General features: G+C 71.2%; 49 protein-coding genes and 3 pseudogenes. 12 read left to right on the top strand and 40 right to left on the bottom strand.

What is annotated here, in order from left to right:
* Nucleotides 1-245: 245 nt before the first annotated feature.
* The 4 genes from V6V89_RS13440 to V6V89_RS13425 all read right to left on the bottom strand — a co-directional run bounded on the left by V6V89_RS13440 (nt 246) and on the right by V6V89_RS13425 (nt 3,978).
* Nucleotides 246-1,196 carry a sporulation protein gene (locus tag V6V89_RS13440; RefSeq protein ID WP_334619408.1) on the bottom strand — a complete coding sequence of 317 codons (951 nt, stop codon included), beginning with the start codon at nt 1,194-1,196 and terminating at the stop codon, nt 246-248.
* A 10-nt stretch (nt 1,197-1,206) separates the two neighbouring features.
* A complete protein-coding gene (locus V6V89_RS13435; protein ID WP_334619407.1) occupies nt 1,207-2,256 on the bottom strand; it encodes a hemolysin family protein in 1,050 nt (349 codons plus the stop codon).
* Complete coding sequence (locus tag V6V89_RS13430; protein ID WP_334619406.1) at nt 2,253-3,560, bottom strand: hemolysin family protein; 1,308 nt, start codon at nt 3,558-3,560, stop codon at nt 2,253-2,255. The genes V6V89_RS13435 and V6V89_RS13430 overlap by 4 nt, the downstream gene beginning before the upstream one ends.
* A gap of 121 nt (nt 3,561-3,681) precedes the next feature.
* The gene (locus tag V6V89_RS13425) at nt 3,682-3,978 is read right to left on the bottom strand and encodes a hypothetical protein (protein ID WP_334619405.1); all 297 of its coding nucleotides are present in this window, start codon (nt 3,976-3,978) and stop codon (nt 3,682-3,684) included.
* A gap of 155 nt (nt 3,979-4,133) precedes the next feature.
* Here V6V89_RS13425 and V6V89_RS13420 point away from each other — a divergent pair, with 155 nt between their 5' ends.
* Nucleotides 4,134-8,618, top strand: coding sequence for an ATP-dependent helicase (locus V6V89_RS13420; protein WP_334619404.1), 4,485 nt, complete (start codon nt 4,134-4,136; stop codon nt 8,616-8,618).
* 765 nt (nt 8,619-9,383) lie between these two features.
* Here the strand turns inward: V6V89_RS13420 and V6V89_RS13415 are convergent.
* The gene (locus V6V89_RS13415) at nt 9,384-10,295 is read right to left on the bottom strand and encodes an LLM class F420-dependent oxidoreductase (protein ID WP_334619403.1); all 912 of its coding nucleotides are present in this window, start codon (nt 10,293-10,295) and stop codon (nt 9,384-9,386) included.
* A 59-nt stretch (nt 10,296-10,354) separates the two neighbouring features.
* Here V6V89_RS13415 and V6V89_RS13410 point away from each other — a divergent pair, with 59 nt between their 5' ends.
* Nucleotides 10,355-11,143, top strand: a complete 789-nt coding sequence (locus V6V89_RS13410; RefSeq protein WP_334619402.1) for an SAM hydrolase/SAM-dependent halogenase family protein — start codon at nt 10,355-10,357, stop codon at nt 11,141-11,143.
* On the opposite strand, the gene V6V89_RS13405 is transcribed toward V6V89_RS13410, so the two are convergent.
* Nucleotides 11,127-11,885: an N-acetyltransferase gene (locus V6V89_RS13405; protein WP_334619401.1), complete on the bottom strand. Its 759-nt coding sequence runs from the start codon at nt 11,883-11,885 to the stop codon at nt 11,127-11,129. The genes V6V89_RS13410 and V6V89_RS13405 overlap by 17 nt on opposite strands.
* A gap of 114 nt (nt 11,886-11,999) precedes the next feature.
* Between V6V89_RS13405 and V6V89_RS13400 the strand changes: the two genes are divergently transcribed.
* On the top strand, nt 12,000-12,719 hold the full coding sequence (locus V6V89_RS13400) for a S1 family peptidase (protein WP_334619400.1): 720 nt from the start codon (nt 12,000-12,002) through the stop codon (nt 12,717-12,719).
* A 48-nt stretch (nt 12,720-12,767) separates the two neighbouring features.
* The gene (locus tag V6V89_RS13395) at nt 12,768-13,568 is read left to right on the top strand and encodes a DNA-formamidopyrimidine glycosylase family protein (protein WP_334619399.1); all 801 of its coding nucleotides are present in this window, start codon (nt 12,768-12,770) and stop codon (nt 13,566-13,568) included.
* Between the two features lie 377 nt (nt 13,569-13,945).
* On the opposite strand, the gene pspM is transcribed toward V6V89_RS13395, so the two are convergent.
* From pspM to V6V89_RS41700, 10 genes and pseudogenes are all read right to left on the bottom strand, one after another.
* Nucleotides 13,946-14,740 carry a phage shock envelope stress response protein PspM gene (gene pspM, locus V6V89_RS13390; protein WP_334619398.1) on the bottom strand — a complete coding sequence of 265 codons (795 nt, stop codon included), beginning with the start codon at nt 14,738-14,740 and terminating at the stop codon, nt 13,946-13,948.
* A gap of 20 nt (nt 14,741-14,760) precedes the next feature.
* Nucleotides 14,761-15,624 carry a PspA/IM30 family protein gene (locus V6V89_RS13385; RefSeq protein ID WP_334619397.1) on the bottom strand — a complete coding sequence of 288 codons (864 nt, stop codon included), beginning with the start codon at nt 15,622-15,624 and terminating at the stop codon, nt 14,761-14,763.
* Between the two features lie 291 nt (nt 15,625-15,915).
* Nucleotides 15,916-16,392, bottom strand: coding sequence for a helix-turn-helix domain-containing protein (locus V6V89_RS13380; protein ID WP_334619396.1), 477 nt, complete (start codon nt 16,390-16,392; stop codon nt 15,916-15,918).
* Nucleotides 16,393-16,512: 120 nt separating this feature from the next.
* Nucleotides 16,513-16,977: a CinA family protein gene (locus V6V89_RS13375; RefSeq protein ID WP_334619395.1), complete on the bottom strand. Its 465-nt coding sequence runs from the start codon at nt 16,975-16,977 to the stop codon at nt 16,513-16,515.
* Nucleotides 16,974-17,558 carry a CDP-diacylglycerol--glycerol-3-phosphate 3-phosphatidyltransferase gene (gene pgsA / locus V6V89_RS13370; RefSeq protein ID WP_334619394.1) on the bottom strand — a complete coding sequence of 195 codons (585 nt, stop codon included), beginning with the start codon at nt 17,556-17,558 and terminating at the stop codon, nt 16,974-16,976. Before pgsA ends, V6V89_RS13375 begins: the two co-directional genes overlap by 4 nt.
* A gap of 97 nt (nt 17,559-17,655) precedes the next feature.
* A complete protein-coding gene (gene rimO / locus V6V89_RS13365) occupies nt 17,656-19,107 on the bottom strand; it encodes a 30S ribosomal protein S12 methylthiotransferase RimO (protein WP_334619393.1) in 1,452 nt (483 codons plus the stop codon).
* A 34-nt stretch (nt 19,108-19,141) separates the two neighbouring features.
* Entirely contained in the window at nt 19,142-19,606 is a 465-nt protein-coding gene (locus tag V6V89_RS13360; RefSeq protein WP_334619392.1) for a DUF3291 domain-containing protein, read from the bottom strand.
* A gap of 7 nt (nt 19,607-19,613) precedes the next feature.
* Nucleotides 19,614-20,243: a helix-turn-helix transcriptional regulator gene (locus V6V89_RS13355; protein WP_334619391.1), complete on the bottom strand. Its 630-nt coding sequence runs from the start codon at nt 20,241-20,243 to the stop codon at nt 19,614-19,616.
* Nucleotides 20,244-20,253: 10 nt separating this feature from the next.
* Nucleotides 20,254-21,846 (bottom strand): annotated as a pseudogene (locus V6V89_RS41705) (DNA translocase FtsK); the annotation flags it as partial.
* Between the two features lie 117 nt (nt 21,847-21,963).
* Nucleotides 21,964-22,710 (bottom strand): annotated as a pseudogene (locus V6V89_RS41700) (DNA translocase FtsK 4TM domain-containing protein); the annotation flags it as partial.
* A 117-nt stretch (nt 22,711-22,827) separates the two neighbouring features.
* Between V6V89_RS41700 and V6V89_RS13345 the strand changes: the two are divergent.
* From V6V89_RS13345 to V6V89_RS41695, 3 genes and pseudogenes are all read left to right on the top strand, one after another.
* The gene (locus V6V89_RS13345) at nt 22,828-23,265 is read left to right on the top strand and encodes a YbjN domain-containing protein (RefSeq protein ID WP_334619389.1); all 438 of its coding nucleotides are present in this window, start codon (nt 22,828-22,830) and stop codon (nt 23,263-23,265) included.
* A complete protein-coding gene (locus tag V6V89_RS13340) occupies nt 23,262-25,046 on the top strand; it encodes an HSP90 family protein (protein WP_334619388.1) in 1,785 nt (594 codons plus the stop codon). Before V6V89_RS13345 ends, V6V89_RS13340 begins: the two co-directional genes overlap by 4 nt.
* Nucleotides 25,047-26,292: 1,246 nt before the next feature.
* A pseudogene (locus tag V6V89_RS41695) lies at nt 26,293-26,691 on the top strand (YbjN domain-containing protein); the annotation flags it as partial.
* Here V6V89_RS41695 and V6V89_RS13330 read toward each other — a convergent pair.
* The 11 genes from V6V89_RS13330 to V6V89_RS13280 form a co-directional block, all read right to left on the bottom strand.
* Nucleotides 26,645-27,073 carry a DUF2784 domain-containing protein gene (locus V6V89_RS13330; protein ID WP_334619386.1) on the bottom strand — a complete coding sequence of 143 codons (429 nt, stop codon included), beginning with the start codon at nt 27,071-27,073 and terminating at the stop codon, nt 26,645-26,647. The pseudogene V6V89_RS41695 and the gene V6V89_RS13330 sit on opposite strands and share 47 nt — an antisense overlap.
* A gap of 206 nt (nt 27,074-27,279) precedes the next feature.
* Complete coding sequence (locus V6V89_RS13325; RefSeq protein WP_334619385.1) at nt 27,280-28,806, bottom strand: S1 family peptidase; 1,527 nt, start codon at nt 28,804-28,806, stop codon at nt 27,280-27,282.
* Nucleotides 28,807-28,933: 127 nt separating this feature from the next.
* The gene (locus V6V89_RS13320) at nt 28,934-29,122 is read right to left on the bottom strand and encodes a DUF397 domain-containing protein (RefSeq protein WP_334619384.1); all 189 of its coding nucleotides are present in this window, start codon (nt 29,120-29,122) and stop codon (nt 28,934-28,936) included.
* 118 nt (nt 29,123-29,240) lie between these two features.
* Nucleotides 29,241-29,423, bottom strand: coding sequence for a DUF397 domain-containing protein (locus V6V89_RS13315; protein WP_334619459.1), 183 nt, complete (start codon nt 29,421-29,423; stop codon nt 29,241-29,243).
* A 110-nt stretch (nt 29,424-29,533) separates the two neighbouring features.
* Complete coding sequence (locus V6V89_RS13310; RefSeq protein WP_334619383.1) at nt 29,534-30,430, bottom strand: helix-turn-helix domain-containing protein; 897 nt, start codon at nt 30,428-30,430, stop codon at nt 29,534-29,536.
* A 94-nt stretch (nt 30,431-30,524) separates the two neighbouring features.
* Nucleotides 30,525-30,782, bottom strand: a complete 258-nt coding sequence (locus V6V89_RS13305) for a DUF6232 family protein (protein WP_334619382.1) — start codon at nt 30,780-30,782, stop codon at nt 30,525-30,527.
* A 122-nt stretch (nt 30,783-30,904) separates the two neighbouring features.
* Nucleotides 30,905-32,593, bottom strand: coding sequence for a ribonuclease J (locus tag V6V89_RS13300; protein WP_334619381.1), 1,689 nt, complete (start codon nt 32,591-32,593; stop codon nt 30,905-30,907).
* On the bottom strand, nt 32,590-33,483 hold the full coding sequence (gene dapA / locus V6V89_RS13295; protein ID WP_334619380.1) for a 4-hydroxy-tetrahydrodipicolinate synthase: 894 nt from the start codon (nt 33,481-33,483) through the stop codon (nt 32,590-32,592). Before dapA ends, V6V89_RS13300 begins: the two co-directional genes overlap by 4 nt.
* 42 nt (nt 33,484-33,525) lie before the next feature.
* On the bottom strand, nt 33,526-34,278 hold the full coding sequence (thyX, locus tag V6V89_RS13290) for an FAD-dependent thymidylate synthase (RefSeq protein ID WP_334619379.1): 753 nt from the start codon (nt 34,276-34,278) through the stop codon (nt 33,526-33,528).
* A 502-nt stretch (nt 34,279-34,780) separates the two neighbouring features.
* The gene (locus V6V89_RS13285) at nt 34,781-35,278 is read right to left on the bottom strand and encodes a DUF2752 domain-containing protein (RefSeq protein ID WP_442935131.1); all 498 of its coding nucleotides are present in this window, start codon (nt 35,276-35,278) and stop codon (nt 34,781-34,783) included.
* On the bottom strand, nt 35,268-36,473 hold the full coding sequence (locus V6V89_RS13280) for a winged helix-turn-helix domain-containing protein (protein WP_334619378.1): 1,206 nt from the start codon (nt 36,471-36,473) through the stop codon (nt 35,268-35,270). The genes V6V89_RS13285 and V6V89_RS13280 overlap by 11 nt, the downstream gene beginning before the upstream one ends.
* A gap of 59 nt (nt 36,474-36,532) precedes the next feature.
* On the opposite strand from V6V89_RS13280, the gene V6V89_RS13275 reads away from it, so the two are divergent.
* The 3 genes from V6V89_RS13275 to V6V89_RS13265 are packed head-to-tail and all read left to right on the top strand — an operon-like array spanning nt 36,533 to nt 39,914.
* Nucleotides 36,533-37,357 (top strand): bifunctional DNA primase/polymerase, encoded by an 825-nt coding sequence (locus V6V89_RS13275; RefSeq protein WP_334619377.1) that lies wholly within the window; start codon nt 36,533-36,535, stop codon nt 37,355-37,357.
* Between the two features lie 44 nt (nt 37,358-37,401).
* Nucleotides 37,402-37,956 carry a GNAT family N-acetyltransferase gene (locus tag V6V89_RS13270; protein ID WP_334619376.1) on the top strand — a complete coding sequence of 185 codons (555 nt, stop codon included), beginning with the start codon at nt 37,402-37,404 and terminating at the stop codon, nt 37,954-37,956.
* The gene (locus V6V89_RS13265) at nt 37,953-39,914 is read left to right on the top strand and encodes a glycogen debranching N-terminal domain-containing protein (RefSeq protein ID WP_334619375.1); all 1,962 of its coding nucleotides are present in this window, start codon (nt 37,953-37,955) and stop codon (nt 39,912-39,914) included. Before V6V89_RS13270 ends, V6V89_RS13265 begins: the two co-directional genes overlap by 4 nt.
* Here V6V89_RS13265 and dapB read toward each other — a convergent pair.
* Nucleotides 39,861-40,619, bottom strand: a complete 759-nt coding sequence (dapB, locus tag V6V89_RS13260) for a 4-hydroxy-tetrahydrodipicolinate reductase (RefSeq protein WP_334619374.1) — start codon at nt 40,617-40,619, stop codon at nt 39,861-39,863. The two genes, V6V89_RS13265 and dapB, sit on opposite strands and share 54 nt — an antisense overlap.
* A gap of 148 nt (nt 40,620-40,767) precedes the next feature.
* Here dapB and V6V89_RS13255 point away from each other — a divergent pair, with 148 nt between their 5' ends.
* Nucleotides 40,768-41,661 carry an acetylxylan esterase gene (locus V6V89_RS13255; RefSeq protein WP_334619373.1) on the top strand — a complete coding sequence of 298 codons (894 nt, stop codon included), beginning with the start codon at nt 40,768-40,770 and terminating at the stop codon, nt 41,659-41,661.
* 145 nt (nt 41,662-41,806) lie between these two features.
* On the opposite strand, the gene V6V89_RS13250 is transcribed toward V6V89_RS13255, so the two are convergent.
* The 4 genes from V6V89_RS13250 to V6V89_RS13235 all read right to left on the bottom strand — a co-directional run bounded on the left by V6V89_RS13250 (nt 41,807) and on the right by V6V89_RS13235 (nt 47,017).
* Complete coding sequence (locus V6V89_RS13250; protein ID WP_442935130.1) at nt 41,807-43,132, bottom strand: M16 family metallopeptidase; 1,326 nt, start codon at nt 43,130-43,132, stop codon at nt 41,807-41,809.
* On the bottom strand, nt 43,132-45,507 hold the full coding sequence (locus tag V6V89_RS13245) for a polyribonucleotide nucleotidyltransferase (protein ID WP_334619371.1): 2,376 nt from the start codon (nt 45,505-45,507) through the stop codon (nt 43,132-43,134). The genes V6V89_RS13250 and V6V89_RS13245 overlap by 1 nt, the downstream gene beginning before the upstream one ends.
* A gap of 204 nt (nt 45,508-45,711) precedes the next feature.
* Nucleotides 45,712-45,981 (bottom strand): 30S ribosomal protein S15, encoded by a 270-nt coding sequence (gene rpsO, locus V6V89_RS13240; RefSeq protein WP_334619370.1) that lies wholly within the window; start codon nt 45,979-45,981, stop codon nt 45,712-45,714.
* Between the two features lie 109 nt (nt 45,982-46,090).
* Nucleotides 46,091-47,017, bottom strand: coding sequence for a bifunctional riboflavin kinase/FAD synthetase (locus tag V6V89_RS13235; RefSeq protein WP_334619369.1), 927 nt, complete (start codon nt 47,015-47,017; stop codon nt 46,091-46,093).
* Nucleotides 47,018-47,110: 93 nt separating this feature from the next.
* Here V6V89_RS13235 and V6V89_RS13230 point away from each other — a divergent pair, with 93 nt between their 5' ends.
* Nucleotides 47,111-50,140, top strand: a complete 3,030-nt coding sequence (locus V6V89_RS13230; RefSeq protein WP_334619368.1) for an NACHT domain-containing protein — start codon at nt 47,111-47,113, stop codon at nt 50,138-50,140.
* On the opposite strand, the gene truB is transcribed toward V6V89_RS13230, so the two are convergent.
* The 8 genes from truB to infB all read right to left on the bottom strand — a co-directional run.
* Nucleotides 50,130-51,005 (bottom strand): tRNA pseudouridine(55) synthase TruB, encoded by an 876-nt coding sequence (gene truB / locus V6V89_RS13225; RefSeq protein WP_334619367.1) that lies wholly within the window; start codon nt 51,003-51,005, stop codon nt 50,130-50,132. The two genes, V6V89_RS13230 and truB, sit on opposite strands and share 11 nt — an antisense overlap.
* Before the next feature lie 44 nt (nt 51,006-51,049).
* Entirely contained in the window at nt 51,050-52,351 is a 1,302-nt protein-coding gene (locus tag V6V89_RS13220) for an MATE family efflux transporter (protein WP_334619366.1), read from the bottom strand.
* 436 nt (nt 52,352-52,787) lie between these two features.
* Nucleotides 52,788-52,961 carry a DUF6186 family protein gene (locus V6V89_RS13215; protein WP_334619457.1) on the bottom strand — a complete coding sequence of 58 codons (174 nt, stop codon included), beginning with the start codon at nt 52,959-52,961 and terminating at the stop codon, nt 52,788-52,790.
* Nucleotides 52,962-53,002: 41 nt separating this feature from the next.
* A complete protein-coding gene (locus V6V89_RS13210; RefSeq protein ID WP_334619365.1) occupies nt 53,003-53,410 on the bottom strand; it encodes a hypothetical protein in 408 nt (135 codons plus the stop codon).
* An 18-nt stretch (nt 53,411-53,428) separates the two neighbouring features.
* Nucleotides 53,429-54,472 carry a DHH family phosphoesterase gene (locus tag V6V89_RS13205; protein WP_334619364.1) on the bottom strand — a complete coding sequence of 348 codons (1,044 nt, stop codon included), beginning with the start codon at nt 54,470-54,472 and terminating at the stop codon, nt 53,429-53,431.
* Nucleotides 54,469-54,921, bottom strand: a complete 453-nt coding sequence (gene rbfA, locus V6V89_RS13200) for a 30S ribosome-binding factor RbfA (protein WP_334619363.1) — start codon at nt 54,919-54,921, stop codon at nt 54,469-54,471. Before rbfA ends, V6V89_RS13205 begins: the two co-directional genes overlap by 4 nt.
* A gap of 71 nt (nt 54,922-54,992) precedes the next feature.
* Nucleotides 54,993-55,286, bottom strand: coding sequence for a DUF503 domain-containing protein (locus tag V6V89_RS13195; RefSeq protein WP_334619362.1), 294 nt, complete (start codon nt 55,284-55,286; stop codon nt 54,993-54,995).
* Between the two features lie 72 nt (nt 55,287-55,358).
* Nucleotides 55,359-57,381, bottom strand: a 2,023-nt coding sequence (gene infB / locus V6V89_RS13190; protein ID WP_334619361.1) for a translation initiation factor IF-2, incomplete at its 5' end; no start/stop codon positions are given.

The following is a 57,381-nucleotide window of genomic DNA, read 5'->3' as shown; positions in this document are numbered from 1 at the left end:
CGACAAGTTCGCGGATATTGCGCCCTCAAGGCCGTGCGGAGCGCGCGATTTCCCCGAAACTGCGGCATCCCACGCCGCGTGGCCGGCCGACGTGACCCGCGCGGCGGGATGCGGTCAAAGGCCGCCGCGAAGGCCCGCCGATCAAGGGCAATCGCATGGATCAAGGGCGAATGCACGCGGAAAAGAGATCCAACCACGTGCATTCGCCCTTGATCGAGGCAAGGAGGGCGCCGCGCCGAGAAGCGTTACTCGCCGCCGAAGTCTTCGCCGCCGCCCTCGAACATTCCTTCCATGGCCTCGCCCAGCACCATGCCGCCCAGCAGGCCCGCGCCCGCCCCGGCGATCGCCCCGCCGACGCCGATCCCCCGGCCGTGCCCCTTACCGTGCCCGCCGCCGTGACCGTACGACGCGCGGAAGCTGGAGTACCGCTCGGTGGCCTGCCGAACCCAGCCGTCGACGACCGCGGCCCAGTCGGTCTGGTCCACCGTCGCGTGCTCGACCCGGAACCGGCCGAACGCGTCTTGCCCGCCCGTGAAGAACCCGCCACGCTTGTCGAACTCCAGCACCACGTCGACACCCTGCGCGTCCGCCACGAAGGTCAGCTCGACCTCGTTGATGCTGCCCGCGTACTGCTGCGCCGGCCAGAACTCGATCTCCTGGTAGAACGGCAGCGTCTGGTTCAGCCCCCGGATCCGCCCGCGCTCCAGGTCGGCGCTCTTGAAGCGGAAACCCAGCCCGGTGAACGCGTCGAGGATGCGCTCCTGCGCGGGCAGCGGGTGCACGTGCACCGGGTCGAGGTCACCCTTGTCGACCGCGCGCGCTACGGCGAGCTCGGTGCGCAGGCCCATGGTCATGCCGTGCAGGCGCTGGCCGTACACGTCGGTGACCGGCGTCTCCCACGGCACCGGGAACGTGAACGGGATCTCCTTGCGCTCGCCCTTCTTCAGCGGGAACCGCCCCGCCACCGCGATCCGGTGGAACTCCACCGTCGCGTCGTAGTTGGCGTCGCCGCTCTCCACCTCGACCCGCGTGACCAGCCCGAGCGCGACCTGCTCGATCTCGACGTCATGGTCACCGCCCAGGATGTGCACCTGACCTTCGAGGGTCAGGCCTGGCCGGGTGTTGGGGTTGGACAGCACGGTGTCGACCGATGGGCCGCCCACCCCGAAGGCGGCCCGCAGCTTCTTGAAAACCATCCGGTTGCTCCTATCGCATCCGCCGGCCCCGCGGGACGGCATCTGTTTCGTCGTCGAACTCGCCGATGACCTCTTCGAGCAGGTCTTCCAGGGCGACGAAGCCGACCGTCGTGGCGTCGTCGCCGACCAGCGCCAACTGCGCACGCTCGGCGCGCATCGACGCGACCGCGTCCATCACGTTGGCGGTACGCGGCAGCGTGAACGGTGCCGTCATCAGGTCGGCCGCGGTCGCGGGCCGACCCTGCGTGGTGGCCCGGACGACGTCGCGCACATGCACGAGACCAACGTACGTGCCGTTCGCTACCGCCAGCCGCGACCGGCCGCAGGAGCGGGACACCGCCTCGATCCGCTCGGCGCTGTCGCCCGCCGACACGGTCACAAGCTGGTCGATCGGCGTCATCACGTCAGCGACCGTCGTGCGCTGGAGCTGAAGCATGCTCGACAGCAGCTCCTCCTGGTCAGCCGCCAGCGTGCCGTGCTCGCGCGACTGCTCCAGCAGGATCCGCAGCTCCTCCCGGCCGTGCACCTCCGACAGCCGGTCCTGCGGCTCGACCTTGGCAAGCCGGAGCACGCCGTTGGCCAGCCCGTTGAAGATCGCCAGCACCGGCCGGGTCGCCCGGGTGAACGCCCGGAACGGCAGCGCCAGCAGCACCGCCGAGCGCTCCGGGTCGGTGATCGCCCACGACTTCGGCGCCATCTCGCCGACCACCAGGTGCAGGAAGCCCACCACCAGCAGCGCCACCAGGAACGCGATCACGTGGCTGGCCGCGTCGGGCAGGCCGACCGCGTGCAGGCCCGGGCCGAGCAGCGACTCGATCGCCGGCTCGGCGAGCGCGCCGAGCCCCAGCGTGCACAGCGTGATGCCGAGCTGCGCGCCGGCCAGCATCAGGGACAGCTCGCGACTGCCCGCAAGCGCCGCTCGGGCCGCGCGGCCACCGCTGGCGGCGGCCTGCTCCAACCGGTACCGCTTGCTGCCCACCAGCGCGAACTCGGCCGCCACGAAGAAGCCGTTGAGCGCCAGCAGCGCCGCGGAGAGCACCAGCGCGAGGGGGGTGCTCATGCCAGTACCTCCAGCCGCACCGATTCGGGCACCCGCCGGCCCACCGACTCGACCCGCACGACGACGGCGCCCTCCGGCAGCCCGATCTCGACCCGGTCGCCGACCGCCGGCACCCGGCCGAGCTCGCGCATTACCAGGCCCGACACTGTGTCGTACTCCGGCGCGAGCGGCAGCGCGATGCCCGTGAAATCAGCGACCTCGTCGATCCGCCAGCGCGCCGGCACGAGCCACGCGCCGTCCGCTAGGCGCGTCGGCGCCGGCTCCGGGTGGTCGTCCTCGTCACGGATCGGACCCACCAGCTCTTCGGCGACGTCTTCCAGGGTCACCACGCCGGCGAAGCCGCCATACTCATCCACCACGCACGCGAGCTGACGATGCCCGGCTCGCAGCCGGTCGAGCACCGCCGGCAGCGGCAGCGTCTCCGGCACCAGCATAGGGGGTACCGCCAGCACGGTCACCGGCGTCGTCTGGCGCTCGGCGGGCGGCACCTCCATGACGTCGGAGATGCCCACCACGCCCACCACGTCGTCGACGCCGTCGTCGCCCAGCACCGGGAACCGCGAGTTTCCGGTCTCCAGCAGGTCGACCACTTTCGACACCGGCTCGCTGGCACGGATCGTGTGCACGTCGACGCGGGGCACCATCGCCTCACCGGCGGTGAGGCGGCGGAAGTCCAGGCCGCGGTCGAGCAGGATCGAGGTCTGTGCGTCGAGGTGTCCCTGTGCGCGCGCGTCCGAGATGATCTGCGTGAGGTCTTCGGCGGTGGCGCCGGTGGGCAGCTCCTCGATCGGCTCGACACCGACCCGGCGCAGCAGCCGCGCGGCCGCCAGGTCGAAGATCCGGATCACCGGGCCGAATATCGCCAGGTAGATGAGGGTCGACCGGCTGAGCGCGCGGGCAAGCGGCACCGCGCGGGCGATCGCGTAGTTCTTGGGAGCCAGTTCGCCGAGCACCATCTGGATGCCGGTCGACAGGAGCAGCACCAGCACCAGCGAGATGGGCAGGCTGACGGACTGCGGCACGCCAGCGGTACCCAATAGGTCTGCCAGGCCCTTGCCCACGAACGGCTCGGCCACGTACCCGACCAGCAGGACCGTCACGGTGATGCCGAGCTGTGCGCCCGACAGCATGAACGAGAGCCGGCCGGTGACCTTCAGGGCACGCCGCGCAGCGGCGTCGCCATGGTCGGCCATGCGGCGCAAGGCGCCGCGGTCGACGGCGACGTAACCGAACTCCTGCGCGACGAAGTAGCCCGTGGCGGCGGTGAGCAGCAGGATGAGTAGCAGGCCGATCGTGATCAACACGATGGGCTCGCGGAGGAGGAGCGCCGGGCGTCACCCGGCTCGGTACTACTGCCCTCCTGGGCAGTGGCCTCGATCATGGCCACGATTCTATCGGCGGACCCTGTACGTTCGCTGTGAGGGTTCACGCACCGGCGAGCTGTACGACCAGGTCATCCCGGCCGAGCGAGCGCGCGATCTCGTTGACCACGCGAAGATCCGCGACCAGCGACCGGCGCAGCATCAGGTAGTGCACGGCGGCGCGCACGCGGGCCCGGTCGACCGCGCTGGCCCGGGTGGTACTCACAATCAGTTCGCGCAGGCTGCCGGCCAGCCGCTCCGCGACCGTCATGTCGGCTCCCCCCGACAGTCGCATCAGAGCTAGCTGGCTGTCGACCTGCCTGACCAGCACATCGGTGTCATGCTCGAGAACGTTCGTCACAGGCCGTCACCCCTCCACTACAGCGCTGTGTCCCGGCGAAGCTACCCGACCCGGTCCATTACCGGCAAGCCAGTAAGTCTTCTCTTTTGCCACAGCAGCCACTCTGGTCACGCGCGGTGGCGTTTGTGTCGTACCTGGTAGGCAAGATTGGACACATGGCTGAGGTGCTGGCGCAGTTCGGACGGGCGACGCGGGAGTGGTTCCGCGCTGCCTTCGCGGCGCCTACCAACGCGCAGGCCGGTGCCTGGCGCGCGATCGGCGCTGGCCGCAACGCCCTGGTCGTGGCGCCCACCGGCTCCGGCAAGACGCTGGCCGCGTTCCTCTGGTCGCTCGACCGGCTGGCCCGCGAGCCCGCGCCGGCCGACCCCAAGCACCGCTGCCGGGTGCTCTACGTCAGCCCGCTCAAGGCGCTGGCCGTCGACGTCGAGCGCAACCTGCGAGCCCCTCTCACCGGCATCCGGCACGCCGCCTCCCGGCTGGGTGTCCCGCAGCCCGACATCACGGTGGGTATGCGCACCGGTGACACCCCGGCCGACGAGCGCCGCAGCTTCGCCCGCACCCCGCCCGACATCCTGATCACCACGCCCGAGTCGCTGTTCCTGCTGCTCACCTCGGCCGCCCGCGAGTCGCTGGCCGGTGTCGAGACGGTGATCATCGACGAGGTGCACGCGGTCGCGGCCACCAAGCGCGGCGCCCACCTCGCGCTCTCGCTGGAGCGGCTCGATGCGCTGCTGCCCCGGCCCGCCCAGCGCATCGGGCTATCCGCGACCGTGCGGCCGATCGACGAGGTGGCCCGGTTTCTCGGCGGCGCGCACCCGGTCGAGGTCGTGCAGCCGCCAGCGGCCAAGACCATCGAGGTCGAGGTCCAGGTGCCGGTCGAAGACATGACCCGCCTGGACGAGATCGAGGATCCCGGTGAGGAGGGCTCACGGCGGCCGTCGATCTGGCCCGCGGTCGAGGAGCGGGTGTTCGAGCTGATCGGGCAGCACCGCTCGACGATCGTCTTCACCAACTCGCGGCGCGGCGCCGAGCGCCTCTGCGCCCGCCTCAACGAGATCGCGACCGAACAGCACGAGATCGGCACGCTGCCGGCCGAGATCATGGCGCAGTCGGGCGCCGCCGCCGGGGCGCCGCCGGTCATCGCGCGCGCCCACCACGGCAGCGTCTCCCGCGAGGAGCGCAAACACATCGAAGAGGCGCTCAAGTCCGGCCAGCTCCCAGCCGTGGTCGCCACCTCCAGCCTGGAGCTGGGCATCGACATGGGCGCGGTCGACCTGGTCGTGCAGATCGAGGCGCCGCCGAGCGTGGCCGCCGGCCTCCAGCGCGTCGGCCGCGCCGGCCACCAGGTCGGCGCCGTCTCGCGGGGCGTGGTCTTTCCCAAGCACCGGGGCGACCTGGTCTCCTGTGCGGTCGTCGCCGAGCGCATGACCAGCGGCGCGATCGAAGAGCTGCGCTACCCGCGCAACCCGCTCGACGTGCTGGCCCAGCAGATCATCGCGATGGTGGCGCTCGACCAGTGGCGGGTCGCCGAGATGGCCGAGCTGGTCCGGCGGGCAGCGCCGTTCGCCGAGCTGCCCGACTCGGCGCTGCACGCCGTGCTCGACATGCTCTCCGGGCGCTACCCGTCGACCGCGTTCGCCGAGCTGCGCCCCCGCCTGGTCTGGGATCGGGCCGCCGACGTGCTCACCGGACGGCCCGGTGCGCAACGGCTGGCGGTCACCAGCGGCGGCACGATCCCCGACCGCGGCCTCTTCGGCGTGTTCCTGGCCGGTGCCGAGCGGGCGGCCCGGGTCGGCGAGCTCGACGAAGAGATGGTCTACGAGTCGCGCGTCGGTGACGTGTTCCTGCTCGGCTCGACATCGTGGCGGATCGAAGACATCACCCCCGACCGGGTTCTCGTCTCCCCCGCGCCGGGAGCTGCGGCGCGGATGCCGTTCTGGAAGGGCGACCAGCTCGGGCGGCCGGTCGAGCTGGGCCGGGCGATCGGCGCGCGGCTACGCACCCTCGTCAAAGACGACGACGAGAACGCCGTGGCGGCGCTGCGCGGCGGCGGGCTCGACGAGTGGGCCGCCGGCAATCTGATGGCCTACCTGCGCGAGCAGCGCGAGGCCACCCGCTCCCTGCCCGACGACCGCACGGTGGTGGTCGAGCGCTTCCGCGACGAGCTGGGCGACTGGCGCATGGCCGTCCACTGTGTCCTCGGTGCCAAGGTCAACGGCCCGTGGGCGTTGGCGATCGGGCAGCGGCTCGCTGAGCGATACGGCGTCGACGCCCAGGTGATGCCCTCCGACGACGGCATCGTGGTGCGGCTCCCCGACACCGCCGACGAGCCGCCGGGCGCCGAGCTGGTCGCGTTCGACCCCGAGGAGATCACCCAGCTCGTCGAGGAGGCGGTGGGTGGGTCCGCCCTGTTCGCGTCCCGGTTCCGCGAGTGCGCGGCCCGGGCGCTGCTCCTGCCCCGCCGCGACCCGCGGCGCCGCCAGCCGCTGTGGCAGCAGCGTCAACGGGCCGCCCAACTGCTCGACGTTGCCAAGGAGTACGGCGACTTCCCCATCACGCTCGAAGCCGCCCGCGAGTGCCTGCAGGACGTGTTCGATGTGCCCGGGCTGGCTGGGCTCATGCGCGACCTGGGCGGGCGCAAGGTGCGGCTGGTCGAGGTCGAGAGTCAAAAGCCGTCGCCGTTCGCCCGGTCGCTGCTGTTCGGATACGTGGGCGCCTTCCTGTACGAGGGTGACGCGCCGCTGGCCGAGCGCCGGGCGGCCGCCTTGGCACTCGACTCCACGCTCCTCGGCGAGCTGCTGGGCCGCGTAGACCTGCGGGAGCTGCTCGACCCGGCGGTGGTCGGCGCGACCGAGCGGCAGTTGCAGTGGCTCACCGAGGAGCGCCGCCCCCGCGACGCCGAAGACGTGGCCGAGTTGCTGCGGTTGCTCGGCGACCTGTCCGACGCCGAGCTGTCCGCGCGCGGCGCCGCACTCGACTGGTTGTCCACATTGGAATCAGCTCGCCGCGCTCTCAAGGTGCGCATCGCCGGGGAGCAGCGGTGGATCGCGATCGAAGACGCCGGCCGCTACCGCGACGCGCTCGGCGTCGCACTGCCCGTGGGCGTGGCCCAGGCATACGTCGAGCCCGTCCCCGACCCGCTCGGCGACCTGGTCTCCCGATACGCGCGCACCCACGGGCCTTTCACGGCGGCTACCTGCGCGGCCCGGTTCGGGCTGGGCGTCTTCGTGGTCGAGCAGGCCCTGCGCCGGCTCGGTGGCACGGGTCGCGTGGTCTCCGGCGAGTTCTCGCCCGACGGGGCCGGCCTGGAGTGGTGCGACGCCGAGGTGCTGCGGCTGCTGCGTCGCCGGTCGCTCGCCGCGCTGCGCCGCGAGATCGAGCCCGTGCCTCCCCGCGCGCTCGCCACGTTCCTGCCCCGCTGGCAGTCGGTCGGCACGTCCGCGCGCGGGATCGAGGCGCTCGCCGCCGCCGTCGAGCAACTGCAGGGCGCGGCCGTGCCGGCGTCCGCCCTCGAACGACTCGTCCTGACCGCACGGGTCGCCGACTACTCCCCCGCATACCTCGACGAGCTGTGCGCCAGCGGTGAGGTGCTGTGGGCGGGCGCTGGCTCGATCCCGGGCGGCGACGGCTGGGTCACGCTCGCATACGCCGACGCCGCCCCGCTGCTCCTGCCGCCACCCGACGAGTCGCTGGTGCTCACCCCGCTGCACCAGGCGGTGCTCGACACGCTGGCAGGCGGTCAGGCGCTGTTCTTCCGCGCGCTCTCAGACCGTGTCGGCTCCACAGACGACTCGACCCTGGTGTCAACGGTGTGGGATCTGGTCTGGGCCGGCTGGCTCACCAACGACACGCTCGCGCCCCTGCGGGCGGCACTCGGCGGTGGCGGGGCCCACCGCGCCAAGCCGGCCGCCACCCGCACCCGATACCGCCGGCCGGGCCGCGTCGCCATGCCCACCCGCACCGGCCCACCCACCATGGCCGGACGCTGGTCACTGCTTCCCGAGCGCGACACCGATCCCACCCATCGGGCCGCCGCGCTCGCCGACACCCTGCTCGAACGGCACGGCGTCGTCACCCGTGGCGCGGTGGCCGCCGAGGGCGCGCCGGGCGGCTTCGCGGCCGTCTACCCCGTGCTGGCGGCCCTGGAAGAGCGCGGCTCGGCCCGTCGCGGCTACTTCGTCGAAGGGCTGGGCGCGGCACAGTTCGCCGTGCCAGGCGCTGTCGACCGCCTGCGCGCGCTCGCCGACGACCATCGCGGCTCCGCCACCGCCCTCGTACTGGCCGCCACCGACCCAGCCAACCCGTACGGCGCCGCCCTGCCCTGGCCCGACCGCGTGCTCGCCCAAGAGGGCGCCGGCCACCGCCCGGGCCGCAAAGCGGGTGCACTGGTCGCGTTGATCGGCGGCGAACTGGCCCTGTACGTCGAACGCGGCGGCCGCACATTGCTGTCCTTTGTAGACGACGGCGACGCGCTGGCGTCGGCCGCGAAGGCCTTGGCCGACGCGGTCCACTCGGGCGCACTGGGCGCACTGTCCGTAGAGCGCGCCGACGGCGAAGCCGTCCACACCTCCCCACTGCGCGACGCCTTGACCGCGGCCGGCTTCCGCGCAACCCCCCGCGGCCTCCGCCTACGCGGCTAACCCACCCGCCGCCCCCGCACACCACCCCCACCCGGGGCGCCCGCGCACCACCCCCACGCGAGGCGCCCGCGCACCACCCCCACGCGAGGCGCGCACCGCGCCCGCGCACCGCGCGCGGCCGCGCTTCTCCCGTCGATCAAGGGCAAACGCACGTGCTTCGATCTCTTTTCCGCGTGCATTCGCCCTTGATCGACGCAGATCTCCTTGATCGAAGTCGCCCAGGGGCTCGCGCACATGCCCCGGCCGGGCCGCGATCAAAGGAGACCACGCTGCGCGAAAAGCGCGCGGTCGCTCAGCGCCGGTCTCGCGCAACCGCACCACGGGCCGCATCGGGCAATCTTGGGACTCCACCGTCGCCCTAGCGACAGTCGCCCTGGTGACGGGTGGAGCCCCAAGACCGGACGCCATCGGCGTCCGTGGCGAATTGCTGCCCTACAGGGGCGGCAATCCTCCGCGATCCATAGCCAGCGGCCGGCACGGCCGGCCCCGCCACACCGCGGCCGTGCCAGCGCCACGGCCGTCAGGCTCGCACGCCGGGCCGACGGCACCGGCGGCGCCCTAGGCCCGCCGGACCCGCAGTGGGTGGCGTCGCCGCGCGCACAGATCAAGGGAGATCGCATCGATCAAGGGCAAACGCACGTGGATTTGAGATCAAACCACGTGCGTTTGCCCTTGATCGGCGGGGAAGCCGCGGGCCGCGCGGAGCGCGCGCTCCGCGCGGGAAGCGCGGAGCGCGCGGGAAGCGCGGAGCGCGGGATGGGAGGGTTACGGGAGGTGGGGGGCTACCTCGGACGCGATGAGGTCGAGGTGGTCGAGGTCGGACAGGTCGAGGATCTGAAGGAAGAAGCGAGAGGCGCCCAGCTCGGCGTACCGGCCGATCTGGTCGACGACCTGGTCGGGCGTACCGAAGATCGGGGGCTCCTTGCCGATCTTCTCGGCACGGGCGCGCGCCTCCGCGGCAGTTCGTCCACATGCGACGGTCTGCGCGACGGACAGCACCATCGGCTGCTCGCGGCCTTCGCTCTCGCACGCGGCACGCACCCGCTCGTACGCCTGCGCGGTCACGTCGACGGGCCGGAACGCCACGTTGTACTCGTCGGCGTACTTGGCGGCCAGGGCAGGCGTGCGCTTGGGGCCGACTCCGCCCACGATGACCGGCGGACCCGGGATCTGGGTGGGCTTCGGCAGCGCTGGACAGTCGTACAGGTCGTAGTGGCCACCGCGGAAGCTGAACGTCTCGCCCGACGGGGTGCCCCACAGGCCCTTGATGATCGCCAACTGCTCAGAGAGCTTGTCGAACCGTTCGCTGATGGGCGGGAACGGGATGCCGTAGGCGGTGTGCTCCGGCTCGTACCAGCCGGCGCCGAGCCCCAGCTCGACTCGGCCGCCGCTCATCTGGTCGACCTGCGCGACGCTGATCGCGAGCGGCCCGGGCAGCCGAAACGTCGCCGAGCTGACGAGCGTGCCGAGCCGGATGCGGCTGGTCTGCACGGCGAGCGCGCCCAGCGTCACCCACGCGTCGGTGGGGCCGGGCCCGCCGTCCTCGCCCATGATGGTCAGGTAGTGGTCGGACCTGAAGAATCCGTCGAACCCGCACTCCTCGGTGCGCAGCGCCACCTTGAGCTGGTCGTCGTAGGTGGCGCCTTCCTGGGGTTCCGTAAAAACACACAGCCGCATGTGATCACCCTAGCCCGCCCGGTCGGACACGAGCAGCGATCGACCGCTAACGTTCTGGCATGACCGGTTACGACTGGATCAGCTTCACTACTGACTACGGGCTCTCCGACGGGTTCGTTGCCGCATGTCACGGTGTGGTGGCACGGCTTGCGCCGCAGGTACGCGTCATTGATGTCACGCACTCGGTCGCGCCCGGCGACGTGCCTCGCGGGGCCGCCGTGCTCGCCCAGACGGTGCCGCATCTGCCGCCGGCGGTACACGTGGCTGTTGTCGATCCTGGTGTTGGCACGGCCCGGCGGGGCATCGCGGCGAGCACCCCCGGTGGCCTGCTCGTGGGCCCCGACAACGGCCTGCTGCCATGGGCGGCGGACGCGCTCGGCGGCCTCGAGGCCGTTGTCGAGCTGGTGAATCCGGAGTGGTTCGCGCCCGACGTGTCCCGCACGTTCCACGGCCGCGATGTCTTCGCGCCGGTGGCCGCGCGCCTCGCGCGCGGCGCGCCGCTCACCGACGCCGGGCCGCCGGTCGACGCGACGGGGCTCGTGCGGCTGCCCGACCCGGTGGTCGCGGTCGGCGACGGCTGGTTGGAGGCGGAGGTGCTGACCATCGACCGGTTCGGCAACGTGCAGCTCGCCGCGCCGGGCGAGGCGCTCGACGGCCTCGGGCCGACGCTGCGCGTCGGTGGGGTCCGCGCCCTGCGCGGTGGCACGTTCGCCGAGGCCGCCCCCGGCGGTTTGATCGTGTACGTGGACTCGGCCGGCCGGGCGGCGGTGGCGGTCAACGGTGGTCGCGCCGCGGTCGTGCTCTCGGTGACACCGGGTGACGTGGTGCGGGTCAACTCGTCTGGGTGAGCCGGTGGTGCACCCAGACGTTCGGCTCGACGTAGACGGCCGTGTCCTGGGCGACGTCGCAGTGCACCGGGCTGAGGGCCTGCGGCACGCGCACCGCGCCGCTGGTGTCGAACGGCAGCCCGGTCCACTCGCGCCACCGCTCCAGGCGCGCCGGGATGACCATGCTGGTGTGCGCGACGTTGACGATGCGGCCGCCGGCGCGCACGTGCACGCGCAGCCACGGGTCGACCGGCAGCCCGTCGTCGCGGGTCCACGCGGCGTACTCGTCGATCGGCATGTCCGGGTGCAGGTGCTTGCCGTTGGGACGCACCGGGGCGATCAGGTCGTCGAAGCCGCGCTTGGCGGCGTTGTCACGCATCGCGGTGAGCATCCGCCCCGACATGCCCGTGCCCCGCAGGTCGGGCCGGATGAGGATCTCCAGCGCTGACACGATCGTGGGCTGCCCGCCGCCCAGCCGGTCGTACGCGGACGCCCTGACCACCCAGTCCCACCCGCCGTCGGGCAGCCCGTCGTCGGGGTCGCCGTCCCAGGAGATCGGCACCGAGTGCGCCTTCGCCACCGGTTGACCGGTGGCGCGGTCGACCGCGATGAGCACGAACTCTGGGTACGCGGACACGTGGTAGCCGTAGTAGAACCACGCGGTCGGGTCGTTCGTCATGAACGGCGGCCAGAACCCGTCGAGCTGACCCAGCATCGGCGCCCAGTCCGGCCGCTCGGCGACCGTGGCGATCTCCACGTCCATGTACGCCATTCTGTTTCATCGCCCGGTGGTAGGGCGAGTTCGGTATGCATCCACGCATGCCAGTCAATCGATATGGTCGGAGCACCCCAATCCCCCCGGGAAAGGACGGCGACCATGAAATCGCTCCGGCTGCTCCTCGTCTTCGGCCTCGCGGCCATCGGCATAGCCGTGCCGAACGCCGCCAGCGCCGACGTCGGCCCGTACGTCGTGAACGGGCGGCCCGCCACCGAAAACTACTCGTTCATGGTGTACGTGTCGGGCTGCACAGGTTCGCTGATCAAGGCCAACTGGGCGGTCACCGCCAAGCACTGCCCCACGCCCAGCTCGGTGCGCGTCGGCAGCGTCAACCGCACCAGCGGCGGCACCGTGATCGGCGTGACCCGTGCGGTCAACAACCCGAGCATCGACGTCAAGCTGCTCCAGCTGTCGGGCTCCGTCAGCCACGCGCCGGCGCCCATCCCGACCTCGTCCGGGGCGGTCGGCACCGCCACGCGGATCATCGGATGGGGACTGACCTGCCCGAACCGTGGGTGTGGGCCCGCGCCAACCGTCGCCAACGAGCTCGACACGTCAATCGTCGCGGACAGCCGGTGCATCGGCATCAACGGCCCGGGCGAGATCTGCACCAACAACACCAACGGCAACGCCGGCGCCTGCTACGGCGACTCGGGCGGGCCGCAGGTGCGGATGATCAACGGACGCTGGAACCTCATCGGCGCCACCAGCCGCGCCGGCAACAACAACGCCACGTGCGCGACCGGCCCGTCCATCTACGGCGACCTGCCGTCGATCCGCTCCTGGATCAACACCCAGGTAGGCGGCCTGCCCGCGTAACGGACCCTCCACGCTCATATCCTCCCTTGCTAGCGGGAGGATATGAGCGTGCCGGAAGGGGACACGGTTTGGAACACGGCGCGAGGGCTGCACCGGGCGCTCGCCGGCCGCCAGCTCACCGCGTCGGACTTCCGGGTGCCCCAGCTCGCCACCACCAGCCTGGTCGGCTGGACCGTCCTTGAGTCCCGCAGCCGGGGCAAGCACCTCCTGCTGCGGGTCCGCGACCAGGTCGGCTCGCGGCACCTCACTCTGCACTCGCACCTGCGCATGGACGGGGCATGGCGGACGTACGCGCCGGGCGAGCGCTGGGCCGCCCGCCCGGCTCACCTGATCCGGGCGGTCCTGCGCACAGCCGACGCCGTCGCGGTCGGCTACCACCTACACGAGCTGGCGCTGGTGCCCACCGCCGAGGAGGAGAAGCTCGTCGGTCACCTCGGCCCCGACCTGCTGGGCGCCGACTGGGATCCCACCGAGGCGGCCAGGCGTCTGGTGCGCCAGCCCGGCTCGACCATCGCCGAGGCGCTGCTCGACCAGCGCAACCTGGCCGGCATCGGCAACCTGTACAAATGCGAGGTCCTCTTCCTGCGCGGCATCGAGCCGTGGACCGCGGTCCGCGACGTGCCTGACCTGCCGGGGCTGGTGACGCTCGCGCAGCGGATGCTCGCGTCCAACCGCGGCCGCTGGCTCCAGACCACGACGGGGTCGCTGCGCAAGGCGGAGGCCAACTATGTGTACGGCCGGCGCGGCCAGCCGTGCCGGCGGTGCCGCACGCTGATCAAGATGCGCGAGCAGGGCGAGCGGATCACGTACTGGTGTCCGCGTTGCCAGCCGCCTCGACCAGTGCGGTAACCACGTCGGGCGGGGCGTGCCGGCGGGCAGGAGCCGGTACAGCACGCGGAGGTCGTCGACCGCCTGCTCGACCGTCCAGCCGGCTGCCGCGCGCTCCCGGCCCAGTTGGGCCGCCGGCGGCTCGGGCGCCCGCCCCTGCACGATCGCCCTGGTCAGCGCGTCCACCGCCGGTGTCCACCAGTCGTGCGGTGCCGTGTACCCGATCTCCTGGCCTCCGGCGCGCCACGCCTCGCGCAGCGTCACCGCGTCCGTGCGGTAGCGGTAGCTGGTCCTAGCCCGCCGTTCGGGCGCCTTTGCCGACAGCCACCGGCGACGACGCCTGGCTCCTAGGCCCCATGGCCCTGCTGACCGCTGCCTGACCCGCCGCCGGTGGGCGGTCAGGCGGGGGCGGGGCCGGGGTGAGGGGTGCGGGGGGTGCTGTCGCGGAGCTCGGCCAACCCGGCCGCCACCCCGCGGAGCAGATCGCTCGCCTCGGTGAGCCGGGTCACCGACGGGTCTTCGGTGACCATCCGGCCGTCTTCCGCGACGTAGCTCGCCGCGGCAGCGACCAGCCGCTCGTACGCCGTCACTCCGCTGTCGAGCTGCCCCACCAGCGTCGAGTGCGCGTCTTCCAGCGCGGGCCGGGTGTCGGGTGGCGCGAACCGCAGCGCCTTTTCCACACCGGCCACCCGGTGCGCGAGGTCACGCAGCGAACGCTCGGCGACTGCCGCCTCAAGCACCGCCGGCTCGCCGGGACCGGTGAGGCGTGCGGCGAGCCCGGTCAGGGTCATCGACGCCCGGTCGAGGCGCGCCCACGGGCCGGCCGCCCCAGAGCCGCGCAGCGCGAACCGGGCCTGCTGCCGCCGTACCTCCTCGACGGCGGTGCGACCAATTGGCAGCCGCTGGACGGCGTTGACCAGGCGTTGGCGGGCCTGCTCGCCGGCCAGGGCCGGGTCGGGCGGCGGCGGGGCCGGCTGGGCGGCGAGGGCGCGCAGATCGGCCCAGCGCCACCCGGCCAGGGCGATGGAACCGCCCGCGGCGGCTGCCCAGAAGGCGTCGGCGAGCCCCAGCCCCGCGTACGGGGTGAGGACGATGGCCGCGCCGCCGAGGCCGCCGGCGAACACGCTCCAGCGGCGGGCCGATCGGCGCAACCGCTTCAACCGCCGGAAGTACCGGGTCCGGGCATCTGCCATCTCGTCCTCCCCGTTGCTGGTCAGCCTGCGGCGCTGGTGTCTCCGGTGCTCTTGTCGCGGCCCAGGCTGGCGCGGATCTCGTCGAGGCGGGCCACCCCGGCCGTGTCGGCGGCGCTGGCGGCCGGCTCGACGGCGGGCTGCTCCGGCTTGGCGGCCAGCTTGTCGCCGGACATGCTGGCCCGGATCTGCTCCAGCCGGGACGTGCCAGCCATGTCGAGCGTCGACTTCTGGATCTCCAGCATGCGCCCCTCGACGGAGTTGCCGGCCAGCTCGGCGCGGCCCATCGCGTTGGCGTACCGGCGCTCGATCTTCTCGCGCACCTCGTCGAGGGACGGGGTGTTGCCGGGCGCGGCCAGCGACGACATGGACTCCAGCGAGCGGGCCACGCTCTCCTGCATCTTGGCCTGCTCGAGCTGGCTGAGCAGCTTGGTGCGCTCGGCCAGCTTCTGCTGGAGGACCATCGAGTTGTTTTCGACGGCCCGGCGTGCCTGGGCGGCGGCGCCGAGGGCCTGGTCGTGCAGCGACTTGAGGTCTTCCATCGACTGCTCGGCCGCGACGAGCTGGGTGGCGAGCGTCTGCGCCGTCTGCTCGTACTTTCCAGCCTCTGCCTCGTCACCGCTGGCCCGTGCCTTGTCGGCGAGCACGAGCGCCTGCCTGGCCATGGACTGGAGCCGCTCGACCTCGGACATCTGGCGGGACAGCTTCATCTCGAGCTGGCGCTGGTTGCCGATCACGGCGGCGGCCTGCTGCACGAGGGCCTGGTGCTGGCGCTGGGCATCTTCGATGGCCTGCTGGATCTGCACCTTGGGATCGGCGTACTCATCTATCTTGGCGCCGAACAACGCCATCATGTAGCGCCAGCCCTTGACGAACGGGTTCGCCATCTCCGCGGTATCCCCTCAGTGTGATCGCTCTTTGTGGCCGGCGCCGGGCAGCAACCCGGGCGACGGCGCGGCAGATCCCCATCGTCCCAGCCCGACGCCAACCCGTCATGCGACCTCAGGGGGATATCCGGGTTTCGGCCGTCTCATCGAGAACCCTACGCGCACGCGCGGCCCCCAGCCACCCTTTGTCGATCAAGGGCAACCGCATGGATCAAGGGCAAAAACACGTGGAAAGAGATCCAACCACGTGCGTTTGCCCTTGATCGACGGAAAGCGGGCGGCGGTGTGGCGTTACGCGGCGCAGACGACGTCGCGGTCGCGTTGGACGGGGCGCATGGCGCGGGTGGCGCGCAGGGTGGCCTTGAGGGGGGTCTCCTGACGAACCGACACAGACACCGAGCCGTCGGCGGTGACCCGGCGCATGGACGCCTCTGGCGCCATCGCCCGCCCAGCGTCGGCCTGTGCCGGGATCGACGCCGGCTCGGCCGCGGCCCGCCGGTCGTCGCGCACCGGGACCAGGACGCCGTCCATCTCCTCGGCCAGCGCGAGCGTGTCGCTCACCTCACGCAGCAGCTCTGAGAGCTGGGCGCCGAGCGCGTCACAAATCGCTGAGAGCAGCTCGCTGGAGGCCTCTTTCTGGCCTCGCTCGATCTCGGACAGGTAGCCGAGGCTCACATTCGCCGCGGTGGACACCTCGCGCAGGGTGCGATGCTGACCCTGCCGGCGCGCGCGTAATGCGTCGCCGATAACCCGACGTAGCAGGACCATCGCACCTCCCCCTGAACGCGGGCCGACCGGCGGCTGCCGGAGGCTTCCCGCAACCGTACCCGCTATCCGGCAGCACGACATCCCGCCGCGCTGCCGGTTCGCGCACAGCGTAGATCGCGCTCAGCGCACGCCAAGATGCTCGCCGAGAAGGGCCAGGGCGGCGTCGACCGCCGCCGCGCGGATCGCCGCCCGGTCGCCTGCCAAGGTCAACTTGCGGACCTCCGAAGAGCGGCCAGCCAACGCGACGTAGACCGTGCCTACCGGTACGCCGTGCTGGGGGTCGGGTCCGGCGACGCCCGTGGTGGATAGCCCCCAGTCGGCCCGGCACCGCTCGCGCCCACCCCGCGCCAGCGCCGCGGCCACGTCCGGATCGACCGGCCCGCGCTCGGCCAAAAGCTCCTCGGGTACGCCCGCCAGCGCCACCTTGAGATCGGTCGCGTACACCACGAGCCCGCCCCGGAACACCGCGCTCACTCCGGGCACGGTGACCAGCGTGGCGGCCAGTAGCCCGCCGGTGAGCGACTCGACGGCGGCGACGGTCTCGCGCCGCTCGATCAGCGCCCGGACCAGCGTGTCGACGGTCACGACGGGCTGGCGTCGCGGCGCAGGCGCAGCGCCCGGAGCGTGTAGTCGAGGCCGGTGACCACCGTCACCACCACGGCGGCTGCCATGATCCACGGCCCGACGGCGGCCACCCCCGGCGGGAACGGCCATAGGTACCAGCTGATCGCCAGGATCTGGAGCGTTGTCTTGACCTTGCCACCCCGGCTGGCGGCGATCACCCCGTATCGGATGACCCAGAAGCGCAGCGCCGTCACCCCGAACTCGCGCACCAGGATGACCACGGTCACCCACCACGACAGCCCGCCGTACCAGGACAGCAGCAGCAGCGCGGTGCCGGTGAGCGCCTTGTCGGCGATCGGGTCGGCCACCTTGCCGAACGCGGTCACCAGCCCGTATCGCCGGGCGATCCAGCCGTCGGCGAAGTCGGTGCCCGACGCGAACATGAACGTCAGGCACGCCGCGATCCGCCAGCCCTGGTGGACCATCTCGGATGCCAGCACCATGCCGACGAAGACCGGTACGAGCACGATCCGGAGGAGCGTCAACGCGTTGGCGGCATTGACAACAGGCACGGAAACGGCCGCCGCCCCCGGCTCGGTCATGCGCCGCCTCCCGCAGCCGCCACAAAGCGCAGGGAGCACAGCGGAGGCTTCGGGGCGCATGACCCGCGCGAGCGAAGGCGAGCGCCAGTTAGCGGAGTCATCCAGCCACCGCCGCCGACACCATCTCTACGGGGAGCGCGACCAGGTCGACGCCCTCGGTGGCGGTGACTGTGGCACGCACCAGGTCGCCGGGGCGCAGGGCGGCCAGGTCGACCCCGTCGCCCGCGACCAGCGTCGTGGAACCGTCGACCTCGGGCGCCTGGTGCGCGGCCCGCCCCTCGACCACTCCGTCTTCGAGAGTGTCGACGAGCACCTCGACCGTGCTGCCCAACCGCTCGGAAGCCCGCTGGGCGCACAGCTCGTCGGCCAGCGACAGCAGCTTCTCGTACCGCCGCTTGATCGCGGCGCGACTCACCTTGCCGGTCATCGTGGCGGCCTCGGTGCCGTCTTCGTCGCTGTAGTCGAAGACGCCGATGGCGTCGAGCCGCGCCTCGGTCAGGAAGCGCACCAGCTCGTCGACGTCGCCCCGGGTCTCGCCCGGGAAGCCGACGATGAAGTTGCTACGCGCGCCGGCCTCGGGCGCGAGCGCCCGTGCGGACGCCAGCAGCTCCAGGAAGCGCTCCGTCGACCCGAAACGGCGCATCCGGCGCAGCACCGGCTCGCTGGAGTGCTGGAAGGACAGGTCGAAGTACGGCGCGACGCCGGGCGTGGTGGCGATCACCTCGACCAGGCCGGGACGGGTCTCGGCGGGCTGTAGGTAGCTGGCGCGAACGCGCACGATGCCCTCGACCGCGGCGAGCTGCGGCAGCAGCTTTTCCAGCAGCCGGGGGTCGCCGAGATCCTTGCCGTACGACGTCGAATTTTCGCTCACCAGGACCAGCTCGCGGACGCCGGTCTTGGCCAGCCACTCGGCCTCGGCGAGCAGCTCGTCGGGAGTACGCGAGACGAAGGCACCGCGGAACGCGGGGATCGCGCAGAAGGAGCACCGGCGGTCGCAGCCGCTCGCGAGCTTGAGCGAGGCGACCGGGCCGTCCGCCAGGCGGCGCCGGCGCAGGTGCTTGGGCAGCGCGTGGCCGGGCACGACGACAGCGGTGTCACGCCTGGCCACCGGCGTGATCGGCAGCAGCTCGCGCCGGTCGCGCGGGGTGTGCGCGGCCAGCTGCTCGCCGCCCAGCACGGCGCCGAGCCGCGCGGAGATGTCGGGGTAGTCGTCGAACCCGAGCACAGCGTGCGCCTCGGGCAGGCTGTCGGCGAGCTCGCGCCCGTATCGCTCGGCCATGCAGCCGGCGGCAACCACCTTGGCACCGGTGTCGGCCGCGGCCATGAGGGTCTGGATCGAGTCTTGCTTGGCCTTGTCGACGAAACCACACGTGTTGACCAGGACCACGTCGGCCGCCTCGCCATCGGTGGTGACGTCCCACCCGTCGGCGTGCAGGCGGCCAGCCAGCTCCTCCGAGTCGACCTCGTTGCGCGCGCAGCCGAGCGTCAGCAGCGCGACCCGGCGGGGCCGTGCAAAGTAGGAGCGATCGGAGGAGGAGTCAGACACCATCCGAGGGTACCGGGCGGGCCTGACAGCGTTGTAACTAGACGGCAGCGGCGCGTGGCGCCGGGAACGGGCGTCGCAGCGTGAACGCCTCAGGGGTAGGACCGGACCGGTTCAGCAGGTCGCGCCGCTCCCCCGCCTCCTGGAGGGTGGGCAGGGCGCCGGCCGGTATCCACCACATCACCAGGTGCTCCCCGACGCCCTCGTGGTGAAACCACTCCCGCCGCCGGCGCACCGCCTCCAGGTGGTCACGCGTCTGGTACGTGTACGCCCGCAGCGACTCGACGTCCTCCCACACTGACAGGTTGACCAGCATGTCGGGGCCGAACGGGCGCAGTCCCGTGGAGTCTGCGCCGCCGTCTTCGACGAGCCGCCACACAAAGCCCGGTGACGCGTCGGCGAGCGCGTTGAGCGGCTCCAGCCCGGCTACGAAGTCAGCCATCAAGGGGTCGTCGAGAGGGGCGTTCATACGAGCGACGTTGAGCTCGGCGAGGTGGAAAATCATGGCCGTACTATAAATCATCGTTGTTGTTTTTAGAAAGGCGCACGCAGCAGTCTCCCGGCGCCGGGTCCAGCCGGGCACACCACCCGGCGCCCTCGACCAGGCCCTCGACCAGCGCAAGGTTCATCCCGCACACCAGCGGCGGGAACTGCTCCGCCAGCCGATGGAAGGGACAGTTGCGCAGGCGCACCTCTGACCCGTCGACCTCCGGGGAGTACCCGCGCTCCGCGAGCAGGGCGACCACGTCGGATCCGGCAGCGTCCGCGCGGCCGCGCTGGCGCGCGACCTCGAAGAGGGCGGCGTCGGCGCCGGAGCGCTCCACGGCCTCGGCCAGCAGCTCGGCCGCGGACCCATAGGCGCGCGGCGGCACGCTGACCGCACGCTCGACGGCGGCGCGGTGGTAGAGCTTCGCGGGCCGCCCGGCGCCGGGCCCTGATTTTCCGGTACGCCGTGCGAACGACGCCTCCAACAGGCCGGCGTCGACCAGCTTGTCGAGATGAAAAGCGGCGAGGGTACGGCCGACGCCGAGCACCGCCGCGACCTCGTCCCGCCCGACGGGCGACCCGCTGGCGACCACGGCCTCGTACGCGGCACGGCGCACCGGATCGGTGAGGAGGGAGACGGCCTCCAGATCTTCCACGCCTTCGAGTCTAAGACTCACCGCTGTTGGTGATAGAGGCCATGACCTCTTCCAGCTCGTCCGGCTTGATCAGCACGTCGCGCGCCTTGGAGCCCTCGGACGGCCCGACGATCCCGCGGGTCTCCATGAGGTCCATGAGGCGTCCCGCCTTCGCGAAGCCCACCCGCAGCTTGCGCTGCAGCATCGACGTCGAGCCGAACTGCGACGTGACGACCAGCTCGATCGCCTGCACGAGCAGGTCGAGGTCGTCGCCGATGTCTTCGTCGATCTTCTTCTTGGGCTCGGCCGGCGCCAGCACGTCCGGCCGGAACTCCGGCTCGCGCTGGTCCTTGCAGAACTTGACGATGTCCTGGATCTCCGATTCGGACACCCAGGCGCCCTGGATGCGGATCGGCTTGGACGCGCCCATCGGCAGGAACAGACCATCGCCGCGGCCGATCAGCTTTTCCGCGCCCGGCTGGTCGAGGATGACCCGCGAGTCGGAAAGCGACGACGTGGCGAACGCCAGCCGCGACGGCACGTTCGCCTTGATGAGGCCCGTGACCACGTCGACCGAGGGGCGCTGGGTGGCCAGTACCAGGTGGATGCCGGCAGCGCGGGCGAGCTGCGTGATACGCACGACCGAGTCTTCGACGTCGCGCGGCGCCACCATCATGAGGTCGGCGAGCTCGTCGACGATCACCAGCAGGTACGGGTACGGGCGGATCTCGCGCTCGCTACCCGGCGGCGGCTTGATCTGGCCGGCGCGCACCTTGCGGTTGTAGTCGTCGATGTGGCGTACCCCGGCGGCGGCCAGGTCGTCGTAGCGCATGTCCATCTCGCGCACGACCCATTCGAGCGAGTCGGCCGCCTTCTTCGGGTTGGTGATGATGGGCGTCACGAGGTGCGGGACGCCCTCGTAGGCGGTCATCTCGACCCGCTTGGGGTCGATGAGGATCAGCCGCACCTCGTCGGGCGTGGCCCGGCTCAGGATCGAGACGAGCAGCGAGTTGAGGCAGGACGACTTGCCCGCGCCGGTGGCGCCCGCGATGAGGATGTGCGGCATCTTGGCGAGGTTGGCCACCACGTAGCCGCCCTCGATGTCCTTGCCGAGCGCGACCAGCATCGGGTGGTGGTCGCTGCCCGACGCCCGCGACCGGAGCACGTCGCCGAGCGCGACGTCTTCCCGGTCGGAGTTCGGGATCTCGACGCCGACCGCGCTCTTGCCCGGGATCGGGCTGAGGATGCGCACGTCCGGCGACTTCACGGCGTACGCGATGTTGCGGGAGAGCTGGGTGATCCGCTCCACCTTGACGCCGTGGCCCAGCTCGACCTCGTACCGGGTGACGGTCGGACCGCGGGTGAAGCCGGTGACCGCCGCGTCGACGTCGAACTGCTCGAACACGCCCTGCAGCGCCGCGATCACCTCGTCGTTGGCCTTGCTGCGGGTCTTCGCCGCGACCCCCGCGCGCAACAAGGTCGGCGGCGGCAGCTTGTAGTCGCCGGCCATCCCGGTGATCGCCAACTGCTCTGCCCGGGTGGGTGGCGGCGAATGCTCGGGCGGTTCGGCCACCTTGCGGGCGGCGGGCACCTTCGCCGGCGGCGTACGCGGCAGGGCGACCGTGTCGTGCACGATCTCGTCTTCGCCGGCTTCGCCGTCCTGCGACAGGCTCGCCTGGCGGCGCCGCGACGAACGGCGGCGCGGCGTCGGGACTGGCTCCTCGTCCTCCTCGTCCTCGTCTTCGCCCTCTTCGGAGGCGACCGGGCGGCCCAGCACCGCCGCCACGAGCATGCCCACCCGCTCGGGCACCTTGTTGATCGGCGTGGCGGTGATGACGAGCAGGCCGAAAAGCAGCAGCAGGACCAGCAGCGGCACGGCCACCCACTGGGTCACCGCACGCTCAAGCAGCGACCCGATGCCGGCCCCGACGAGGCCGCCCGCGTAGTCGCGCTGCAGGTTGTCGATCGGCGACTGCCCGATGTGGAGCAGGCCGGCGGACGCCAGAATGAGAGCCGACCAGCCGACCAGGCCGCGACCGCGGCGCGCCGGGTCGCCCGGCTCACGCATCAGCCGGATGGCCGCGACCAGCAGCAGCAACGGCAGGGCCGCCGCGATCGCGCCGAGGAACAGCCGCATGCTGTCGGCCACCCACGTGCCGACCGGGCCCGCCGACGAGAACCAGACCGCCACGCCGCTGAGGATCGCGACGCCGAGCAGCAGCAGGCCGGCACCGTCGCGGCGGTGCTCGGGATCGAGGTCACGGGCCGTCGCCGCCTGCTTACCGACGCCGCGCACCACCCAGCCGACGCTGTGGGCGACGCCCATCCAGACCGCACGAATGCCGCGGCCTGCCAGGACGGCGATGCTGGGGTTGGTGGTACGCCGGGTGGGCCGGCGGTTACGGGCCGTCGTGCCACGCGAGGCAGCCGCGCCGCGTGTTGTGGTCGCGCCGCGCCGCCGACTCGCCGAAGAGGTACGGCCCGCCATACCATCACACGGTAGGGGGTTCGGCCCACGAACCTGGGGATTTGTGGGCGTGTCCGTGGGTTGGCACGCTCGTCGTAGGGTGTGCTCTCGACAACGCCAATACGGAAGGACACGTCCATGCCACCGCCGGACGGTGAGGTGCAGACTCTCGCGCCGCTCACCAATGAGCTGATCACACATGTGCTGACCGAGCGCGGCTACCACTTCGGTGTCGACGACGACGGCGACATCGGCGGGATGTGGGACGACAACGTCATCTACTTCTTCCGCCGCGGGTCCGACAACGAGATCCTCCAGATCCGCGTACTGTCCAGCACCGACTTCACGGTCGACGACGTGCCGCGGCTGTACGAGTTCTGCAACGAGTGGAACCACGACCGGCTCTGGCCCAAGGCGTTCGTGCACGTCGCCGACGACGGCACCGCCCGGGTCTGCGGCGAGATCACCACCGACCTCGAACGCGGCGTCTCCCTCGCCCAGCTCGACCAGCTCATGGAGTGCGGTATCGCCACCGGCTGCCAGCTGGCCAGCGCGGCGGCGGAGCTGAAAGCGTGAGAGAACATCGGTTCCAGGTCGACCTGCGCGGGGTTGTGGACCTGCTCAGCCACCACCTGTACGCCAGCCCGCGCGTCTACGTGCGCGAGCTGTTGCAGAACGCCACCGACGCGATCACCGCGCGGGGCGGGCTCGACGAGCAGGGCGGCGACGAGCCGGGCCGGGTCGTCATCGAGCCGCTGCCCGACGGCGCGCTGCGCGTCAGCGACAACGGCATCGGCCTGACCGAGGAGGAGGTGCACACGTTCCTCGCGAGCGTCGGCCGCACCTCCAAACGCGACGAATTGGGCTTCGCCCGGCAGGACTTCCTCGGCCAGTTCGGCATCGGGCTGCTGTCCTGCTTCATGGTCGCCGACGCCATCGAGGTCGTGACCCGCTCGGCGAAGGGCGGTGAGCCGGTGCGGTGGACGGGGTACTCGGACGGGCGATACACCGTCGCCGCGGGCGAGCGCGACGAGCCCGGCACGACGGTCACGCTGCGGCCCCGGGTCGGCGCCGAGCATTGGCTCACGCCCGCCACCGTCCGCCAGCTCGCGTCCGCGTACGCCCATCTCCTGGGCGTCGACGTGACGGTGAGCGGCGAGCGGATCACGGAGCCGGAGGCTCCGTGGGAGGTCAAGTACGACGACCCGGAGGTACGGCGGGCCGCGCTCCTGGACTACGGCGCCACGCTGCTCGGCAGCCGCCCGATGGAGGTCATCGACCTCGACGTGCCCGAAGCCGGGCTGCGCGGCGTCGGCTTCGTGCTCGCGTCGCCGGCGGCGGTCGGCCAGGGCGGGCACCGCGTGTACCTCAAGCGGATGCTGCTGAGCGAAGACGCGTCCAAGCTGATGCCGGAGTGGGCGTTCTTCGTGCGCTGCGTCGTCGACACCTCGCAGTTGCGACCCACCGCCAGCCGCGAGGCCCTGTACGAAGACGACCTGCTCTCGTCGGTGCGCGAGTCGCTGGGCGAGCAGGTACGGACCTGGCTGCTCGACCTGTCCGCCAACCACCCGGAGCGGCTCGCGGCGTTCCTGCGGGTGCACCACCTCGGCGTCAAGGCGCTCGCCGTGCGCGACGACGAGATGCTCCGCCTCGTCGACGCGTGGCTGCCCTTCGAGACCAGCCGGGGCAGCATGCCGCTGCGGGTGTTCCGCCGCGGCCTGACGATGATCCGGTACGTGGAGACGGTCGACGAGTTCCGTGCGCTCGCCGCGATCGCCAGCGCCGCCGGCACGCCGGTCGTCAACGCCGGATACGCGTACGACACCGAGATCCTCGAACGACTGTCCCGTGTGGACCCGGACCTTCGGGTGCGCCGGCTCGACCCGGGTGAGCTTGCCGCCCGGCTCGAACCGCTGCCCGCCGAGCAGGAGGTCACGGTCGCGCCGTTCCTGGAGACCGCCCGGTCGGTGCTGCGCGAGGTCGACTGTGTACCGCTGATCCGGCAGTTCGACCCGGTGACCATGCCCGCCCTGTACGTCATCAGCCAGCGCGCCCGCACCCAGGACGCGGTCCGGCGCGGCCGCGACGCGTCCGACGAGCTGTGGGCCGACGTGCTGTCAGCGTTCGACGACGTGACCGTCGAGCACCGGCCCGAGCTGGTGCTCAACTGGCGACACCCGCTGATCCGCAAGCTCGCCTCGTACCCGCCCGGCCCCGCGCTGCGGCACGCGATCGAGGCCCTGTACGGGCAGGCCCTGCTGGCCGGCCACCACCCGCTGCGCGCCGTGGACAGTGCGGCGCTCAACCGTTCCTTCCTCGCGCTTCTGGACCGCGCGTTCCCATCGGAGGCACCATGAGTACCCTGCTATCCGGCGCTCGCTCTGCTCCCGCGGGCCATGCGCCCTTTGAGCCGCCCTGTAGCCGCCAGTCGCTACGGTCGCTGCGCTCCCTCCGCTTTGTGTCGGCTGCGGGCGGCGGCGCATGACCGAGTTGCGCCACGCGCTCGACGACGCCACGTCGATGCCCGACGGCGACGGCAAGATCGCCGAGCTGGAGCGCATCACCGCGCACGCCGACGCCGCCGGCGACCTACGGCTCGCGTACGACTCGCGGATCGCGTTGATCGACGCGTACAACAACCACACCGAGCGGTGGCGGATGCTGCCGGCGTTCGGGTGGTGCCTGGCGGCGTTCGACAAGGACCCGTCGATGTTCGACGACTGGGACGCCGAGCAGCTGCGCTGGTACCACAAGTGGGCGGTCGCCACGCTGCGCAGCACGCCCCGGGTCGGCCTCGCGCAGACCCGGGCCGCGCTCGACGACATGGAGCGGCGGTTCCGCGAAGGCGGCCACAGCATGCAGACGATCTACAACCTCCGCTGCAAGATCGCCGACCACGTCGGCGACCGCGAGGAGGCGCGTCGGTGGTTCGAGCTGTGGCGTACGACCGACCGGGACGAAAACAGCGACTGCGCGGGCTGTGACCCGTCCCGCCAGGCGGAGCTGCTCGCGGGTTGGGGCGAGTGGGAAGACGCCCTCCGCACCGTCGAGCCGGTGCTCAACGGCGTGCTCGGCTGCACCGAGCAGCCCGAAAAGGCGCTGGTCACCGTGCTGGAGCCGTACATGCGACTGGGTCGCTTCGACGACGCGGCGCGGGCGCACGTGCGGGCGTACCGGCGGCACCGGTTCGAGCGGGATGCCTTCCCGTTCCTGCCCGAACACATCCGCTTCTGCGCGCTGACCGGCAACGTCGACCGCGCGCTGGAAATCCTCGGCGAGCACCTGGAGTGGCTGGAGCGGCCGTTCGACGAGGCGTCGGCGATGGAGTTCGCCGCCGCCGGGGCGCTGGCCTGCGGCCTGTCCCCCGACTCCATCGTGGCGGGGCGTCCCGCGAGCGACCTCGGTAAGGAACTGGCCACCCAGGCTCGGGATATCGCCGTGCAGTTCGACACCCGCAACGGCAGCGACCACCAGTCGCGGCGGGTCGAGGCGTGGCTGGCCCTGACCCCGATCGCCGAGCACGTGGAGCTGCCGCCGGACCAGCCGGCCGGCCCCGGACCGGCCGCCGCGCTGCCTGTCGAGGGCCGCGAGGAGGTCGTCGGACCGCTGACGCTGGAAGCGATCACCGGGACGCTCAACGACCGTGGTGACAAGTACTACGTGGACGAGGACGGCACGGTCGGCGGCACCTGGGGCCGGGCGCACATCTCGTTCGACCGGATGGGCGAAAGCGGCGAGATCCTGCACGTCCGGGTCGTCGCGCAGCGCCGGCTACCCACCGATCGGCTGACCGAGGCGTACGCGTTCTGCAACGCCTGGAACCACGACAAGCTGCTGCCGAAGGCGTACGTGCACGACACAGGCGAGGGTGAATTGATCCTGGCCGGCGACGTCAGCACCGACCTTGAGCACGGCGTGGCGGCGGGTCAGCTGGCTGTGCTGATCCACGCCGCGCTCATGACGGGTGCTCAGTTCGCGGACGAGGTGGCTCAGCTGCCCTAGTTGAGCGGCGGCGTCGGCGTACCAGAAAACCGGCCCACGAGGCGAGCACCACCGCGGCGGCCAGCGCCTGCGCCACGTGGGCGTACTGCTGGGGGTAGACGACGCCCTCGACGTACCGGTCGATGAAGCCTTGCGTCAGGCCGGCCTCGCCGGCCTGACGCCGCGACCAGTCCTCGGCATAGGTCAGCGGGCACACCAGTCGGCCCACCACCACCGCGAACCCCCACGCCCCGGCGACAAGGTGCGGCCAGATCGCGCGCGGCCAGCGCCACGCGAGGAAGCCGCCCGTCACCAGGTACAGCAGGTAGCCGAAGTGCAGGCCGAGAATAAGCGTGGTCAGGTATCGGTACCCCATGATGCCGCCAGCGTACGTCCGCTTCACGCGCGCGACCTGATGCCGCGTACTCAAGACGAGGTGCCGGCGTCCCGTACCTGGACGCCGGCACCCGACCGGCCCACCGACCCGCCTGACCCGATATGGCGGGCGTCGGGGCCCCCTCACCACAGCCCCGGCGAACGAGGAGGTGCGCTCGCCGCGGCTTGCCCGCGGGAGCCCGGATGGCAGGGGCCGGACTCCCGCACCTGAAGCTAGGACGTACTGATCCCGAGCGTGTACGCGCCCGAACCGCGCTCCGACACCACCCGGTAGCGGTAGGCACCGGCCGGCGCGTTCACCACGATCTGCTCGTCAGAGCTCGGACCGGTGGCCTGTGCCACCGTCTGGAAGGTCCGGCCGTTCCACCGCTGGAGGAAGAGGTCGAAGTCGACCCCGGCCGGCCCGTCGAGGCAGGCGGTCAGCCGTGCCGTGGTGGCCATCCGGAAGAACCGGCCGTTGGGCTGTACCTCACGGCTGCCGGCGCGGCTCAGCGACCCGGTCATCACGTTCTCCTGGTCGGCGCACTGGCTCGCCGGCGGCTCGGCGGGCTCCTCCGGCGCCTCGGTGGCCGGCGGCGGGGCTTCCCCGCCCCCACCGCCGTTCGCCGAGGTGACCAGCGTCAGCCCATTGCGCTGAAGGATCTCGTTCAGCGGCTGGAAGAACGTCGTGCCACCGACCGTGCAGTTGCCGGAACCACCCGACGTGACACCCTGAGCCTGGTCACCCGACATCCACGAACCACCCGAGTCGCCCGGCTCGGCGCACACGTTCGTGCGGGTCAGGCCCGTGACGGTTCCCTCGGGGTAGTTGACCGTGGCGTTCTTGGCCTGCACGACGCCGCAGCGCGTGCCCGTCGTCGAGCCGGATCGGCAGATCGACGCGCCCACCGGCGCCTCCTCCGAACCGGCCACGACGACCTCGCCACCGTTGAAGTCGTTGACCACCGGCCGCGGCGTCCAGTCACCGTTCACCTGGACCACACCGAAGTCGTCACCGGGGAACGACGAGGCGCTGAACGTACCCTGGGCCTGCCGGTTGAAGCCGGTCGTGTCGTCGCCGACCCGACCGCAGTGCCCGGCCGTCACGAAGCCACCCACGACCGAAAAGCCGACCGAGCAGCGCCCGTTGCCGATGAAGAACGGGTCGCCGCCCCGCACGTCGAACAACGGCACCGGCGCCTCGTCCGTCGACACCACACGCACGCCGGGCGCGTTGCCCGCGAATTCGCGGGCCGCCGCCTCCGCGCCAGCATTTGCCAGTACGACGACAGAGTTGGTCGCCACGTCGACGTACCAGCCCGGCAGCTCGGGCGACGCCGTTGCCGCGCGCCGATCCAGGCTCTGCTTGAGGGTGTCCAGCTCGTTCGCGGAGCGCTCCACGACCTTCGGCTCCGCGCCCGCGGCGCGCACCTCGTCGGCCAGCGCGCTGTCCGTCACCGCGACCATGAGCTGGCCGCTGTCCTTGTTCAACCACCCACCGGCGTACGCCGCCGACACGTCCTGTCGCAGCTCCGCGAGGGTACGGGTCGCCGCCCGCTCGGAGTCCAGCCGCCGCTGGGCCTGATCCGCGCTGAGCGCCAGGTCGCGCTGAAGAGCGGCGAGCAGCTCCGGCTCCGCCGTGCCGGCGGCCGTGGTGCGCTCATCTTCGCCCGTCGTCGCGAGCGCCGGGACCGTAATCGCCGCGGCCGCCCCCAGCGTCGCGACGATCACGCTGGCAGCGAGTACCCGCCTGCGATCCATCCGTGCCTCCTTCCGCCTCCCCAACGTCACCGACGTTGAAACGGGGTACGGAAACAGGCCTAGACGCGGATGAATGCGCTGGTAGTGCTCGATCTCACAAAGAAAAATCGCCAGAGTAGTGAAGTGATCACAATTGGTGACGGCGAAGCGCCCCGACGAAGGACCGCCATTCTTCAGCCCGGAAGATCAGGATCGGCCCCGCCGGATCTTTCCCGTCCCGCACCGCAACCAGGAGTTGCGTCCGAGCCACCTCCACACAGGCAGAGCTGTCACAATATTTACTCTTTCTCCACACCCGACACGCGGCGCCTGCCATCACCGACCACCCTCCGTTAGCTCGCACCCACTTTACGTAACGACAAGCGACAATAGAAGGGGCTACAAAAAGATCTTGGTGGTCCGTGTCAACAGACCACCAAGACCGAGACGCACGCTTATGAGCGGCTCTTCAACGTCCCGTCGCAAAGCGCCTGGATGAAATTCGCCCAACCATCTGCGGAGAACTCCAAAACTGGTCCGGCAATTTCCTTCGAGTCACGCACATGCACCATGGGTGGGCTGTCGAAACTGGCTTCCAGACACGCCGATGACTCGCATCTGCTGCTCTTCTTCCACAACCGCGTCGGTCCGTTACTGGGCAAGGTTGTCCTTCCGAATAGTGAGTGATTGCCCGCGTCGGACCAGCCTCGGTTGTGCCGATTGACAGGCGGCGGGACTGCCGGCGCTGTCAGCCGGGTCGTTTGCGTTGATCTAGGGAGGAGATCATCGTTGCGGCGCGAGCCTCGATCAGCCGCGCGGACTCCTCCTCGGTATATGAGGCCGCCCAGAGCTGTTCAAAAATGCGCCTGTGTCTGTCAATATTTGTCCGAGCATGGACGATCTCGTCGAGCAGGTGACTCTCGCGATAGAGAACAGCGTTCTCCTCATCACCAATGTCCAGGATCGTGAACGGCCCGAGCATCGCGATCGGAGCGGCCTCCGTGAAGGGCACGATCCTAATGGTGACCTTGCCAGCCCGAGTCAGCGATACCAACTCCTTGAGCTGACCCGCCATAATGCGTGCGCCACCGACCTCGCGGTGTAGCACAGACTCGTCGAAGATAAGAAGGTAGTCGGGCGGGTCCGATCGGTCAAGAACGTGGTCACGGCGCCGCATCCTCGCCTCAAGACGCGTCTCAATATCGACGTCGGAAAGGTCGTGACGCCAGAAGTTCAAAACAAAGCTCGCATATTCGCGAGTCTGCAGGACGCCAGCAATTAGCGTTGGGTGAAAATAGCGGATAGCGGTTGCTTCGCCTTCGAACTGAAAGAGTTGCAGCATTGCCGCCGTCATATGTTCTCGGTATCGCGGCTCGTCCCACCAGCCGCGTTGACGGGACACTCGCGCGGCCTGGACCAAATCGTCGATTCGCTGCTGATCGTCGACGCCGAACAGCTCGAGCATCGCTAGCAGGTCCGTTCGCGACACCGTCACGTCGCCTTTTTCTATTCGGTTGACCTTGGAGAGCGACCAGTCCAGCTCGTCAGCCACATGACCTTGGGTGAAGCCTCTCTCCTCGCGTGCAGCGCGCAACGCGAGACGAACGCGGCGGCGAGCCACCGCTGGCGATTCACCGGACACCATGATCCCTACTCGGCAGAGTGCGATATGGCAGATAGAGACAACGCAGGACCTTACACCCTCCGGCACGCCGCCGGGGGGAGGCGACAGATAAATCTTACGCGTCGACCGTCTGCTCCATGGCCCTCACCAAGGCCCTCTTGACCTGCCCAAATGACCGCTCGTCGCAGGTACTGAACAGGCAGACCATGGTCCCCTGGTGACGAGCCCACAACTCGAAACGGCGGGCTCGGACCACCAGTACGACCTGCACGTCGAACAATTCGCGGATGATGAACACGCGCGGGCACGGCCATAAGATCCGGAAGTCCCGATGGGTGATCACGATGCGCGGGCCCCGGTAGAAGATGGTCATCCCGGCACCTCCTTCGGTGCCCGGGGGTGCGAGCCGGGCACCGCTTCTTGTTGGCGCCAGTATGAGCGGACACCGTCCGTGATCGCCATACCGCAGACTGCGATATAGCAGAATGCGAACCGCTACACCTCTACGACCGTTGGCACGATCATCGGGCGGCGGCGGTAGGCCTCGTTGACCCAGCGGCCGACGATGCGCCGGACGATCTGCTGGAGCTGGTGCGGGTCCGTGATGCCATCGAGCGCGGCCCGGTTGAGCGCATCGGTGATCAGGGGCACCACGGCGTTGAAGGCCTCCGGGTCTTCCGAGAAGCCCTTCGCGGATACCGTCGGGCCGCCGACCACCTTGCCGGTGACCGAGTCGACCACCACGGTGGCCGCGATGAAGCCGCCGTCGCCCAGAATGCGCCGCTCGGTGAGCAGCGACTCGCCCACGTCGCCGACCGCCAGACCGTCGACGTACACGTACCGGCTCTTGACGTGCCCGACCAGCTCGGCGCGGCCGTCGACCAGGTCGACGACGTCGCCGTCTTCGCACAGGACCACGCGGTCGGCGTCGATTCCGGACTCGATACCCAGGCGGGCGTGCGCACGCAGGTGCCGCCACTCCCCGTGTACGGGCATGAGGTTGCTGGGCTTCACCATGTTGAGCAGGTAGAGCAGCTCCCCGGCCGGGGCGTGACCGGAGACGTGCACCTTCGCCACGTCCTTGTGGATCACCGTCGCGCCCGCGCGGGAAAGCTTGTTGATCACCCGGTACACGGACGTCTCGTTGCCCGGCACCAGTGAGCTGGCCAGCACCACCGTGTCGCCGGGAGCGATCGTGATGTGCCGGTGGTCGCCGGTGGCCATGCGGCCGAGGGCACTCATAGGCTCGCCCTGCGAACCGGTCGACATCAGCACGATCTCGTCCGGCGGCAGCGTGGCGGCCTCGTCGAGCCCGACCACCAACCCACCCTGGATGCGCAGTAGGCCCAGGTCGCGGGCGATGCCCATGTTGCGCACCATGGACCGGCCGATGAAGGCGACCTTGCGCTCGTACTCGAACGCCGAGTCGAGCACCTGCTGCACGCGGTGCACGTGCGACGCGAAGCTGGCCACGATGATGCGGCCCTTCGCCTTTGCGAAGATCGAGTCGAGGACCGGGCCGATGTCACGCTCTGAGGTGACGAAGCCGGGCATCTCCGCGTTCGTCGAGTCGGACAGCAGCAGGTCGACGCCCTCGGCGCCCAGCCGCGCGAACCCAGCCAGGTCGGTGATCCGGCCGTCGAGCGGGAGCTGGTCCATCTTGAAGTCGCCCGTGTGCAGCACGAGCCCGGCAGGCGTGCGGATGGCCACCGCCAGCGCGTCCGGGATCGAGTGGTTGACGGCGAAGAACTCGCACTCGAACGGCCCCAACCGCTCCCGCTGGCCCTCCCGCACCGTCAGCGTGTACGGCTCGATCCGCCGCTCCGCGAGCTTGGCCTCGACCAGTGCGAGCGTGAACTGCGAGCCCACCAGCGGGATGTCGGGCTTGTGCGCGAGCAGGTACGGCACCGCGCCGATGTGGTCTTCGTGACCGTGGGTCAGCACGATCGCCTGGACGTCGGCCAGCCGGTCCAGGATCGGCTGGAAGTCCGGCAGGATCAGGTCGACGCCCGGCTGCTCGACGTCGGGAAACAAGACTCCACAGTCGACAATGAGCAGCTTGCCGCTGTACTCGAAAACCGTCATGTTGCGACCGATCGCGCCCAGGCCCCCCAGCGGGATGACCCGAAGCCCGCCCTCCGGAAGCGGCGGTGGTGCGTCGAGCTCGACGTGCGCCGCCGTCATAGGGCGAGCCCCGCGGTCGCGCAGTCGTCGCGAAGCTCGGCCAGCTCGGCGTCGGTGGCATCCACCAGCGGCGAGCGCACCGGGCCCGCCGGCAGGCCGCGCGTCTTCAGCGCGGCCTTGACCAAGACCGTGCCCGGCAGCTTGAAGACGCCCGTATACAGCGGCAGCAACCGGCGGTGCAGCTCACCCGCGGTGGTGACGTCGCCGCGCTCGAACGCCTCGATCATCTCCTTGGTCTCCGGACCGCACAGGTGCGTGGACGTGCCCACCACGCCCACGCCGCCGATGGCCAGCAGCGGCAGGGTCAGCGCGTCGTCGCCGGAGTAGTACGCCAGGTCGGCGCGCCGCTTGACCCACGAGGTCGCCGTCAGGTTGCCCTTCGCGTCCTTGACCCCCACGATCCGCGGGTGCTCGGCCAGCTTGACCAGCGTCTCGGTGGCGATCTCGACACCGGACCGGTGCGGGATGTCGTAGAGCATCACCGGCAAGCCACTCGTGTCGGCCACCGCCGTGAAGTGCCTGATCAGGCCCGCCTGCGTCGGCTTGTTGTAGTACGGCGTGACCACGAGCAGGCCGTGCGCGCCCGCCTTCTCGGCGGCGGCGGCCAACTCAATCGTGTGCCGGGTGTCGTTGGTGCCGACGCCGGCGACCACCTTGGCACGGTCGCCCACCGCCTCCACGACCGCCCGTACCAGGGTCTCCTTCTCCCCGTCGGACGTGGTGGGAGACTCGCCGGCGGTGCCATTGATCACCAGCGTGTCATTGGCCTGCTCATCCACCAGGTAGGTGGCGAGGCGAGCCGCCCCCTCGGCGTTGAGCGAGCCGTCATCGTGGAACGGGCTGACCATGGCGGTGATCAGCCGCCCGAACGGTCGATGGTCGTGCGTCATGCTTGACAACCTAGCGGACCGGCGCAGTGCTCCCCGAATGGTTCAGGACACCTGCGCATACGGGCTCGACGCGACCTGAGAGCCGTCGTCGAGCGTCGAGATGGTGAAATCTGCGAAAACGTTCGGCGCGGCGCCCTGGAGCTGCCGCAAGCACTCGATCGCCAGCTCGCGGATCTCCACGTCAGCGGCCTCGGTGGCGCGCATCCCGATGAAATGCCGCCACGCCCGGTAGTTGCCGGTGACCACGATGCGGGTCTCGGTGGCATTTGGCAGGACGGCACGCGCCGCCTGGCGCGCGCGCTTGCGGCGCAGCGTCGGGCTGGGTTCGTCGGAAAACTTGCGCTCCAACCCCTCCAGCAGTTCCGTGTACGCCCGGACGCTGGCCTCCGCCGCCTCGACGAACTTCTTGTGCAGCTCAGGGTCGTCGGCGATCACATCCGGCTCGACCATGGCGGCGTCGCGCTCCGGCACGTACCGCTGGGAAAGCTGCGAGTACGAGAAGTGCCGGTGCCGGATCAGCTCGTGGGTGAGTGAGCGGGACACGCCGGTGATGTAGAACGTCACCGAACCGTGCTCGAGCACCGACAGGTGAGCCGAGTCGAGAATGTGGTTGAGGTAGCCGGCGTTGGTCGCCGTAACCGGGTTGGGCTTCTTCCAGGACTGGTAGCAGGCCCGCCCCGCAAACTCGGCGAGCGCCTGGCCACCCTCGGCGTCGGTCGACCACGGAACGTCGTCCGGCGGCTCGAAGTGAGTCCATGCGATGAGCTTGACCTGGGGCTGGACGACTTCCGGCATGCCCCGCACCGTACCAAGGCGCGCGAGCCCACACCCGAGCGCCCACCGCCCGCCGCCCCTTCAACCGCCGATCAAGGCCAAATGCACGTGGTTCGATCTCACTTCCACGTGCGTTCGCCCTTGATCGATGAACATCTCCTTGATCGACGGGCGTAGGCCCACGGCGGTGGTCGAGGGCGGGACACCGCACGGTTCCACTCGCTGCGCCGTCGCCGGAGCGACGCCGGCGATCCAAGATCTGGCCGCGTGCGAGCAGTGGGCGCGGCCGGCACCGACCCGGCGCGACCCGCGAAGCCCGCCACACCCGACGCTATCGCCGATCAAGGGCATTCGCGTCGATCAAGGGCAAATGCACGCGGAAATGAGATCGAACCACGTGCGTTTGCCCTTGATCGACGGGAGAGCCGTTGCCGCGCGGACGCGACGCGGCGTGGGGGCGCGGCGCGGGGGCGCGGCGCGGGGGCGCGGCGTGGGGGCGCGGCGTGGGGGCGCGGCGTGGGGGTTAGACGTAGAGCCAGGTGAAGGGGGGCCAGGGGAGGTTGCGGGCGATGGTGAAGACGAACCACACGCCCAGGAACACGCCGATGGTCTTGGGGGAGATCCGCAGCTGCGGCAGCCGCCGCCCGAAGACCCGCTGCCCGGCCCACGCCACGTACATGTACAGCAGGAACGGCAGCGCGAAGATGAACAGGATGTGGTGCCGTGCGGCGGCGGGCAGGTCGCCGTGCAGCACGTACCAGAACGCGCGCGTCCCGCCGCACCCCGGGCAGTCGAAGCCTGTCGTGAGCTTGAGCAGGCAGGTCGGCGCGGCGTCGGCGGTGCTGTCGGTCGGGTCGGCGACCAGCGTGTAGCCGACGGCGCCCGCCATGCACCCGAGCGCCGCGACCGGGGCCAGCCAGCGCGGCGACCGGGCCATCAGGCGGGTGAAGCGGTTGGGCGGTGGCGGCATGTAGTACGGCGTCTCGGGGCTCACCACGCTCGTCACGCTGTCACGGTACACCGGAGCGCCAACGCAGGTTGCCGCCCTCGGGCGGGGCCACAGCGGAGAGCCCGAGCCATCCGGCCAGCCGGGTGAGCTCCGCGGCCAGCGCTGGCCCCGTGGATGCGGGGTCGGCGCCGGGCTCGAGCCACGCGGCCGGGACGCGCAGGACGCCCGCCTTGCGGTCGGCTTTGAGGTCGACGCGGGCCGTGAACCGGTCACCCTGCAGGAACGGCAGCACGTAGTACCCGTAGACCCGCTGGGGTGCGGGCACGTAGATCTCGATGCGGTAGGTGAAGCCGAACAGCCGCTCGGTGCGGGCCCGCTCCCAGATCAGCGGGTCGAACGGGCTGATCAGCGTCTGGGCGCGCACCCAGCGGGGCAGCTTGGCCTCGGGGTGCAGGTATGCCTGCTGCCGCCAGCCGCGCACCTCGACGGGGAGCAGCTCGCCGGCCTCGACGAGCTCCGCGATGGCGGTGCGGGCGGCGGCGACCGGGAGCCGGAAGTAGTCGCGCAGCTCGAACTCGGCCGCCACGCCGAGCGAGCGGGCGGCCACGGCGACCAGCGAGCGGAACGCGTCGGCGGGCTCGGGCGTGGGCGCGGCGAGCACGTCGGGGGGCAGGACCCGCTCGGGAATGTCGTAGACGCGCGCGAAGTTGCCGTTGCGCCCGGCGGCGGTCACCTCGCCGGCCCAGAACAGGAACTCGAGTGCCCGCTTGACCGACGACCAGTTCCACCCCCAGTTGCCGGTCTCGCGCGGCGCGTCGTGCTCGATCTCGGCGGCGGTCAGCGGCCCGTTGACGCGCACCTCGTCGTGCACCCACTTGACGAGCTCGGGCTGCTCGACGGCGATCCGCCGCATGCCGCCCCACGAGTCGGTCTGGGCGGCCGCCATGCGCCACCGCAGGCTCGGCTGGAGCCGGACGGGGATCAGCGACGCCTCGTGCCCCCAGTACTCGAACAGCTCGCGCGGGCGGCGGTAGGCCGCGCGGTCGAGCAGCTCGGTCGGGTATGGCCCGAGCCGGCTGTAGAGCGGCAGGTAGTGGGCGCGCTGGAGGACGTTGACGGAGTCCATCTGGATGAGCCCCACGCGGCCGAGCACGCGGCGCAGGTGGCGAATCGTGGCCGACCCCGCTGGCGCGGGGTCGGTGAAGCCTTGGGCGGCCAGAGCGATCCGGCGGGCCTGGGCGATCGAGAGAGATTCGAGTACTGCCATCGCGTCGCACGCTAATTCATGAGTACGACATTAGTACTGTTGTTCGATAGACTGAGCGTATGCTCGCCAGCGCGCTCCGCTACGCGGCGGCCGGCGTTCCGGTGTTGCCGCTGCACACCGGCGTCGGCGACGGTGGGTGCTCCTGCCGCCGACCGCAGTGCGACCGCCCGGGCAAGCACCCGCGCTGGCATCCCCGCCTCATCACCGCCGGGCTGCACCAGGCCAGCACCGATCCGGCGGTGTTGCGCCGCTGGTGGGCCACCTGGCCGGGGGCCAATGTCGGGCTGCGCACCGGCGTCGTGGTCGACGTGTGCGACGTCGACACCGCCGACGGCCTGCGGCTCGTGCAGGCGCTGGTCGACCGCGAAGTGCCGACCGTACGCACCGGCTCGGGCGGCCTGCACCTGTACTTCGCCGCCACCGGCCTGCCCAACAGGGTGCGCGTGCTGCCGGGTGTCGACTGGCGTGGCGTCGACGGATACGTGGTTGCGCCACCGTCGACGCACGCGAGCGGCGAGCGATACAGGTGGATCCTGCGCGGGCCGGCACCGCTGTGCCCGCCTGTGCTGCGCGCGCTGGTCGCGCCCCCGCCCGAGCCACCGCCGCGGCCGCCGACCCAGATCCGCCACCCCTCCCGGTATGCGGCCGCCGCACTCGAAAACGAGGCAGACCGGGTGCGCCGGGCACCGGTGGGCACCCGCAACAACACCCTGTACTCGGCAACGCGCCGCCTCGGCCGGCTGGCCGCCGCCGGCCTGCTCGACGAGCGAGACGTGGTCGACGCCCTCACGCCGGCCGCCAGGCTCGCCGGCCTCGGCGCGTACGAGACCGCCCGCACCATCCGCTCGGGCCTTGCCGGCGCCCGGACCCAGCTCGCGAGCTGACCAGCCCGCAGGCACCGAACGCGCGGGCCGTAGGCTGATCGTTCATGGCGCTCGGGTACGTCCGGCCAGCGCGTCCGGAAGACGCCGCCGAGATCGCACGCATCCAACTGGAGACCTGGCGGACCGCGTACCGCCGGGTGCTGCCGAAACGGGCCCTCGACCGGCTCGACGAGGCGTGGATCACGAGACAGTGGACAGAGGCGATCCAGGCTCCGCCGTCGCCGCGGCACCGCGTACTCGTGGCCGTCGAACAGGGTGACCAAGCTCAGCACCTGGTCGGTTTCGCGGCGAGCGGCCCCGCCGACGAGCAGGCGCTCGCGCCCGACGAGCCGGCGCTGGGCGCGGACGTCGCGGCCTTCACCGAGCTGCTGGTGGAGCCGCGGTGGGGCCGGCGCGGCCACGGCAGCCGGCTGCTGGCCGCGAGCGTCGACCTGTGGCGCGAAGACGGCCTTGCCCGAGGCGTGGCCTGGGTCTACGCGGGCGACGCGGCGACCCGCAAGTTCCTGGAGTCGACCGGCTGGCAGCCAGATGGCGCCGCCCGCGCTTTGGATGTCGACGACCAGCTGATCGACCAACTCCGCCTCCACACAGACCTGTGAGCGAGCGGACCGCGCAGCCGGCGCTGCATCAGTTGGTGGCGACCACGGCGGCGCCGACCACCGTGCTCAGCGGGCCGGACGGACAGATCCGGGCCGATGGGGTCCAGGGCGTGTTCCACGCCGACACGCGCGTACTGGCCGAGGCACGGCTGCTCGTCGACGGACGGGAGGCTGAGGCGGTCCAGTACTCGCTGGACGGGCCGGGTGCCGCGCGGTTCGTGTCGCTCATGAGGTGGCTCGGCGATCCCTCACCCGAGCCGACCGTGCGCGTCGACCGGCACCGGCGGGTGGTGCCGGGTGGGCTGGCCGAGGAGATCCGGATCAGCTCGACCGCGAGCGTGCCGGTGCGGGCCACGGTCACGGTGCAGGTCTCGTCCGACCTGGCGCGGATGGAGGCGGTCAAGTCGGGCGCGGCGGCCGCGCCGGTCGAGGGCGTCACGGTCACGGTCACACCGGAGCGGCGGTGGGAGGTCGACCTGCCGCCGCGCGGCGCCGCGACGCTGCGCTGGGAGCTGGGCGTCGACGACCCGGGCGCCGTGATGGTCGCGCCGCGCGGGCCGGTCGAGTGGGCGCGGCCCGAGGTCACCGCCGCCGACCACCGCCTGGTGCGCCTGCTCGAACAGTCGCTCGACGACCTCGCGTCGCTGCGCCTCGCGGACGGCGGCGACACGTTCCTCGGTGCGGGGGTGCCGTGGTTTCTCACGCTCTTCGGCCGGGACAGCATCTGGGCGGCCCGGATGCTGCTGCCGCTCGGCACCGACCTCGCGGCCGGCACGCTCCGGGTGCTCGCCGGCAGGCAGGGCCGCCGCGACGACCCACCGTCCGAAGAGGAGCCCGGCAAGATCGTGCACGAGGTGCGGCGGCGCGAGCTGCATCTCACCAGCCGAGGGATCGTGCTGCCTCCCACGTACTACGGCACGGTCGACGCCACCCCGCTCTGGGTCTGCCTGCTGCACGACGCCTGGCGCTGGGGCATGCCCGCCGCCGAGGTCGAGGCGCTGCTGCCGGCGCTGGAGGCCGCCCTCGGCTGGATCACCGGCCACGAGGGCTTCGTCCGGTACGTCGACAGCACCGGCCGGGGCCTTGCCAACCAGGGCTGGAAGGACTCCGCCGACGCGGTGCGCTTTCGCGACGGCCGCCGCGCCGAGCCGCCCATCGCGCTGGTCGAGGTCCAGGGGTACGCGTACCAGGCGGCCATGAACGGCGCGGCGCTGCTCGACGCGTTCGGGCGTCCCGGCGGTGACCGGCTGCGGGGGTACGCCGCGGGGCTCGCCGAGCGCTTCCGGGCCGCGTACTGGGTCGGCGGTTACCCGGCACTGGCGCTCGACGGCCAAGGGCGGCCGGTCGACGCGCTCACCAGCAACATCGGGCACCTGCTCGGGACCGGCCTGCTGTCGCGGGCCGAGGAGGCCGCCGTCGCGTCCGTGCTGGCGGCGCCCGCCATGTCGGGCGGCTTCGGCCTGCGCACGATGTCCGAACTGGACGGTGGTTTCAGTCCACTGTCGTACCACTGTGGATCGATCTGGGCGCACGACACCGCGATCGTCCTCGCCGGGCTGGCCCGTGCCGGTCACACCGAGACGGCCGCCCGACTCGCCGAAGGGCTGCTGGCGGCCGGTGAGGCGTTCGAGTACCGGCTCCCGGAGCTGTACGGCGGCGACGACCGCTCGGCCGTTGGCCGCCCGGTGCCGTACCCGGCGGCCTGCCGGCCCCAGGCGTGGTCGGCGGCGGCCGCCGTGGTCATCCTGCACGCGGCGCTGGGCCTGGAACCCGACGCGCCAGGCGGGCGCGTCACACTGCGCCCCGGCATCCCGCTGGGCGCTCTGTCCGCGCGTGGCCTGCGCATCGCCGGTACCCCGGTGGACGTGACCGTGGACGCGGCCGGCCGCACCGCCGTCTCGGGGCTACCCGAGCAGTGGACCCAGGCCGACGGTCAGGCCGGGGCGGCTGATCACTGACCGGATCGCGAGCAGCACGCCGGGCATGAACGACGCCCGGTCATACGAGTCGTGCCGGATCGTCAGCGTCTCCCCCAGCGTGCCGAAGAGCACCTCCTGGTGCGCGACGAGGCCGCTGGCGCGTACCGAATGCACCCGCACCCCGTCGACCTCGGCGCCTCGCGCACCGGGGATCTCGTCCTTGGTCGCGTCGGGCATGTCGGCCATCCCGGCCGCGGCGCGCGCCTCGGCGACGAGCCGCGCCGTGTGCGTGGCCGTTCCGCTCGGCGCGTCCAGCTTGCGCGGGTGGTGCTGCTCGATGATCTCCACCGACTCGAAGAACCGGGCCGCCCGCGCCGCGAACTCCATCATCAGCACCGCGCCGACCCCGAAGTTCGGCGCGATGACCACGCCAACGTCGGGCTTGTGCTGCAGCCAGGTGCGCACCCGCTCGAGCCGCTGCTCGGTGAAGCCGCTGGTGCCCACCACCACGTTGATGCCCTGGTCGATGCACCAGTGCAGGTGATCCATCACCACGTCGGGCGTGGTGAAGTCGACGACCACCTCGGCGGCCGCGTCGGAGGCGTTGAACAGCCAGTCACCCTGGTCGATCATCGCGACCAGTTCGAGATCGTCGGCCGCGTCGACCGCCTTGCACACCTCGACACCCATGCGCCCGCGGGCGCCCAGCACACCGACGCGGACGGGTTCGCGCTCGTCACTCACGGGGCACAACTTATCCCACCGCTAGGTGATCACCGACACTCCCGCGCCGTCCCATGCAGCCGTTACTTCTGAGGCGGCGTACCTGCACGACCTCGCTGGCTGTCTGGAGGGTTCCCGCGCCGTCGCGTGATCATCCACGATGGATGTGATGAACGCCGATCCCCCTCCGGCCCCGCCAGACTTCGACGACTTCTGGCGCTCGACGCATGCCGAGTTGACGAAGGCCCCGCTGCGCTGGCGGGTGGAGCGGGAGTACGACGACGCACGGCTCGGGCGGCGGGTGGAAGAGGTCACGTTCGAATCGGCGACGGGTGAGCGGGCGTTCGCCTGGATCACCCATCCGTCGGGGTCCACGGTCCGGCGCGGCGCGGTGATCAGCCACGGGTACCAGGGACGCGACGACGGGCCCGACGAGTACGTGCCCATCCCGTCCGCGGCGAAGATCTTCCCGTGCGCGCCGGGCCTGCCCCGTAGCCGGTCGGCGACCATCCCGGCGGCGCCCACCGAGCACGTCCTGCATGGCATCCGGTCCCGCGAGACGTACGTGCACCGCTTCTGCGCTGCCGACCTCTGGCGGGCCGGCTCCGTGCTGCTGCGCCGTTTCCCGTCGATCGAGGCGCCGCTCGACTACGCGGGCGGCAGCTTCGGCGGCGGCATCGGCGCGCTCGCCCTGCCATGGGACGACCGGTTCGGCCGTGCCCACCTGTGCCTGCCCAGCTTCGGCCACCATCCGGTGCGGCTGCGCCAGCCGTGTACCGGCAGCGGCGAGGCGGTGCGCCAGGCGGTGGTGCGGGAGCCCTCATTGAGGGCGGTGCTGGCCTACTTCGACGCGGCGACCGCCGCGACCCGCATCCGCATCCCGGTGTACGTGTCGGTGGCGCGCCGCGACCCGGCGGTGCCGCCGTTGGGGCAGCTCGCGGTCTTCCAGGCCCTGGCCGGCCCGAAACACCTGTATGTGCTGACCGCCGGCCACATGCGCTACGACACCGAAGCCGCCGAGCTCGCCGAACGCGACCGCGAACTAGCCGACTTCTTCGCGTGATAAACCACCGCGATCAAGGAAGATCGCGTCGATCAAGGGCAAACGCACGCGGATTTGAGATCGAACCACGTGCGTTTGCCCTTGATCGGCGGGGCTGGGCGGCGCGGGCGGGCGGCGCGGGCGGGCGGGCGGCGGAGGCGGAGGGTTAGAGGGGGCCTATTGCTGCCAGGGTTGTTTCGCGGGCTAGGAGGTCGGCTGCCAGGGCGTTGACCTCGTCCAGGGTTACCGCGTCTACTCGCGCAAGAAGCTCGTCGACGCCTATCAGGTCGCCGTAGAGCAGCTCGCCCTTGGCCAGGCGGCTCATCCGCGACCCGGTGTCTTCCAGGCCCAGCACGTGCCCGCCCTTGGCCATTCCCTTGCCACGGGCCAGCTCCGCCTCGGTCAGACCCTTTTCGGCGACCGCCGCCAGCTCGGTCCGAGTCAGCGCCAGCACCTCGTCGACCTTGCCGGGCGCGCAGCCCGCGTACACCGCGAACAGGCCGCTGTCGGCGTACTGGCCGGAGTACGAGTAGACCGAGTACGCCAGCCCGCGCTTCTCCCGGATCTCCTGGAAGAGCCGGCTCGACATGCCGCCGCCGAGCACGTTGTTGAGCACGCCGAGCGCGAACCGGCGCTCGTCGAGGCGGGCTATCCCGGTCGAGCCGAGCACGAGGTGTGCCTGCTCGGTGTCCTTGACGCGGATGACCGTGTCGGAGGGGCGGGTCGGCACCGCCGAGGTGGGCCGCAGCGGTGCTGGTACGCCGATGCCGGCGCCAAGCGACTGCGAAACCAGCTCGACAACGACGTCATGATCCAGGTTGCCAGCGGCAGCGACCACGATGGACGGCGCCGTGTAGCGCTCCCGGTAGAAGTCGAGGATCTGCTCGCGGCTCATCGGGGAAATGGTGTCTTCGGTGCCCGACACGAGCCGCCCGAGCGGATGGTCGCCGTAGATCGCCTCGGCGAACACGTCGTGCACCTCGTCGCCGGGCTCGTCGTCGTGCATGGCGATCTCTTCGAGGATCACCCCGCGCTCGGTCTCGACGTCAGCCGGGTCGAGCACCGAGTCGGCGACCAGGTCGCACATCACGTCGATCGCCAGCGGCAGGTCTTCGTCGAGCACCCGCGCGTAGTAGCAGGTGTACTCCTTGGTGGTGAACGCGTTGGTCTCGCCGCCCACCGCCTCGATCTGCGCGGAGATGTCGAGCGCCGTGCGCTTGTTGGTGCCCTTGAAGAGCAGGTGCTCCAGGAAGTGCGACACGCCGCCGAGACCCTCGGGCTCGTCGCGGGAGCCGACCGCGACCCAGATGCCGAACGAGACGCTTCGCATCGACGGGATCGCCTCGGTCAGTACCCGAAGGCCCGAAGGCAGCACGGTACGGCGTACCGTGCTGCCTCCGTCGAACCCGCCGCCACCACGCGGCGAAGGCTTAGAGCGCGGCGTACCGTGCTGCACAGCGCTAGTCCGATGATCTCGTTGATCCAGCGCCATCAGCGGCGGTGCCGGCGGCGGCGGGGCTGGCCGCCCTCGCTGTCGCCTTCGCCACCTTCGCCGCCCTCGGACCGCTCGCCGCGGCTCGGGCCGCGGTCGCCGCGGTCGCGATCGCCCCGGTCGCGCGGTCCGCGATCGCCGTCACGGCCGGCCGGCCGGCCGGCGCCAGCCTCCTCGGACGACTCCGGCGCCTCCTCGCCCTCCGGACGCACCTTGTCCAGGTAGATCTTGCCGCGCTGGTCGATGTCGGCGATCTGTACCTCGACCTTGTCGCCGACGTTGAGGAAGTCTTCGACCTTCTCGACCCGCTTGCCGTTGCCCACCTTGGAGATGTGCAGCAGGCCGTCGCGGCCCGGCAACAGCGAGATGAACGCGCCGAACGCGGCCGTCTTCACCACGGTGCCGAGGAACTTCTCGCCGACCTTCGGCAGCGTCGGGTTGGCGATCGCGTTGATCCGCTCGACGGCCGCCTCTGCGGACGGGCCGTCGGTGGCGCCAACGTAGATCGTGCCGTCGTCTTCGATCGAGATCTCGGCGCCGGTCTCGTCCTGGATCGCGTTGATGGTCTGGCCCTTCGGCCCGATCACCATACCGATCTTGTCGACCGGGATCTTCACGCTGGTGACGCGCGGCGCGTACTCCGACATCGTGGCCGGCGTGTCGATCGCGGTCTGCATGACGTCGAGGATCGCCTGCCGCGCCTCGTGCGCCTGCTGCAGCGCGCCCGCCAGCACGTCGGACGGGATGCCGTCGAGCTTGGTGTCGAGCTGCAGCGCGGTCACGAAGTCGCGGGTGCCGGCGACCTTGAAGTCCATGTCGCCGTACGCGTCTTCGGCGCCGAGGATGTCGGTCAGCGTCACGTACTGCGTCTTGCCCTCGACCTCGTCGGAGATGAGGCCCATCGCGATGCCCGCGACCGGTGCCTTCAGCGGCACACCCGCCGACAGCAGCGACATCGTGGACGCGCAGACCGAGCCCATCGAGGTCGAGCCGTTGGAGCCGAGCGCCTCGGACACCTGGCGGATCGCGTAGGGGAACTCTTCCCGGCTCGGCAGCACGGGGACCAGTGCGCGCTCGGCGAGCGCGCCGTGGCCGATCTCGCGCCGCTTCGGCGCACCGACCCGGCCGGTCTCACCGGTCGAGTAGGGCGGGAAGTTGTAGTTGTGCATGTAGCGCTTGTGCTTCTCGGGCGAGAGCGTGTCGAGCTGCTGCTCCATGCGGAGCATGTTGAGCGTGGTGACGCCGAGGATCTGCGTCTCGCCGCGCTCGAACAGCGCCGACCCGTGCACCCGCGGCAGCACCTGGGTCTCGGCGGTCAGCGGCCGGATGTCGCGCGGACCGCGACCGTCGATGCGCACCTGCTCGCGCAGTACGCGCGCTCGCACCTCGGACTTGACCAGCGACCGGAACGCGGCGCTGATCTCCTTTTCCCGGCCCTCGAACTGGCCGTCGAGCTCCTCGTGCGCCTTGTCCTTGACGCGGTCGAGCGCGTCCTCGCGCTCAGCCTTGCCGGCGATCTTCAGCGCCTCGGCCACCTCGGCCTTGGCCACGCCGGCGACGGCCGTGTAGGCGTCATCCTGGTAGTCCAGGAAGACCGGGAACTCCGCGATCGGCTTGGCCGCGACGGCGGCCACCTCGTTCTGCGCCCGGCACAGCTCGCGGATGGCCGGCTTGGAGGCCTCCAGGCCGCTGGCCACGACCTCCTCGGTCGGCGCGGTCGCGCCGGCGGCGATCAGCGCCACCGCGTTCGGCGTGGCCTCGGCCTCGACCATCATGATCGCGACATCGCCGTCGGCCAGGACCCGCCCGGCCACGACCATGTCGAAGGTGGCCCGAGCCAGCTCCTCGTGGGTCGGGAACGCGACCCACTGGCCGTCGATATGGGCCATCCGGGTCGCACCGATCGGACCGGAGAACGGCAGGCCGGACAGCTTCGTCGACATCGACGCGGCGTTGATCGCGATCACGTCGTACAGGTGGTTGGGGTCGAGCGCCAGGATCGTCGCGACGACCTGGACCTCGTTGCGCAGGCCCTTGACGAAGCTGGGGCGCAGCGGCCGGTCGGTCAGCCGGCAGGTGAGGATCGCGTCCTCGCTTGGCCGGCCCTCGCGGCGGAAGAACGAGCCGGGGATGCGGCCCGCGGCGTACATCCGCTCCTCGACGTCGACGGTCAGCGGGAAGAAGTCGAACTGCTCCTTCGGGTTCTTGCTCGCCGTGGTGGCGGACAGGATGACGGTGTCGCCGAGCTGGGCGATCACCGAGCCAGCCGCCTGCCGGGCGAGCCGCCCGGTAGCGAAGGTGATCTCACGGGTGCCGAAGGCCCCGTTGTCGATCACCGCAGTGCTGCTGTGGGAGCCGAGTGTTGTCTCGGTCATGTGTGTGTTGCTCTCCTTCAATTGGTGGGGTCACACCTGGAGAGCTGCTCTAGCGGGCCGGTCTTCGATCGAAGCGCCCGGGACGGTGGGCCGGCGGGTGCCGGCGGCCCGGGGGCCACTACCGAGGACCGGTGCGCCGATCGGCTCTCGGACCCCTGTGGTTTTGTGAATGCGGGGAGCGGCGTCGGCCACTCCCCGCAATTGTCATCGCCGCAGGCCGAGCCGCTCGATGATCGACCGGTAGCGTGCGATGTCCTTCTTGGCCATGTAGTTGAGCAGGCGGCGCCGGCGCCCCACCAGGAGCAGCAGACCACGACGGCTGTGGTGGTCGTGCTTGTGCACCTTGAGGTGCTCGGTGAGGTCGGCGATCCGCTTGGTGAGCACTGCCACCTGCACCTCGGGCGAACCGGTGTCGCCCTCGGCGGTCGCGTAATCCGCCCTGATCTTGGCCTTGGCTTGCTGGTCGAGCGCCATTTTCTCCCTAGTTTCTGTGGGTATCCAGAACCCCGCACCCGCGGCGTCGTGCAGGCACGCGGAGCCGTGCGTCGGTGACCCGACGTCGTTCCCACATTACCAGGCCGGCCTACCGCTCCAGCACCGACCGGATCTGGGCCACGTCTTCCTTCATCTGCGCGATCAACGGCTCGACCCCGTCGAACTTGACCTGCCCCCGCCGCCGGTCGACGAACTCCAGCTCCAGGCGCTCGCCGTACAGGTCGTCGTCGAAGTCGAGGATGTGCGCCTCGACGCGGCGCTCGGTGCCGGAGAAGGTCGGGTTCGTCCCCACCGACGCCGCCGCCGGCAGCCGCTCGCCGCGCCGGATCACCCAACCGGCGTACACGCCGTCGGCGGGGATCGACGTCCAGGCGCCGGTGAGCAGGTTCGCGGTCGGGAAGCCCAGCTGCCGGCCGCGCTGGTCGCCGCGGACGACCACGCCCTCCACGCGGTGGGGGCGCCCGAGCGCCTCGGCCGCCGCCGCCACGTCGCCCGCGTCGACGCAGGAGCGGATGTACGTCGAGGAGAACACCGTGCCGTGCTCCGACACCAGCGGCGAGTCGTCGACCGCGAACCCGAACGTGCGGCCCAGCTCCGACAGCAGCGCCCTGTCACCGGCCGCCCGGTGCCCGAAGCGGAAGTTCTCCCCCACCACGACCACCGCGGCGTGCAGGTGCTCGACCAGTACGTCATGGACGAACTGCTGCGGCGACAGCTTCGAGAACTCGAGTGTGAACGGCACCACACAGAGCACGTCGACACCCAGCTCCGCGATCAGCTCGGCCTTGCGGTGCGGCTCCGTCAGTACCGCCGGGTGCGTGCCCGGCCGGACCACCTCGGACGGGTGCGGGTCGAAGGTCACCACGACGGACTGGAGGCCCAGCTCACGCGCCCGGGACACCGCGTGCCCGATGGTCGCCTGGTGCCCACGGTGCACGCCGTCGAACACGCCGATGGTGATCACCGAACGACCGAACCCGCTCGGCACCGCCTCGTAGCCCCGCCACCTCTGCATGCCGCCCAGCTTAGGCGGTGCTGTTTGGCGCTCGCTCCGCTCGTGCGGGCCCTGGGGCCGGTAGGGCTTGGTGGCGTGTGGCATCCTCGGCGCGTGCCAGGGCTTGAGGTGGCCGCGATCACACTCGGCGCGGCGGTCGTGAAGGCGGCGTTCGGCGTCTGGTTCGGCGACGCGAAGCTCGCCTCCGAGGTCGGCAACACGGCGATCGACCTGGCCGCGCAGCAGCTCACCAGCGAGCGCGAGCGGCGCAAGCTCCGGCGGGTCCGGGACGAGACCGCGGATCTCATCGCCGATCGGGTGCAGCCGCTGGTGGAGCGGGAGTTCGGCGACCTGACAGAGCACGAACGGCACGCCGCGGTCGACGCCGTGCGCGACACCTTCGAGGCGGCCGCGCTCACCGAGGACGACCTGTTCAAGCAGGACCTGGACGCCGGTTACCTCGACCGGTACCTGCGCTCGCAGGACCCGGACCGCGCGGCACGGGCGGGCCTCGCGGACAGCGGCATCCGGCTCTACGACCTGGTGCTGCGCGAATGCTCCGCGTACACGATCGAGGTGGCCCGGGCGCTGCCCGGCGCCGGCGTCGCGGGCCTCGCCGAGCTGCTGCGCCGCGACCGCCAGATTCTCGACGACGTGGCGGAGGTGCTGGCACGGCTGCCCGAGCGCCGCGGCGCCGACGACTTCGAACCCGACTACCGGCAGCTGGTCGCCAACCGGCTCGACCGGGTCGAGTTCTTCGGCGCGACGCTCAGCGAGTCCAGCCGCCGGTACCCGCTCTCCGTCGCGTACCTGAGCCTGACCGCGCGCGACGCCATGGAAGGCGCGGCTCCCGTGGAACGCGTCCTGGCCCGCTCCGACCGGATCTTCGTCCGCGGCCAGGCCGGCATCGGCAAGACGACGCTGCTGCACTGGATCGCGGTGAAGGCCGCGCGGGACGTGGACGGCGGCACCGTGCCGTTCTTCCTGCCGCTGCGCCGGTACGCCACCGCGGAACTGCCCGCCCCGGAGGACTTCCTGAACGAGGTGGGCCGGCACATAGCCGAGGAGATGCCGCCCGGCTGGGTGCAGCGCCAGCTCCGCGCCCGGGGCGGGGCGATCGTGCTCGTGGACGGCGTCGACGAGCTGGCCGAGGAGCGGCGCGACGAGGTGCGCCGGTGGCTGCGCGAGCTGATCGACGCGTTCCCGCACGCCCGGTACGTGGTCACGTCACGCCCGGCCGCCGCGCCGCGCGACTGGCTCGACATCGACGGCTTCCTCCCGGCCGAGCTGGAGCCGATGACGCCCGCCCAGGTGCGCATCTTCGTGGGCCGCTGGCACGAGGCGATGCGCAGCGGCTGCCGCACCGAACCCGACCGCGACGAGGTCACCGAGCAGGAACGCCGCCTGCTCGCCGCGCTCGACCGGCACCGCCACCTGCGCCAGCTCGCCGGGTACCCGCTGCTGTGCGCGCTGCTCTGCGCCCTGCACCGCGACCGGCGCGGCCAGCTTCCCGGCAACCGCATGGAGCTGTACGAGGTGGCGCTGCACATGCTGCTGGAGCGCCGCGACCGCGAACGCCGCATCGACGCGCAGCCCGCCCTCGGCCGCACCGAGCAGACCCTGCTGCTGTGCGACCTGGCGTACTGGCTGATCCGCAACGGCTGGTCGGACGCCGCCCGCGCCGACGCGGTCGGGCGGATCGCCGCGAAACTTCGCGCCATGCCGCAGGTCACGGCCGCGCCGGACCAGGTTTATCGGGTACTGCTGGAGCGCAGCGGCCTGCTCAGGGAGCAGGTCGCCGAGCGGGTCGACTTCGTGCACCGCTCGTTCCAGGAGTACCTGGCCGCCAAGCAGGCGGTCGACGAGGGCGATTTCGGGGTGCTGACGGCGCACGCGCACCTGCCCGCCTGGCACGAGGTGGTGGTGATGGCGGCCGGCCACGCCAGCGCGAGCGCCCGGGAAGGGCTGCTGTACGGGCTGCTCGACCGCGGCGCAGCGGACATCGCGCGGTCACACCGCGAACTGCTGCGTCTGATCGCCCTCGCCTGCCTGGAAACCTCGCCGGAGCGAGGGCCCGAGCTGGAGGCGGCGATCCGGAAGGCAACCGCCAATCTCCTTCCGCCGCGCACCGAGGCCGCCGCCATCGCGCTCGGCCGGGCCGGACCGTTCGCGCTTGACCTGCTGATGGCCTCGCCAGTCGCGCCCAACGAGTACGCGCGGGTCCTGACCGTCAAAGCCGCGGCCGCGACCGCCGACCCCGCCGCACTGCCGCTGCTCGCCCGGCTGGGCGGCGACTCCCGGCTCGCCGTCGTCGACGCGCTGATCCAGGCGTGGCCGCGGTTCGACCCGGACGAGTACGCCCGCATCGTGCTCCGCGACTCGCCGCTGCGCGCCGGCGAGCTCGTGATCGACGACCGCGCCCAGCTGCCCGCGCTTCGGCACCTGCGCCACCTCCGGTACCTGACCGTCTCGTCGCTCGATATGGAACCGGTCGATCTCGGGTTCGTGCGAGACCTGAGCGACCTGCGGCACCTCTCGGTGTCCAACTGCGCCAGCCTCACCCCGCTCGCGGGCTATCCGCTCGACAGCCTCCGCGTCTCCGTCACCCACCCGCTGGACCTCTCGCCAACGGCGCACATGCCGCAGCTGTCGGAGCTGAGCGTGCGGGGCGAGGTGGAAAACGGCCGCGTGCTCCCCGGGCTCGACCTGTCCAGCCTCGGCATGGAGGCGCTGCCGTTCTACCGGATCGGCGCCGCCGAGTGGCCGCGGCTACGGCGGCTGTCGCTGTACGCGGTGGGGACCACGGCGCCACTCCAACAGGTGCGGCTGCCCCGGCTCGAACGGCTCGACCTCGACGTCGAGGGCTCGGACGTCGCCATCGTGCTGCCGCGGGCACCGGCCCCGCGGCACCTGTGCGTCCACTTCGCAGAGCCGCCCGACCTGTCCGCGCTCGCCGGTGCGGAGGTGCCCGCGATCGAGCTGCACCACCACGGGCACGACCCGCTCGATCTCCGGCCGCTGGCGGGGCTCGCCGGGGTGACCGTCAACGTGTACCGGCGACAGGCGCAGGTGCTCGGCGAAGGCGAACTCGGCCCGGGCAGCTTGGTGCGCAGTGCCTGGAACGACCTTCCAGCTACCCAGTGAAGACCACTTCGGGACGGGCCTTGCCATCCCGCTCGCTGACCACCGCAAGCAGCCCGCCGTCGGGGTCGAACACGGCGTACGGCCCGGCGATGCCGACCTGCGCCAGCGGCCCTCCGTGCGAGAGCGTCTTCGCCTCCGCCGGGTCGGCCTCGCGGGTGGGGAAGAACCGCCGGGCCGCATCGGCGAGCGGCAGGTTGACCACGTCGGGCGCGCCCTTTTCCAACTCTTCCAGCGTGGACGCCTCGGCCAGCGTGAAGCCCCCCACCGTCGTACGCCGCAATGCGGTCAGGTGCCCGCCGACGCCGAGCGCGGCACCGAGGTCGCGGGCGATCGCGCGCACATAGGTGCCCGAGGAGCACTCCAGGTCGACGTCGACGTCGACGGTCTCGCCGGCACGCCGGATCGCCAGCACGTCGAGGCGCGAGACCGTGACCCGGCGGGCGGCCAGCTCGACCTGCTCCCCCTCGCGTACCCGCTTGTAGGCCCGCTTGCCGTCGATCTTGATCGCGCTCACCGCGCTCGGCACCTGATCGATCTCGCCGGTGAGCGCGGCCAGCCCGGTGTGTACCGCGTCGTCGGTGACGTGACCCGCCGGCGCGGTCGCGACCACCTCGCCCTCGGCGTCGTCGGTGACCGTGCTCTGCCCGAGCCGGATCGTCGCCGCGTATCCCTTCGCCGACCCGATCACGTACGTGAGCAGCCGCGTCGCCCGGCCGACACCGATCACGAGCACGCCGGTGGCCATCGGGTCGAGCGTGCCCCCGTGCCCCACCCGCCGCGTGCGCGCCAACCGCCGCACCCGCGCCACCACGTCGTGCGACGTCATCCCCGGCGCTTTGTCCACCACCACAAGCCCATCACTCACGCCCCCACCCTGCCAGACCACCCCGAGTCACCCGTGAAACGGTGTCAGCGAACCGCGCCGACAACCGCCCAGGCGCCGGAGCGGAGGCGGGCGAGGAGGGTGACCAGGCGGAGCACGATGAACAGCGCCAGCCCGGCCCAGATGCCGCCGAGGCCAGCCTCCAGGGCGTACGCCAGCCAGATCGCCGGCAGGAAGCCGCCCACGGCCGCCACGATGGTCGCGTTGCGCAGGAAGCGGGCGTCGCCTGCGCCGATCAGCACGCCGTCGAGCGCGTACACGATGCCGGCGAGCGGCAGCAGCCCCACGAACCACGGCCACGCCACCATCGCCTGCTCGCGCACCGCCGGGTCTGAGCTGAACCACGCCGGCACCACGCCCGCACCCGCCCCGACCAGCACCGCGAAGCCGACCCCGCAGACGCCGCCGATCACCGCGATCCGGCGGCCCAGTTCGCGCGCCTCGGCGTCGTGCCCAGCGCCAAGAGCCGCGCCGACCAGTGACTGGGCGGCGATGGCGACCGCGTCCAGGGCGAGCGCGCAGAAGAACCACAGCTGGAGCGTGATCTGGTGGGCGGCCACCACTGCGGTGCCGAAGCGCGCCGCGACGGCGGTGGCGGACAGGAAGCTGGCCTGAAACGCCGCGCCCCTGATCAGCAGGTCGCGGCCGAGCACCACCTGCTGGCGCATCATCGCGGGGTGGGGCCGCAGCGGCACCCGCTCGACGACGATCGCCCGCAGGAACAGCACCCCGGAAACGGTCTGCGCGACCACGTTGGCGACCGCCGAGCCATTGAGGCCCATACCCAGCGGGTACACCAACACTGGGCAGAGCGCGGCGGAGAGCACGTTGGCGCCGAGCACGTAGCGCAGCGGTCGTCGGGTGTCCTGCACCCCGCGCATCCAGCCGTTGCCGGCGGCGGCGAGGAGTAACCCAGGGGCGCCCAGCACCGCGATCCGCAGCCACCCCGCGCCGGCGCCGGCCACGTCGGAGTCCGTTCCGGCGAGAGTACGCGCCAGCGGCCCGGCCGCCACCTGCATGGCGACCGCCAGGGCAACGCCCGCACCCAGCGCCAGCCACGACGCCTGTACCCCTTCGGCCACCGCGGAGGCGCGGTCGCCTGAGCCGTACCGGCGGGCGGCGCGCCCGGTGGTGCCGTACGCCATGATCGCGCCGAGCCACGCGGCGACCGACATGACCGTGCCGCCTATGGCGAGCGCCGCCAGCGGCAGCCTGCCGAGGTGACCGACGACGGCCGTGTCGACGAGCACGTACAGGGGCTCGGCGGCGAGCACGACGAGCGCCGGCAGCGCGAGGCTCGCGACACGGCGCAGCGAGTACTCGGACATCGCTCGCCATCCTGACATCGCCAGGTAATGACCGCAACGTCAATGACTACTTACGCACTCCATCGCGCAGCGCATGGTGACAGCCCGGGTCACCACGGATCTGAGCGCTTTACTGGCGCGTGTCCATCGACGTCTGAAGAGCGCGGCGAGCCTGCTCGCGGGCTTCCTCAGTCGTCTCCGGCTTTGGCTTACTCGCCATGAGACCGGTCCTTCCAGGGTGCGTGCGGCGCGCTCACGGCGCGCCCGCACTGCGGGCGATTGAGCGTGGCACCAGCGGACAACGCTCCGGGATCGCCGGAGAGATGGCCGGGGCGCCGGCCCGGGTCGGGTACGACCCTGGAGGGCACAGCAAACGGTCGATCAGGACCCAAGTTAGCGTTCAGTCAGGTGCAACCGCGCGTGGTTCCCGCGATACGGACCGGTAGTCTCAGCTTCATCAGCGCGCAAGGAAGTGCCAGCCGATCCACCACCAGAAGACGAGCAGCACGATCCGGCCCACCGGCACCCGCCCGACCTCATACCGCATGACGTATCCGCACACGTCGCCGAGCGTCGGAACGCGCGAGCCCTCCCGCCGCGCCGCCCACTCCACCGCGACGAAGAGGCCCATCGCGAACAGGAACCCCCCGATCGCCACCGCCCGTGTGAGACTCACCGCCGCACCAGCCCCCAGAACGCGGCCAGCCAGCCGAAGTAGCCCACCGAGCGGACCACCTCGCGCTCCAGCAGGGGATCGGCGAGCCGCGAGAACGTCGGATAGTCGTCGCTGGAGCCGAGCAGAAACGTGGCGCTCTCCAGCACACCGAAGACGGCGGCCGGCAGCAGCCACCACACCGCGTGCGGCCGCCATCCGCCGGGCAGCCGCCCCGGCTGGCGTACCCAGCCTGCCAACCCCACCCAGACAAAGACCCCGCCGACGGCGAGGGTGAAGAGATTGGCCTCGCGCGTAAAGCCCGGAAACTGACCACCGACCGCGGCGAGTGCGGCGAAGACCGGCACGGTGACCGCCGGACGGTCCCAGTAACGCGGTGCCGGGACGGCGACGTCCTCCTCGACCATAGGTCGATTGTCGCCGGGCTATCCGCCCGAGTCGAGACCCGCCAACTCGGCCCGGATCGCGGCCATCACCTCGTCGATCGTGCCGCGCCCGGTGAACCCGGCCGCCAGCCGGTGCCCGCCGCCACCCAGCGCCACGGCGACCAGGCTCACGTCGACCGCGCCCTTGCTGCGCATCGACACCGCCCACTCATGCGGGCGAACCTGCTTGACGAGGCAGCTCACGTCGGCCTCGGCGGCGATGCGCACCGAGTCGATGAGCGCCTCCAGCACATAGGGCTTCTGTTCGTACCGCGTCAGGTCGTCGAGGGTCGCGTACGTCCACGCCAGGCCGAGGCCACCGGCCACGTCAGGCTCGAGCTGGGCCCGCTGGAGCACGTCACCGTACAGCCGGATGGCCCCGAACGGCCGGGTGTCGAAGATCCGCCGGGAGATCTCGCCGGGGCTGATGCCGGTGGCGAGCAGCCGGGCGGCCATCTCGTGCACCGCCGGGGTGGTCATGTCGAAGCGGAACGAGCCGGTGTCGGTGGCCAGCGCCACGTACAGGCATTCGGCGATCTCCGCGTCCAGCGGCACGCCCAGCCGGGTCAGCAACTGCTCGGCCACCACCGAGGTCGCGGCGGCCGTGGGGTCGATCAGGTTGATCCCGCCGAAGCCGGGGTTGGACGCGTGGTGGTCGAGAACGATCGAGGCGCCCGCGCGGTCGAGCCGATCGACCAGCCCGCCGAGCCGCGACGCGCTCGCCGCGTCGAAGCAGACCAGCAGGTCGGGGTCGGGGTCGGCATCTGCCTCCGGCACGAGCAGGTCGAGCCCGGGCAGCCCGCGGAACGGCGGCGGCACCTCGAGCGGGCCCGGAAACGTGGCCTGCAACCGGGGCAGGCCCAGCCGGCGCAGCCCCAGCGTGAACCCCAGCATGCTGCCCAGCGCGTCACCGTCGGGGTTGACGTGGCAGACCAGCAGCACGCTGGCCTCGGGCGGCAGGCCGTGGACAGCCGCGACCGCCGCCTCCCAGTCGGCCACGGATGGCCCGGACGTGTCGGCCGCCGGCTCGACGAGCGTGGTCACCGTTCGTCCTCTTCGGCCGACTCGTCATCCGGCTCGTCTTCGCGGTACGGGTTGGAGTCGCCGGCGTACGCCTTGCCGGCCGCGAGCCGCTGCACCTCGGCGTCCGCCATGCGGGCCTGGGCCAGCAGGTCGTCCAGGTGCTTGGCGTGCTCCTGGACGTTGTCGTGCACGAACGTCAGCGTCGGCGAGTGCCGCAGCCCGAGCGCCTTGCCGACGGTGCTGCGCACCATGCCCTTGGCGCTGTCGAGCGCGGCGGCGGTGCCCGCCTGAGCGGCGGCATCGCCGAGGACCGTGTAGAACACCGTGGCGTCGCGCAGGTCGGCCGTGATCCGGGCGTCGGTAATGGTGATCATGCCGAGCCGGGGGTCTTTGATCTGGGTACGCACCACCGACGCCACCAGTTCCCGCACACGCTCCGCGTGCCGGCGCACCTTGGCTGGGTCCGTCATCTCGTCACCTCCGCAGCACGGCCAACAACCCTGAACACTACCTGTGTGAGTACCCAGGTCCAGGGCCCTGCCTACTCATCGTCACCGTGTAGCCGGCGCTTGACGGAGAGCAATTCGATCTCCGGACGGCCGGCCACCGCCCGCTCGCACGAGTCGAGCACCTCGCCCGCGTGGCGGGGCTCGGCGGCCACCACCGCGACGCCGATCTCGGCGCGGGCGTGGAGGTCGAGAGCGCCGACCTCCGCCACCGACACCTCGAACCGGCGCAGCGCCGCGATGATCGGTCGCACGTAGGAACGCTTGGCCTTCAGCGACCGCGAGTCGCCAGGCAGCAGGACGTCGAAGACTGCCGTACCGGTGTACACGGCGAGGAAATCTACGCGAACGCGGCCAGCTCCCGCCTGGAGGGGCGGGGTGGCCGCGTCCGCGTCGATCTGTCAGGCGCGCTTCTTCTCGCGCATCTCGAACGTCTCGATGACGTCGCCCGCCTGAAGGTTGTTGTAGCCCTGCAGGGTCAGACCGCACTCGAAGCCCTCGCGGACCTCGGTCGCGTCGTCCTTGAACCTCTTCAGCGAGCTGATGGTGAGGTTGTCGGCGACCACGGCGCCATCGCGCAGGAGGCGCGCCTTGGCGTTGCGGCGCATGAGACCCGACCGGACCAGACAGCCGGCGATGTTGCCGATCTTGGACGAGCGGAAGACCTCGCGGACCTCCGCCGACCCGAGGTCGACCTCTTCGTACTCCGGCTTGAGCAGGCCCTTGAGCGCCGCGTCGATCTCCTCGATGGCCTGGTAGATGACCGTGTAGTACCGGATCTCCACACCCTCGCGGTCGGCTATCTCGCGGACCTTGTTGGAGGCCCGCACGTTGAAGCCGATGATCGTCGCAGCCTCAGAGGAGGCGCTGGCGAGCATGACGTTGCTCTCGGTGATCGCGCCGACACCCCGGTCAAGGATCTTGAGCTGCACCTCGTCCGGAATCTCGATCTTGAACAACGCATCCTCCAGGGCCTCCACCGAACCGGAGACGTCACCCTTGAGGATGAGGTTGAGCGTGGTCTTCTCGCCTTCCTTGATCTGCTCAAGCAGGTTCTCGAGCGTGACCCGGGAACCACGGTTGGCGAAGCTGGCCGCACGCCGGCGGGCCTGCCGCTGCTCGGCGATCTGCCGGACGGTGCGGTCGTCCGCGGCGGCGAGGAACGTGTCGCCCGCCCCGGGGACAGCCGTCAGGCCGAGCACCTGCACCGGACGCGCCGGCCCGGCCTCGGTGACCGGCTTGAAGTTCTCGTCCAGCATGGCCCGGACTCGACCGTGCGCTCCACCGGCGACGATCGAGTCGCCGGCCCGCAGGGTGCCCTTCTGGACCAGCACCGTGGCCACCGCTCCCCGACCCTTGTCCAGGTGCGCCTCGATCGCGACACCCTGGGCGGGGCCGTCGATCGCGGCGGTCAGCTCGAGCGACGCGTCGGCGGTCAGCAGGACGGCCTCGAGGAGGTCGTCGATGCCGACGCCCGGCTTGGCGGCCACGTTGACGAACATCGTGTCGCCGCCGTACTCCTCGGCCACCAGTCCGTACTCGGTGAGCTGCTGGCGCACCTTGTCGGGGTTGGCCTCCGGCTTGTCGACCTTGTTGACCGCGACCACGATCGGCACCTCGGCCGCCTTGGCGTGGTTCAACGCCTCGATCGTCTGCGGCATGACGCCGTCGTCGGCCGCCACGACCAGGATGACGATGTCGGTCACCTGGGCACCACGGGCACGCATGGCGGTGAACGCCTCGTGACCCGGGGTGTCGATGAAGGTGATCGCCCGCTCGTTGCCGTCGTGCTCCACCATGACCTGGTACGCGCCGATGTGCTGGGTGATGCCGCCGGCTTCGCCCTCGATCACGTTGGTCTTGCGGATGGCGTCGAGCAGCTTCGTCTTACCGTGGTCGACGTGGCCCATGACGGTCACGACCGGTGGCCGGCTGACCAGCCGGTCTTCGGCGACCGCCGCGTCGAGGTCGATGTTGAACTGCGCGAGCAGCTCACGGTCCTCGTCTTCGGGGCTGACGATCTGCACGTCGAACCCGAGGTGCTCACCCAGCAGCAGCAGGGTTTCGTCGGAGCACGACTGGGTGGCCGTGACCATCTCGCCCAGGTTGAACATCTCCTGCACGAGCGAGCCCGGATTCGCGTTGATCTTGTCTGCGAAGTCCGAGAGCGAGGCACCACGCGACAGCCGAATCGCCTGGCCGTTGCCGCGCGGCGCGCCGGAGCTCATGGTCGGCGCGGACAGATTGTCGAACTCTTGTCTGCGCTGCTTCTTGGACTTGCGACCACGGGTCGGCTTGCCACCCGGACGGCCGAAGGCACCCGCGGCACCGCCGCCACGCCCGCGCCCGCCGCCACCGGGACGGCCACCGCCGCCAGCCGGCGCGCCCGGACCACCGCCGGGACCGCCGCGGAAGCCGCCGCCA

This window comes from Micromonospora sp. CPCC 206061 (assembly GCF_036906915.1).
GTDB lineage: Bacteria > Actinomycetota > Actinomycetes > Mycobacteriales > Micromonosporaceae > Phytohabitans.
Note: the sequence above shows the minus strand (reverse complement) of the source record. Positions and strands in the feature narration are given on the sequence as shown.

What these genes read in the sequence shown, in the direction of transcription:
- V6V89_RS13210 (WP_334619365.1), bottom strand. Translation starts at nt 53,410, where the DNA reads ATGGTCGAGGAGGACGTCGCCGTCCCGGCACCGCGTTACTGGGACCGT.
- V6V89_RS13320 (WP_334619384.1), bottom strand. Translation starts at nt 29,122, where the DNA reads ATGGCAGGCGCCGCGTGTCGGGTGTGGAGAAAGAGTAAATATTGTGAC.
- V6V89_RS13360 (WP_334619392.1), bottom strand. Translation starts at nt 19,606, where the DNA reads ATGATTTTCCACCTCGCCGAGCTCAACGTCGCTCGTATGAACGCCCCT.
- V6V89_RS13245 (WP_334619371.1), bottom strand. Translation starts at nt 45,507, where the DNA reads ATGACCGAGACAACACTCGGCTCCCACAGCAGCACTGCGGTGATCGAC.
- V6V89_RS13385 (WP_334619397.1), bottom strand. Translation starts at nt 15,624, where the DNA reads ATGGCGAACCCGTTCGTCAAGGGCTGGCGCTACATGATGGCGTTGTTC.
- V6V89_RS13440 (WP_334619408.1), bottom strand. Translation starts at nt 1,196, where the DNA reads ATGGTTTTCAAGAAGCTGCGGGCCGCCTTCGGGGTGGGCGGCCCATCG.
- V6V89_RS13325 (WP_334619385.1), bottom strand. Translation starts at nt 28,806, where the DNA reads ATGGATCGCAGGCGGGTACTCGCTGCCAGCGTGATCGTCGCGACGCTG.
- V6V89_RS13400 (WP_334619400.1), top strand. Translation starts at nt 12,000, where the DNA reads ATGAAATCGCTCCGGCTGCTCCTCGTCTTCGGCCTCGCGGCCATCGGC.
- rbfA (WP_334619363.1), bottom strand. Translation starts at nt 54,921, where the DNA reads ATGACGGACCCAGCCAAGGTGCGCCGGCACGCGGAGCGTGTGCGGGAA.
- V6V89_RS13220 (WP_334619366.1), bottom strand. Translation starts at nt 52,351, where the DNA reads ATGTCCGAGTACTCGCTGCGCCGTGTCGCGAGCCTCGCGCTGCCGGCG.
- rimO (WP_334619393.1), bottom strand. Translation starts at nt 19,107, where the DNA reads ATGGTGTCTGACTCCTCCTCCGATCGCTCCTACTTTGCACGGCCCCGC.
- thyX (WP_334619379.1), bottom strand. Translation starts at nt 34,278, where the DNA reads ATGCCGGAAGTCGTCCAGCCCCAGGTCAAGCTCATCGCATGGACTCAC.
- V6V89_RS13405 (WP_334619401.1), bottom strand. Translation starts at nt 11,885, where the DNA reads ATGGACGTGGAGATCGCCACGGTCGCCGAGCGGCCGGACTGGGCGCCG.
- pspM (WP_334619398.1), bottom strand. Translation starts at nt 14,740, where the DNA reads ATGGCAGATGCCCGGACCCGGTACTTCCGGCGGTTGAAGCGGTTGCGC.
- V6V89_RS13410 (WP_334619402.1), top strand. Translation starts at nt 10,355, where the DNA reads ATGACCGGTTACGACTGGATCAGCTTCACTACTGACTACGGGCTCTCC.
- V6V89_RS13255 (WP_334619373.1), top strand. Translation starts at nt 40,768, where the DNA reads ATGAACGCCGATCCCCCTCCGGCCCCGCCAGACTTCGACGACTTCTGG.
- V6V89_RS13250 (WP_442935130.1), bottom strand. Translation starts at nt 43,132, where the DNA reads ATGGCGCTGGATCAACGAGATCATCGGACTAGCGCTGTGCAGCACGGT.
- dapA (WP_334619380.1), bottom strand. Translation starts at nt 33,483, where the DNA reads ATGACGCACGACCATCGACCGTTCGGGCGGCTGATCACCGCCATGGTC.
- V6V89_RS13380 (WP_334619396.1), bottom strand. Translation starts at nt 16,392, where the DNA reads ATGGTCCTGCTACGTCGGGTTATCGGCGACGCATTACGCGCGCGCCGG.
- V6V89_RS13235 (WP_334619369.1), bottom strand. Translation starts at nt 47,017, where the DNA reads ATGCAGAGGTGGCGGGGCTACGAGGCGGTGCCGAGCGGGTTCGGTCGT.
- V6V89_RS13415 (WP_334619403.1), bottom strand. Translation starts at nt 10,295, where the DNA reads ATGCGGCTGTGTGTTTTTACGGAACCCCAGGAAGGCGCCACCTACGAC.
- V6V89_RS13310 (WP_334619383.1), bottom strand. Translation starts at nt 30,430, where the DNA reads ATGGTGTCCGGTGAATCGCCAGCGGTGGCTCGCCGCCGCGTTCGTCTC.
- V6V89_RS13435 (WP_334619407.1), bottom strand. Translation starts at nt 2,256, where the DNA reads ATGAGCACCCCCCTCGCGCTGGTGCTCTCCGCGGCGCTGCTGGCGCTC.
- V6V89_RS13280 (WP_334619378.1), bottom strand. Translation starts at nt 36,473, where the DNA reads ATGGCAGTACTCGAATCTCTCTCGATCGCCCAGGCCCGCCGGATCGCT.
- V6V89_RS13345 (WP_334619389.1), top strand. Translation starts at nt 22,828, where the DNA reads ATGCCACCGCCGGACGGTGAGGTGCAGACTCTCGCGCCGCTCACCAAT.
- V6V89_RS13305 (WP_334619382.1), bottom strand. Translation starts at nt 30,782, where the DNA reads ATGACCATCTTCTACCGGGGCCCGCGCATCGTGATCACCCATCGGGAC.
- V6V89_RS13275 (WP_334619377.1), top strand. Translation starts at nt 36,533, where the DNA reads ATGCTCGCCAGCGCGCTCCGCTACGCGGCGGCCGGCGTTCCGGTGTTG.
- V6V89_RS13300 (WP_334619381.1), bottom strand. Translation starts at nt 32,593, where the DNA reads ATGACGGCGGCGCACGTCGAGCTCGACGCACCACCGCCGCTTCCGGAG.
- V6V89_RS13270 (WP_334619376.1), top strand. Translation starts at nt 37,402, where the DNA reads ATGGCGCTCGGGTACGTCCGGCCAGCGCGTCCGGAAGACGCCGCCGAG.
- V6V89_RS13215 (WP_334619457.1), bottom strand. Translation starts at nt 52,961, where the DNA reads ATGGGCCTCTTCGTCGCGGTGGAGTGGGCGGCGCGGCGGGAGGGCTCG.
- pgsA (WP_334619394.1), bottom strand. Translation starts at nt 17,558, where the DNA reads ATGACCGAGCCGGGGGCGGCGGCCGTTTCCGTGCCTGTTGTCAATGCC.
- rpsO (WP_334619370.1), bottom strand. Translation starts at nt 45,981, where the DNA reads ATGGCGCTCGACCAGCAAGCCAAGGCCAAGATCAGGGCGGATTACGCG.
- V6V89_RS13420 (WP_334619404.1), top strand. Translation starts at nt 4,134, where the DNA reads ATGGCTGAGGTGCTGGCGCAGTTCGGACGGGCGACGCGGGAGTGGTTC.